The sequence below is a fragment of the Burkholderia sola genome (assembly GCF_905400185.1).
In the GTDB taxonomy this organism is placed as follows: domain Bacteria; phylum Pseudomonadota; class Gammaproteobacteria; order Burkholderiales; family Burkholderiaceae; genus Burkholderia; species Burkholderia sola.
This window is the reverse complement of record NZ_FR989676.1, coordinates 1076350-1134020: the sequence shown is the minus strand read 5'-3', so window position 1 is coordinate 1134020 and position 57671 is coordinate 1076350. Positions and strand designations below refer to the sequence as shown.

Annotated in this window: 46 protein-coding genes and 2 pseudogenes (2 of these 48 only partly in view); 18 read left to right on the top strand and 30 right to left on the bottom strand. The window is 66.4% G+C overall.

The annotated features are described in order from the left end of the window. The 4 genes in view from KR541_RS21680 to KR541_RS21665 are tightly spaced (at most 18 nt apart) and all read right to left on the bottom strand, a layout consistent with a single transcriptional unit that may run on beyond the window. On the bottom strand, positions 1–120 hold the 5' end (the start) of the coding sequence (locus KR541_RS21680; RefSeq protein ID WP_050017321.1) for a methionine ABC transporter permease. The gene continues 537 nt to the left of window position 1, outside the view; the window shows 120 of its 657 coding nt (coding positions 1–120); the start codon lies at positions 118–120; its stop codon lies off the left edge, out of view. Then, positions 113–1297, bottom strand: a complete 1185-nt coding sequence (locus tag KR541_RS21675) for a methionine ABC transporter ATP-binding protein (protein ID WP_050017322.1) — start codon at positions 1295–1297, stop codon at positions 113–115. The genes KR541_RS21680 and KR541_RS21675 overlap by 8 nt, the downstream gene beginning before the upstream one ends. An 18-nt stretch (positions 1298–1315) precedes the next feature. Further along, positions 1316–2734 carry an LLM class flavin-dependent oxidoreductase gene (locus tag KR541_RS21670; protein ID WP_050017323.1) on the bottom strand — a complete coding sequence of 473 codons (1419 nt, stop codon included), beginning with the start codon at positions 2732–2734 and terminating at the stop codon, positions 1316–1318. Between the two features lie 10 nt (positions 2735–2744). Continuing rightward, positions 2745–3584: a MetQ/NlpA family ABC transporter substrate-binding protein gene (locus tag KR541_RS21665; protein ID WP_050017324.1), complete on the bottom strand. Its 840-nt coding sequence runs from the start codon at positions 3582–3584 to the stop codon at positions 2745–2747. A gap of 434 nt (positions 3585–4018) precedes the next feature. Here KR541_RS21665 and KR541_RS21660 point away from each other — a divergent pair, with 434 nt between their 5' ends. The 5 genes from KR541_RS21660 (at position 4019) to KR541_RS21640 (ending at position 10212) form a co-directional block, all read left to right on the top strand. Further along, positions 4019–5383, top strand: a complete 1365-nt coding sequence (locus KR541_RS21660) for a 2-hydroxycarboxylate transporter family protein (RefSeq protein WP_050017325.1) — start codon at positions 4019–4021, stop codon at positions 5381–5383. Between the two features lie 145 nt (positions 5384–5528). Then, on the top strand, positions 5529–7415 hold the full coding sequence (locus KR541_RS21655; RefSeq protein WP_050017326.1) for a sensor histidine kinase: 1887 nt from the start codon (positions 5529–5531) through the stop codon (positions 7413–7415). Further along, entirely contained in the window at positions 7405–8766 is a 1362-nt protein-coding gene (locus tag KR541_RS21650) for a sigma-54-dependent transcriptional regulator (RefSeq protein ID WP_050017327.1), read from the top strand. The genes KR541_RS21655 and KR541_RS21650 overlap by 11 nt, the downstream gene beginning before the upstream one ends. A gap of 25 nt (positions 8767–8791) precedes the next feature. After that, positions 8792–9121: a DUF3579 domain-containing protein gene (locus KR541_RS21645; protein ID WP_050017328.1), complete on the top strand. Its 330-nt coding sequence runs from the start codon at positions 8792–8794 to the stop codon at positions 9119–9121. Between the two features lie 239 nt (positions 9122–9360). Beyond that, on the top strand, positions 9361–10212 hold the full coding sequence (locus KR541_RS21640) for an alpha/beta fold hydrolase (protein WP_050017329.1): 852 nt from the start codon (positions 9361–9363) through the stop codon (positions 10210–10212). A 93-nt stretch (positions 10213–10305) separates the two neighbouring features. Here the strand turns inward: KR541_RS21640 and KR541_RS21635 are convergent, their stop codons facing one another. Continuing rightward, complete coding sequence (locus KR541_RS21635) at positions 10306–10746, bottom strand: PACE efflux transporter (RefSeq protein ID WP_050017330.1); 441 nt, start codon at positions 10744–10746, stop codon at positions 10306–10308. A gap of 101 nt (positions 10747–10847) precedes the next feature. On the opposite strand from KR541_RS21635, the gene KR541_RS21630 reads away from it, so the two are divergent. Continuing rightward, a complete protein-coding gene (locus KR541_RS21630; RefSeq protein ID WP_050017331.1) occupies positions 10848–11738 on the top strand; it encodes a LysR family transcriptional regulator in 891 nt (296 codons plus the stop codon). Between the two features lie 192 nt (positions 11739–11930). On the opposite strand, the gene opcM is transcribed toward KR541_RS21630, so the two are convergent. Genes opcM through KR541_RS21610 form a run of 4 tightly spaced genes read right to left on the bottom strand, consistent with a single transcriptional unit; the run spans position 11931 to position 18818 of the window. After that, complete coding sequence (gene opcM, locus KR541_RS21625) at positions 11931–13466, bottom strand: multidrug efflux transporter outer membrane subunit OpcM (RefSeq protein ID WP_050017346.1); 1536 nt, start codon at positions 13464–13466, stop codon at positions 11931–11933. 10 nt (positions 13467–13476) lie between these two features. Continuing rightward, positions 13477–16662, bottom strand: a complete 3186-nt coding sequence (gene ceoB, locus KR541_RS21620) for a multidrug efflux RND transporter permease subunit CeoB (protein ID WP_050017332.1) — start codon at positions 16660–16662, stop codon at positions 13477–13479. Between the two features lie 45 nt (positions 16663–16707). Continuing rightward, positions 16708–17925, bottom strand: a complete 1218-nt coding sequence (gene ceoA, locus KR541_RS21615) for a multidrug efflux RND transporter periplasmic adaptor subunit CeoA (RefSeq protein WP_050017333.1) — start codon at positions 17923–17925, stop codon at positions 16708–16710. A 32-nt stretch (positions 17926–17957) separates the two neighbouring features. Beyond that, positions 17958–18818 (bottom strand): alpha/beta hydrolase, encoded by an 861-nt coding sequence (locus tag KR541_RS21610; RefSeq protein ID WP_050017334.1) that lies wholly within the window; start codon positions 18816–18818, stop codon positions 17958–17960. A 174-nt stretch (positions 18819–18992) separates the two neighbouring features. On the opposite strand from KR541_RS21610, the gene ceoR reads away from it, so the two are divergent. Next, positions 18993–19997 (top strand): putative multidrug efflux transcriptional regulator CeoR, encoded by a 1005-nt coding sequence (gene ceoR / locus KR541_RS21605; protein WP_050017335.1) that lies wholly within the window; start codon positions 18993–18995, stop codon positions 19995–19997. An 18-nt stretch (positions 19998–20015) separates the two neighbouring features. Here the strand turns inward: ceoR and KR541_RS21600 are convergent, their stop codons facing one another. Both KR541_RS21600 and KR541_RS21595 read right to left on the bottom strand, forming a co-directional pair. Beyond that, the gene (locus KR541_RS21600) at positions 20016–20618 is read right to left on the bottom strand and encodes a hypothetical protein (protein WP_216089778.1); all 603 of its coding nucleotides are present in this window, start codon (positions 20616–20618) and stop codon (positions 20016–20018) included. Positions 20619–20989: 371 nt separating this feature from the next. Continuing rightward, positions 20990–21307 (bottom strand): H-NS histone family protein, encoded by a 318-nt coding sequence (locus tag KR541_RS21595; protein ID WP_089489809.1) that lies wholly within the window; start codon positions 21305–21307, stop codon positions 20990–20992. 327 nt (positions 21308–21634) lie between these two features. On the opposite strand from KR541_RS21595, the gene KR541_RS21590 reads away from it, so the two are divergent. Together KR541_RS21590 and KR541_RS21585 are read left to right on the top strand one after the other, a co-directional pair. Further along, positions 21635–22321 (top strand): response regulator transcription factor, encoded by a 687-nt coding sequence (locus KR541_RS21590; RefSeq protein WP_050017338.1) that lies wholly within the window; start codon positions 21635–21637, stop codon positions 22319–22321. Positions 22322–22706: 385 nt separating this feature from the next. Beyond that, on the top strand, positions 22707–23000 hold the full coding sequence (locus KR541_RS21585; protein ID WP_089489810.1) for a DUF4148 domain-containing protein: 294 nt from the start codon (positions 22707–22709) through the stop codon (positions 22998–23000). Between the two features lie 223 nt (positions 23001–23223). Here KR541_RS21585 and KR541_RS21580 read toward each other — a convergent pair whose 3' ends face one another. The 4 genes and pseudogenes from KR541_RS21580 to pdxR all read right to left on the bottom strand — a co-directional run bounded on the left by KR541_RS21580 (position 23224) and on the right by pdxR (position 27600). Beyond that, complete coding sequence (locus KR541_RS21580; RefSeq protein ID WP_050017340.1) at positions 23224–24303, bottom strand: purine-nucleoside phosphorylase; 1080 nt, start codon at positions 24301–24303, stop codon at positions 23224–23226. A gap of 231 nt (positions 24304–24534) precedes the next feature. Continuing rightward, positions 24535–24723, bottom strand: a pseudogene (locus KR541_RS21575) (LysE family translocator); the annotation flags it as partial. A 158-nt stretch (positions 24724–24881) separates the two neighbouring features. Further along, positions 24882–25946, bottom strand: coding sequence for a selenide, water dikinase SelD (gene selD / locus KR541_RS21570; protein WP_216089777.1), 1065 nt, complete (start codon positions 25944–25946; stop codon positions 24882–24884). A 145-nt stretch (positions 25947–26091) separates the two neighbouring features. Continuing rightward, the gene (pdxR, locus tag KR541_RS21565; protein ID WP_050017342.1) at positions 26092–27600 is read right to left on the bottom strand and encodes a MocR-like pyridoxine biosynthesis transcription factor PdxR; all 1509 of its coding nucleotides are present in this window, start codon (positions 27598–27600) and stop codon (positions 26092–26094) included. Positions 27601–27726: 126 nt separating this feature from the next. On the opposite strand from pdxR, the gene KR541_RS21560 reads away from it, so the two are divergent. Both KR541_RS21560 and gabD read left to right on the top strand, forming a co-directional pair. Next, complete coding sequence (locus KR541_RS21560) at positions 27727–29010, top strand: 4-aminobutyrate--2-oxoglutarate transaminase (protein ID WP_124681046.1); 1284 nt, start codon at positions 27727–27729, stop codon at positions 29008–29010. Between the two features lie 90 nt (positions 29011–29100). Next, complete coding sequence (gene gabD / locus KR541_RS21555; protein ID WP_050017344.1) at positions 29101–30570, top strand: NADP-dependent succinate-semialdehyde dehydrogenase; 1470 nt, start codon at positions 29101–29103, stop codon at positions 30568–30570. A 115-nt stretch (positions 30571–30685) separates the two neighbouring features. On the opposite strand, the gene KR541_RS21550 is transcribed toward gabD, so the two are convergent. Both KR541_RS21550 and KR541_RS21545 read right to left on the bottom strand, forming a co-directional pair. Beyond that, positions 30686–32230, bottom strand: a complete 1545-nt coding sequence (locus KR541_RS21550) for a methyl-accepting chemotaxis protein (protein ID WP_089489812.1) — start codon at positions 32228–32230, stop codon at positions 30686–30688. Positions 32231–32641: 411 nt separating this feature from the next. Beyond that, on the bottom strand, positions 32642–34186 hold the full coding sequence (locus tag KR541_RS21545; RefSeq protein ID WP_124631305.1) for a methyl-accepting chemotaxis protein: 1545 nt from the start codon (positions 34184–34186) through the stop codon (positions 32642–32644). A gap of 526 nt (positions 34187–34712) precedes the next feature. Between KR541_RS21545 and KR541_RS21540 the strand changes: the two genes are divergently transcribed. Continuing rightward, positions 34713–35273, top strand: a complete 561-nt coding sequence (locus KR541_RS21540) for a GNAT family N-acetyltransferase (protein WP_124594377.1) — start codon at positions 34713–34715, stop codon at positions 35271–35273. Positions 35274–35431: 158 nt separating this feature from the next. On the opposite strand, the gene pcaF is transcribed toward KR541_RS21540, so the two are convergent. Further along, positions 35432–36634 (bottom strand): 3-oxoadipyl-CoA thiolase, encoded by a 1203-nt coding sequence (pcaF, locus tag KR541_RS21535; RefSeq protein WP_124555307.1) that lies wholly within the window; start codon positions 36632–36634, stop codon positions 35432–35434. A gap of 227 nt (positions 36635–36861) precedes the next feature. Between pcaF and KR541_RS21530 the strand changes: the two genes are divergently transcribed. After that, complete coding sequence (locus KR541_RS21530) at positions 36862–37647, top strand: IclR family transcriptional regulator (protein ID WP_050012439.1); 786 nt, start codon at positions 36862–36864, stop codon at positions 37645–37647. A gap of 229 nt (positions 37648–37876) precedes the next feature. Here KR541_RS21530 and KR541_RS21525 read toward each other — a convergent pair whose 3' ends face one another. Beyond that, positions 37877–38992 carry a succinylglutamate desuccinylase/aspartoacylase family protein gene (locus tag KR541_RS21525; protein WP_050012110.1) on the bottom strand — a complete coding sequence of 372 codons (1116 nt, stop codon included), beginning with the start codon at positions 38990–38992 and terminating at the stop codon, positions 37877–37879. A 60-nt stretch (positions 38993–39052) separates the two neighbouring features. Next, on the bottom strand, positions 39053–39826 hold the full coding sequence (locus KR541_RS21520) for a transporter substrate-binding domain-containing protein (RefSeq protein ID WP_089489818.1): 774 nt from the start codon (positions 39824–39826) through the stop codon (positions 39053–39055). Positions 39827–39962: 136 nt separating this feature from the next. Between KR541_RS21520 and KR541_RS21515 the strand changes: the two genes are divergently transcribed. Next, the gene (locus KR541_RS21515; RefSeq protein WP_050012112.1) at positions 39963–40883 is read left to right on the top strand and encodes a LysR family transcriptional regulator; all 921 of its coding nucleotides are present in this window, start codon (positions 39963–39965) and stop codon (positions 40881–40883) included. 384 nt (positions 40884–41267) lie between these two features. Further along, a complete protein-coding gene (locus tag KR541_RS21510; protein ID WP_143328921.1) occupies positions 41268–42347 on the top strand; it encodes a lipid II-degrading bacteriocin in 1080 nt (359 codons plus the stop codon). A 724-nt stretch (positions 42348–43071) separates the two neighbouring features. On the opposite strand, the pseudogene KR541_RS21505 reads toward KR541_RS21510, so the two are convergent. The 6 genes and pseudogenes from KR541_RS21505 to KR541_RS21480 form a co-directional block, all read right to left on the bottom strand. Continuing rightward, positions 43072–44365 (bottom strand): annotated as a pseudogene (locus KR541_RS21505) (IS701 family transposase). Positions 44366–44442: 77 nt separating this feature from the next. Beyond that, complete coding sequence (locus KR541_RS21500) at positions 44443–44607, bottom strand: hypothetical protein (protein WP_160300496.1); 165 nt, start codon at positions 44605–44607, stop codon at positions 44443–44445. 47 nt (positions 44608–44654) lie between these two features. Next, a complete protein-coding gene (locus tag KR541_RS21495; RefSeq protein WP_216089775.1) occupies positions 44655–45977 on the bottom strand; it encodes an MFS transporter in 1323 nt (440 codons plus the stop codon). A gap of 56 nt (positions 45978–46033) precedes the next feature. Beyond that, on the bottom strand, positions 46034–47227 hold the full coding sequence (locus KR541_RS21490) for a M20 aminoacylase family protein (RefSeq protein ID WP_050012115.1): 1194 nt from the start codon (positions 47225–47227) through the stop codon (positions 46034–46036). Between the two features lie 196 nt (positions 47228–47423). Further along, a complete protein-coding gene (locus tag KR541_RS21485; protein WP_050012116.1) occupies positions 47424–48755 on the bottom strand; it encodes an MFS transporter in 1332 nt (443 codons plus the stop codon). A gap of 67 nt (positions 48756–48822) precedes the next feature. Beyond that, positions 48823–51171 carry a cytochrome P450/oxidoreductase gene (locus KR541_RS21480; protein ID WP_216089774.1) on the bottom strand — a complete coding sequence of 783 codons (2349 nt, stop codon included), beginning with the start codon at positions 51169–51171 and terminating at the stop codon, positions 48823–48825. A gap of 113 nt (positions 51172–51284) precedes the next feature. On the opposite strand from KR541_RS21480, the gene KR541_RS21475 reads away from it, so the two are divergent. Continuing rightward, positions 51285–52115 (top strand): IclR family transcriptional regulator, encoded by an 831-nt coding sequence (locus KR541_RS21475; protein ID WP_216089773.1) that lies wholly within the window; start codon positions 51285–51287, stop codon positions 52113–52115. Positions 52116–52169: 54 nt separating this feature from the next. Here the strand turns inward: KR541_RS21475 and KR541_RS21470 are convergent, their stop codons facing one another. Further along, complete coding sequence (locus KR541_RS21470) at positions 52170–52706, bottom strand: carboxymuconolactone decarboxylase family protein (protein WP_050012119.1); 537 nt, start codon at positions 52704–52706, stop codon at positions 52170–52172. A 65-nt stretch (positions 52707–52771) separates the two neighbouring features. Here KR541_RS21470 and KR541_RS21465 point away from each other — a divergent pair, with 65 nt between their 5' ends. Both KR541_RS21465 and KR541_RS21460 read left to right on the top strand, forming a co-directional pair. Next, on the top strand, positions 52772–53809 hold the full coding sequence (locus tag KR541_RS21465; RefSeq protein WP_124638925.1) for a cupin domain-containing protein: 1038 nt from the start codon (positions 52772–52774) through the stop codon (positions 53807–53809). 50 nt (positions 53810–53859) lie between these two features. Then, a complete protein-coding gene (locus KR541_RS21460; protein WP_050012121.1) occupies positions 53860–54765 on the top strand; it encodes a LysR family transcriptional regulator in 906 nt (301 codons plus the stop codon). A 75-nt stretch (positions 54766–54840) separates the two neighbouring features. On the opposite strand, the gene KR541_RS21455 is transcribed toward KR541_RS21460, so the two are convergent. The 3 genes from KR541_RS21455 to KR541_RS21445 form a co-directional block, all read right to left on the bottom strand. Beyond that, positions 54841–55320, bottom strand: coding sequence for a nuclear transport factor 2 family protein (locus KR541_RS21455; RefSeq protein WP_050012122.1), 480 nt, complete (start codon positions 55318–55320; stop codon positions 54841–54843). A gap of 50 nt (positions 55321–55370) precedes the next feature. Continuing rightward, positions 55371–57440: a 2Fe-2S iron-sulfur cluster-binding protein gene (locus tag KR541_RS21450; RefSeq protein WP_050012123.1), complete on the bottom strand. Its 2070-nt coding sequence runs from the start codon at positions 57438–57440 to the stop codon at positions 55371–55373. Between the two features lie 99 nt (positions 57441–57539). Continuing rightward, positions 57540–57671, bottom strand: partial view of a glutathione S-transferase family protein gene (locus KR541_RS21445; RefSeq protein WP_050012124.1) — the end only. Its footprint extends 486 nt past the window's final position; only the last 132 of its 618 coding nucleotides appear in the window; its start codon lies off the right edge, out of view; its stop codon occupies positions 57540–57542.

The following is a 57671-nucleotide window of genomic DNA, read 5'->3' as shown; positions in this document are numbered from 1 at the left end:
GGTCACGAGGATCACCGCGAGCGGGATGCCGATCAGCGCGGCGATCGCGGCCGACGCGGCGACCATCGACAGCGTGTCGCGGATCGCGTCGAGCAGTTCGGGCCACCAGAGCTCAAACATAGCCGAGCACCTCCGCATGATTCGCATGACGGCGCGCACGTTCGAGCAGCGCGGCGACCGCGCCGCCGCGCGCGGCCGACGGGCCGGCGTCATCCGCACGCGGTGTCGCGGCGATCACGAGCCGCCCCTGCGCGTGTCCCTGGATGCTTTCGATGCCGCCGTGCAGGAACCGCACGGAGCCGCCGAGCGCCGCCGCGAGCGCGCCGACGTCCGGCTCGCCGCCGCTTTCGCCCGTATAGCGGACGTCGAGCACGATCTGCGCGCCGTCGGGCAGCGCGGCCTGCTCGGGCAGCGGCCGCACGCGCGCGGCCAGTTCGGCCGGCAGGTCGTGCTGCAGCGTGCTCAGCAGCGCGCGCGTCGCGCCATGGCGCGGATCGCCGAACACGCGCCACACCGGGCCCGTTTCGACGACTTCGCCCTGTTCGATCACCGCGACCGTGTCGCATACCGCGCGGATCACCTCCATCTCGTGCGTGATCAGCACGATCGTCAGCCCGAGACGACGGTTGATGTCCGCGAGCAGCGCGAGGATCGATTGCGTGGTTTCCGGATCGAGCGCCGACGTCGCTTCGTCGCACAGCAGCACCTCCGGATCGTGCACGAGCGCCCGCGCGATGCCGACGCGCTGCTTCTGCCCGCCCGACAGGCTCGCCGGGTACGCGTCGCGCTTCGCGGCGAGCCCGACGAGGTCGAGCAGCGCGTCGACCTTGCGCACGCGCTCGGCCTTCGGCACGCCGGCGATCTTCAGCGGCAGCGCGACGTTCTCGAACACCGTCTTCGCGGACAGCAGGTTGAAATGCTGGAACACCATGCCGGTGCGGCGCCGCAACGCGACGAGGCCATCCTCGTCGAGCGCGCCGACGTCGACGCCCTGCACGCGCACGCGGCCCGAGCTCGGCCGTTCGAGGCCGTTCAGGAGGCGCAGCAGCGTCGACTTGCCGGCGCCGCTGCGGCCGATGATGCCGAACACCTCGCCGCGCCGCACGTCGAGCGTCACGTCGCGCAGCGCGGCGGCCTGGCCGCGCGGCGTCGCGAACACCTTGCCGACCTGCTCCAGCGACACGGCCGCGCCGTCGGCCGGCACGGCCGTTTCGTCATGCGCGGTCGCACCGACGCCCGCGCCGGCGCGCACGGCCGATGCCTCGATGAAACCCAGCGTATCGAACAATTGCGTCATCGCTTCGCTCCGTCACGTTCAGGCATGCGCGGGATGCGCGGGTTCGGGTTCGGCTGCGGCCGCCGGCCGGTGCTGCGCGCCGGTGTGCCAGGCGGGCAGGCGCGGGCCGGCGCCGAACAGCTTCTCGCGCAGCGTCGACGCGGGATCGTAGTCTTCCTTGTAGACGCCGCGGTTCTGCAGCTCGGGCACGACCCAGTCGACGAAATCCTCGAACGACTCGGGCATCACGGTGCGCGTCAGGTTGAAGCCGTCGATACCGGTCTCGTCGATCCACGCCTGCAGTTCGTCCGCGACCTGCGACGGCGAACCGACGATCGGCGCATAGCGGCCGCCGAGCGACATCTGTTCGAGCATCCGGCGCACGGTCCACGTGCCGGTCGTGCTCTTGCGCGAGATCGCATCGACGGCCGACTGGATCGAATCGGTCTTCACGTACGAGATCGGCTCGTCGAGGCCGTACTTCGCGAAATCGATGCCGGTCGAGCTCGCGAAATGCGCGAGGCCGGCTTCAGGGCTTGCGTAGCGCCGGTACTCGTCGAACTTCTCGCGGGCGAGCAATTCGGTCTCGGCCGTCACGACGCTCACACCGGCGAAGATCTTGATCGACGCCGGGTCGCGCCCCTGCCGCGCGGCCGCCGCGCGGATGTCGAGCGCCGCCGCGCGCGCCGCGGCCTTGCTCTGCCCGTTCACGAACACGCATTCCGCGTGACGGCCCGCGAACTCGACGCCGCGCGCGGACGAGCCGGCCTGGTACAGCACCGGCGTGCGTTGCAGCGACGGTTCGCTCAGATGGATCGCATCGATCGAATAGAACGGCCCGTCGTGCTTCACGCGCCGCACCTTGCCCGGCTGCGCGAACACGCGCGCCTGTGCGTCGCGGATCACCGCGTCGTCGTCCCAGCTCTGTTCCCACAGCTTGTAGACGACGTCCATGTAGTCGTCGGCGCGCTCGTAGCGGTCGTCGTGGCCGATCTGCTGCGCGAGGCCCATCCCGCGCGCGGCGCTGTCGAGGTAGCCGGTGACGATGTTCCAGCCCACGCGCCCTTTCGTCAGATGATCGAGCGTCGACATGCGGCGCGCGAACAGGTACGGCGGCTCGTAGGTCAGGTTCGCGGTCACGCCGAAGCCGAGATGCCGCGTGACCTGCGCCATCGCGGGCACGAGCAGCAGCGGATCGTTGACGGGCACCTGCACCGATTCGCGCAGCGCGGCGTCAGGGCCGCCGCCGAACACGTCGTACACGCCGACGATGTCCGCGAGAAAGATCCCGTCGAACTTGCCGCGTTCGAGCGTCTTCGCGAGATCGGCCCAGTAGTCGAGATCGGTGTAATGCGCGGAGCGGTCGCGCGGATGCGTCCACAGCCCGTGGTTGATGTGCCCGACGCAGTTCATGTTGAACGCGTTGAGCAGGATCTTCTTGCGGTTCGCCGTCGTCATGCCGCCTCCGTCACCACGCGATCGCGTACAGCGAGCCGAACGCGTTGTCGAGCGCTTTGCGCACCGCCGGCGAGTGCTGGTAGATCGAGATGAACTTGCGGATGCGCGGATCGTTCGCGCTCTCGGGCCGCACGACCCACTGGATCGCGAAGTTCTTGTTCTCGGTGCCGTCGAACAGCAGCGCGCTGTTCGGGTCGGTCGTGCCGGCGAGCTTGATGAAGCTCGGGTAGCCCTGCGCGAGGTCGACGTCGTCGAGCGAACGCGCGAGTTGCGACGCTTCGAGCGGGATGATCTTCAGGTGCTTCGGATTGGCGACGATGTCGTGCGTCGTCGCGCGGTAGTCGGCGCCCGGCTTCAGCGTGATGAGCCCCGCGCGCTGCAGCAGCAACAGCCCGCGCCCGCCGTTGACCGGATCGTTCGCGATCGCGACGCGCGCGCCATCCTTCAGCTCGGCAAAGCTTTTCACCTTCTTCGAATAGAGGCCGATCTTCATGATCGTGCCGGGCGCGATCGAGATGAAGTTGTAGCCGCCCTGCTTCTTCGCGTTCTCGAGAAACGGGATGTGCTGGAAGTAGTTGACGTCGATGTCCTTGTTCGCGAGCGCCGCGTTCGGCGTATTCCAGTCGGTGAATTCGACGATCTTCACGTCGAGGCCCTGCTCCTTCGCCTCCTTCGCGGCGATCTTCAGCGCCTCGATCTGCGGGCTGGTCGAGATGCCGACCTTCAGCGGCGCGGTGTCGGCGCGCGCGCCGTTCAGCAGCACGACGCCGAGCAGCGCGGCCGTCAGCAGGCGGGCCAGGCGGGCCACACGGCCGGCGGAAAAGCGGGCGGAAAACACGGGATGCAGCATGGGAACCACTCTCCTGTCCAAAGACGGTATCGACGGATGAGCGAAGCCGCGGCGAACGCGCGGGCGTTCTCCGGACAGTCGTCGTCACGTCGGAAAAAGATCAGCCGATGATAGAGAGCGGCGGGAAGGCGGTCTACGAAGCGATTGTGCGAAGAAAATCGCGCGCGGCGATATGGCGGGCGGTACGGCGGGCGGCTGGCAGGGCCGGGCGCCCGGGCCGCCGTCAGGCCGAAATCTCGGCCTCGCCGCCGCGGGAATTCCGAAATCTCGGCCAGCCCTTACGGAAAACTCTTTCCGCAGACGAAATAAATCCCTTATGAATCAATGGACTAAAAATATTCCGGCGCTTCGGAATTCTGGCATGGGGGTTGCGTAATAGACGGCACACGATGCCGCGAAGCAATGCAGGCATTCCAAACATCAGGAGACACGTCTTGCAGACCTCTATCCATACCCCGTCCCATCCCGAGCCGATTGCGGCAGCCGGTCCCGCCACGCGCGAACGCTTCTGGCCGGAAGGCTGGTGGAAGCTGATGGAGATTCGCATCGGCATCATTCCGCTACCGGTCTACGTGATCCTGTTCGGGCTGATCGTCGGCTTCGCGGTGACGGGCAAGGTGCCCGGCGAAATCTCGATGGCGATCGCCGTGCTCGCGTTCTTCGGCTTCACCTGCGCGGAACTCGGCAAGCGCCTGCCGCTCTTGCGCAACATCGGCGCGGCCGCGATCTTCGCGACCTTCGTGCCGTCGGCGCTCACGTACTACCACGTGCTGCCGAAGCCGGTGCTGAATCTGACGGTCGAATTCACGAAATCGACCAACTTCCTGTACCTGTTCATCGCGTCGATCATCGTCGGCAGCATCCTGAGCATGGATCGCCGCGTGCTGATCCAGGGCTTCGTGAAGATCTTCATTCCGCTCGCGGCCGGCTCGGTCGCGGCCGCGATCGTCGGCACGGCGGTCGGCACCGCGCTCGGCCTCGGCGCGCGCCACACGCTGCTGTACATCGTCGTGCCGATCATGGCGGGCGGCGTCGGCGAAGGCGCGATTCCGCTGTCGATCGGCTATTCGGAACTGATGCACCTGCCGCAGGGCGAGATGTTCGCGATGGTGCTGCCGCCGGTGATGCTCGGCAGCCTGACCGCGATCATCCTGTCGGGTGCGCTCGACATGCTCGGCAAGCGCCTGCCGCATCTGACCGGCAACGGCCGCCTGCAAGTCGGCGAAAGCGGCGACATGGCGCCGCAAAGCGAAGAGATCCGCGGCCACGTCGACGTCACGCACATCGCGGGCGCCGGCATCACCGCGATCACGCTGTACCTCGTCGGCCTGATGGCGCACAAGCTGTTCGGCCTGCCCGCGCCGGTCGCGATGCTGTTCCTCGCGGTGCTGGTGAAGCTCGCGCGCGCGGTGTCGCCGCCGCTGCAGGAAGGCGCGTTCGTCGTCTACAAGTTCTTCTCGACCGCCGTCACGTATCCGCTGCTGTTCGCGATCGGCGTCGCGATGACGCCGTGGGACAAGCTGACCGCCGCGTTCACGATCGTCAACGTGGTCACGATCGTGTCGACCGTCGCGACGCTGATGGGCACCGGTTTCGTGGTCGGCCGCCTGCTGAAGATGTACCCTATCGACACCGCAATCGTGAACGCCTGCCACAGCGGGCAAGGCGGCACCGGCGACGTCGCGATCCTGACCGCCGCGAACCGGATGCAGTTGATGCCGTTCGCGCAGATCGCCACCCGCATCGGCGGCGCGATCGTCGTCACGGTGACGCTGATCCTGGTCGCGCACTTCGGATAACGCGCGGCCGCGCGCACCGTCGCGCCGGCTGCCTCGCACGCGCCGCCGCCGGCCTTGAGCCGGCGCGCGGCGCGCGTCGTTCCGGGCGGGCGATTGGGACGGCCGGTAGCGGACGGCCGGTGGCGGACGGCCGGTGGCGGCTTCGATGAGGGCGAACGTGCAGAAAAGCTTCAAGGGAATCCCGTGGTGGGGCTGGGCATCGGCCGCGGTGCTGTACGTCGGCGTGGCCGGCGCGGCCGTCGATTTCGCATGGGAACGCGCGATCGACGCGCTCGAGGAAGCCGGCGCGCACCGGCTCGACCTGTACGCGTCGAGCCTGAAAAGCGAGCTCGGCCGCTTCGAGATCCTGCCCGGCCTGGTCGCGCGGCAGGACGGCGTGCGCGCGATGCTGAAAGCCGCGCCGAACGACGCACCCGCGCTCGTGCATGCGGTGAACACCTACCTCGAAGCCGTGAATCGCGACGCGGGCAGCGGCGCGGTCGACGTGATCGATCTGCAAGGCGACGTGATCGCCGCGAGCAACTGGAACGAGACGATCAGCTTCGTCGGCACCAACGTGTCGTACCGGCCGTACTTCAAGGACGCGCTCGCGCGCGGCAGCGGCCGCTTCTTCGGCATCGGCACCAACACCGGCGTGCCGGGCGTCTACTTCGCGAGCGCGGTGCGCAGCGACGGCGCGCCGATCGGCGTGGCCGCCGTGAAGATCAGCGTCGACCCGCTCGAATCGGCGTGGCGTGCGCCGGGCGTCGCCGCGCTGGTCGTCGACAGCAACGGCGTGGTCGTGATCTCGACCGAGCCCGCGTGGAAATTCGCCGCGCTGCGCCCGATCACCGCGCAGCAGCAGCGCGACATCCAGGCGTCGCGCCAGTACGCGGGCCGCACCGTCGACGCGCTGCCCTATCGCCGCATCGGCGACCGCAGCTCGGCCGCGTGGTTCGGCACCTTCCCCGATCCGCGCCACGCCGGCCGCACCACGCGCTATCTCGTGATGTCGCGCCCCGCGCCGCAGGGCGGCGATTCGTTGATGGTGCTGCTCGACATCGCGGGCGCGCGGCGCCAGCAGCAGACGGCTTTCGTGTTCGTCACCGGCGCGTTCCTGATCGTCGCGCTGCTGGTCGGCTATGCGATCCAGCGCCGCCGGGCGATCCTCGCGCGGCTGAGCGCGCAGGACGCGCTGCGTCGCGCGAACGACCGGCTCGAACTGACCGTCGCGCAGCGCACGGCCGCGCTGACGGCCGCGAACGAGCGGATGCAGCGCGAGATCGACGAACGCGAGCGCACCGAGCAGCGGCTACGCGATTCGCAGCAGGAAGTCGTGCACGCGGGCAAGCTCGCGGTGCTCGGGCAGATGGCCGCCGGCCTCACGCACGAGCTGAACCAGCCGCTCGTCGCGATCCGCACGCTGTGCGACAACGCGCGCACATTCTTCGAACGCGGCCAGCCGGCGCCGGCGCTCGCGAATCTCGAACGGGTCGGCAAGCTGGTCGACGGCATGGCCGTGCTCACCGGCGAACTGAAGACCTTCGCGCGCAAGCCCGACGTCGAGCGCGTCGCGGTGTCGCTGAACGAGGCCGTCGCGCATGCGCGGCTCATCTACGATGCGCGGATTCGCGACGAAGGCGTGCGGCTCGACGTGAACATCGCGCCCGGCACGACGGTCTCGGCCGAATCGAGCCAGTTGCAGCAGGTGATCGTGAACCTGCTCGGCAACGCGCTCGACGCGGTGCACGACGCGCCGGTGCGCCGCATCGTCATCGACGCGGCCGGCCCGGACGAGGATGGCCGCGTGCGCTTCACGGTGGCCGACAGCGGCGCCGGCATCGCGCCCGACGTGCTGCCGCACCTGTTCGAGCCATTCGTCACGACCAAACCGCGCGGCCAGGGCCTCGGGCTGGGCCTCGCGATCACGTCGCGCATCGTCGAGGCGTTCGGCGCGAAGATCGCCGCGACGAACCGCGACGAAGGCGGCGCGCAGTTCACCATCGAATTCGCGGCGGCGACGCCGCAACAAAGGACAGAGCATGGAAGATGAGATTCGCGTGCTGGTCGTCGAGGACGACGAGAACGTCCGGATCGGCGTCGAGCAGGCCGTCGCGCTCGCCGGGTTCCCGGTCGACGCGTTCGCGTCGGCCGCCGACGCGCTCGCGCACGTCGCGCCCGGCGCGCCGGTGGTGATCGTGTCGGACGTGCGAATGCCGGGCATCGACGGGCTGCAGCTGCTCGACCGCGTGATGGCCATCGATGCCCAGATTCCGGTCGTGCTGATCAGCGGCCATGCGGACATCTCGACGGCCGTCGGCGCGATGCAGGTCGGCGCGTACGACTTCATCGAGAAACCGTTTTCGTCGGACGTGATCGCCGGCCGCGTCGCGCGCGCAATCGAGAAGCGCCGGCTGACGCTCGAGGTCCAAGGCTTGCGCGCCGCGTTGAACAACTGGCAGGGCATCGAGGCGTTCGTGCTCGGCAAGTCGCCCGCGATGGCCGACGTGCGCAAGAAGATCCTGCGCCTCGCCGATACGTCGGTGTCGGTGCTGATCACCGGCGAGACGGGCACCGGCAAGGAGCTGATCGCGCGCAGCCTGCACGACTTCGGCGGCCGGCGCGACGCGCACTTCGTCGCGCTGAATTGCGGCGGCCTGCCCGAGCAGGTGTTCGAGAGCGAGCTGTTCGGCCACGAGGCCGGCGCGTTTACCGGCGCGATCAAGAAGCGCATCGGCAAGATCGAATGGGCCGATGGCGGCACGCTGTTCCTCGACGAGATCGAGACGATGCCGATCGCGCTGCAGATCAAGATGCTGCGCGTGCTGCAGGAGCGCGTGGTCGAGCGGCTCGGCGCGAACGACCTGATTCCGGTCGACTGCCGCGTGGTGGCCGCGTCGAAGGCCGATCTCGCCGAACTCGCGGCCGACGGGCGTTTCCGTGCGGACTTGCTGTATCGCCTCAACGTCGCGCAGATCGAGCTGCCGCCGCTGCGCGAACGGCGCGAGGACGTGCCGCTGCTGTTCGAGCATTTCGTGCTCGCGGCCGCGCGGCGCTTCGGGCAGCCGGCGCCGGTCGTCACCGCCGCGCAGGTGTCCGAACTGATGACGCACGCGTGGCCCGGCAACGTGCGCGAGCTGCAGAACGTGGCCGACCGCTTCGTGCTCGGGCTGACCGGCGACAGCCTGCTGTCGTCCGGCGGCACGCCGACGGCCGGCAGCACGCTCGCGGAGCAGCTCGCGTATTTCGAGCGGATGCTGATCGAGGACATGCTGCGGCGTCACAACGGCAACGTCGCGGACGCGAGCGAGGCGCTCGGCATGCCGAAGAAAACACTCTATCACAAGCTGCGCAACCTGCGGATTCCCGCGCGCGGCGACGCGGCGGCCGACGGCGGCGAATGACGCGCACGAGGACACGCACAACAGCATGGATCGCATCGACATCACCGAGCACGGCCGCATCGCCGGCCACCTGATCCGCGGCGTCACGCGCGCGCAGAAAACCTTCCGCCCGAGCGACTGGCCCGAGCGGCTCGCGGGCGTCATCACGCTGTTCGTCGGCGAACGGCGGCCCGGCTATCCGTGCGCGCTGTCGCGGCTCGCGATGCCGGTCGTCGATGGAGGCGTCAAATGCCTGTTCGTGTCCGACGAATTGCGCGCCGTGTGTGCGGATGCGTTCGAGTTCGCGATGCAGTTCGCGGCCGATAATGATTTGCCGGTCGAGCTTCAGCGCGTGCCGGCGTTGACGGTGCGCTGACGCGCCACCCTCCCTTTCTCAATGCAAAGGCGCGTGCGCGCAGGCCGCCGCACGCCCCTTTCGGTGCAGCAATCAATCGTCAGATGATTGAAGGTTTCGATGCATGACCACGCTGCGACAGGGGTTTCCGGCGCAGTCATCAATAAAATTGATCGTGACGATGAAAATTATGCGTTTTCCTTGCAGGTCGCCGTGATGCATAGTTGCGTCGTGTTGACGCACCCTTGAGTCTTTCAGTCATGAACATGCGAATCGAGCCGTCCGTGCTCGCGAACCCCGACCTGCAATTTGCGACGCTTTCGTCAGGCATCAGCCTGCCGTATGTCGAGCGGGGCGGCGGTGCGCCGATGGTGTTCGTGCACGGCTCGCTGTGCGACTACCGCTACTGGGATCCGCAACTCGCGGCGCTGTCGGCCCATTACCGCTGCATCGCGCCGAGCCTGAGCCACTACTGGCCGGCCGTCGAAGCGGGCATCCAGGACGAGTTCAGCTGGCAGAACCACGTCGACGAACTCGCCGAATTCATCGACGCGCTCGATCTCGGCCCCGTGCATCTGGTCGGCCATTCGCGCGGCGGCAGCGTCGCGTTCAACGTTGCGCGCCAGCATCCGCACCTCGTCGAATCGCTGACGCTCGCCGATCCGGGCGGCCCGCTCCAGCAGCCGGGCGTGCGCGAAGCCGCGATGCCGGCCACCGCGATCGCACTGCGCACGAAGGCCGTGAACCTGATCGATCAAGGCGAAGTCGAAGCCGGCCTCGAGATGTTCGTCGATTCCGTGAGCCTGCCCGGCGCGTGGAAGAAAAGCACGTCGCGCTTCCGCACGATGGCGATCGACAATGCGAGCACGCTGCCGAAGCAGCTGCGTGACCCGCTGCCCGCGTATTCGCAGCACACGGCCGGCGATATCGCATGCCGCACGCTGCTGATCGACGGCCAGCGCAGCCCGAAGATGTTCCGCCACAACGTCGACACGTTGTCGCAGTGGATCGGCCATGCGCAACGGCAGACGGTAGCCGGCGCATCGCACGGGATGAATGCGGCGAGCCCCGCGGTGTTCAACCGTTACGTGCACGAGTTCGTCGCCGCGTAACGCGAGCGGGCGGCATACGCGCCGCCCCGTCTTCCTCCCTCTTGCAGAAGCGAAACGGCGTGGGCAGTCCGCATCGTTTCGCATCCGTCTGCATCACGCAGCCGACGCTGCCTTGCGCGTCACCGCATCCGGCAACCCGAACACGCTGTCGAACGCCCAGTTGTACGTGAACGTGAAGATCGGGAAGAACACGATCAGCACCGCGTCGTACAGGAACGCCTGCCATAACGACACGTCGAGCCACCACGCGATCAACGGAATCAGGAACGTCACGAGCGCGACCTGAAACCCGATCGCATGCACGACACGTCGCCCGACAGTGCGCGTCGTTTCGGTGCGCCGCCGCTCCCACGCCTCGAACCCGACGTTGTAGAAAAAATTGACGATGACGCCCGTCGTCGAGATCATCACGCCGAGCAGGCCGCTCGCCGTCGCGCTCGCGCCACTCAGCATGCCGAGCACCGACGACGCGACGAGGATGCCGAGCACCTCGAACATCACGACGTAGACTATGCGCCTCTTCCATCCTTGCATGACCTGCCACCTTCATATCGAACAAGGTGGCGAGACTACAGCGGGCACTGCGTCCGCAAAAGTCAGGTCCTTTCAATTTTTCTGACAGGAGGCGGCGGACCATGCTGACCAGCGATCACATCGACATGCTGCTGGCCGTCATCGACAAAGGCTCGTTCTCGGCGGCCGCGCGTGCGCTCGGCCGCACGCCGTCGGCGGTCAGCATGGCGATCGCGAACCTCGAGGCCGAACTCGACCTCGTGCTGTTCGATCGCGGCTCGCGCGAGCCGACGCCGACCGCCGCGATGGCCGCGCTGCTGCCCGACGCGCGCGCGATCGCCGAACGGCTGCATGCGCTGCGTGCGCATGCGCAGCACTTGTCGGACGGTGTCGAGGACACGCTTCGGCTCGGGCTCGCGGCCGAAATCGACGGCGCGCCGATTGCGCGCGCGCTGACCGCCGTCGCCGCGAAATATCCGGCGCTCGCGGTCAGCGTCGTCATCGCGCCGCAGGATGCGATCGTCGATGCGCTGCATCGCGGCGCCGTCGATCTTTGCGTCGCGTACGGCGGGCTCGATCTTCATCCGCAGGAACAGATTCACGCGCTGTGGACCGAGACGCTGATCGCGGTCGCCGCGCCCGATCATCCGGCGATTGCCGAAGCCGCGCATCCGGAGGCGATCGAGCGACTGTCGGGGTTCCGGCAGATCGTGATCGCCGATCCCGGGCGACCGCTCACCGACGTGCGCCCGGTGATCGGCAACCGCACGTGGAAGGTGACCGACATGGCGACCGCGATCGCGCTCGTGAAGGCCGGGCATGGCTGGGCGAATTTTCCCGAATCGCTGATCGGCCGGCATGTCGCCGCCGGCGAGCTCGCACCGCTCGTGTTCGCGAACATCCGCAACGGGCTGCCGCTGCCCGTGTATCTGCGCCGGCCGAAGCACTCGAGGCTCGGCAAGGCGGCCGGCGAACTGGTGCGGGCGCTGCGGGCTGAAGGCCACCTAGCTTGATCGGGCGTGCGGCGGGACACGGCCGCACGCTCCACCCGCCGGTGCCGGGCGAGTTTGACCGTTAGTTGCGATATCAGCTCGACGCACCATGAAAAAACCCCGGTCACGCAGGCCTGAGCCTGCATGCCGGGGTTCTTCGATTCGCGGCCGACGGCCGGGCAACGAATTGCCCGAATCGCCCGCCGCTCACGCTCAGCGCGCAGCCACCTCCGCCTTGCCGGTCGCCGCGTCGCCAACCGCAGCCGGCGCCGGCCCCCACCCGCCGCCCAGCGCCCGGATCAGGTTGACCGTCGATACGGCCTGCGCGCCGGTCAGCTGGTTCGCCTGCAATTGCGACTGCAGCACCGACCGCTCGCTGTCGATCACGTCGAGATAGGCCACTTCGCCTTCCTGATACTGCGTACGCGACAACGTCGCCGCCCGACGCGACGCGTTGACGGCCGCATCCTGCGCGCGGATCTGATCATCGAGCAGACGCAGGTCCGCAAGATTGTCCTCGACCTCGCGGAACGCGACGAGCACCTGCTGCCGGTAGTTCGCGACCTGCTCGTCGTACTGCGCGCGCGCCTGCTGCACACCGGCAGCCCGCCGTCCGCCGTCGAACAGCGGCAACGTCAGCGCGGTGCCGGCGAACGGCCCGAGCAGGAACGTGCGGCTCGACCACAGGAACAGGTTGCCGAGCGTCGATGCTTCATACCCGAACGCCCCGGTGATATCGAGCTTCGGGAAGTACGCCGACTTCGCGAGCCCGATCCGCGCGTTCGCGGCCGCCATCGCGCGCTCGGCCGCCGACACGTCCGGACGCCGTTCGAGCAGCGCGGACGGCAGGCCCGGCGGAATCTTCACCGCGACCGGCACGATCGGCGTTTCCTTGAACGCGAAATCCGCCGGCGCCTTGCCGAGCAGAATGGCCAGCGCATGCTCAGACGCGGCACGCCGACGCGCGACGCCGACCGCATCGGCCTGCGCACTCGCCAACTCGTTCTTCGCGCGCGACACGTCGAGCTCGCTGATGTCGCCTTCGTTGAAGCGACGCTGCACGAGCTTCAGCGCCTGCTCGCGCAACTCCACCGTGCGGCGGTACAGATCCTGATCGGAATCGAGCTGGCGCAGTTCGAAGTAGTTCTGCGCGACGTCGGCCTGCAGCGCGAGCTGCACCGAGCGGAACAGTGCTTCGCTCTGCGCCTGGTCGGCGCGCGACGCCTCGACGTTGCGGCCGACGCGGCCGAACAGGTCGGCTTCGTACGACACCGTGCCCTGCGCGCGCCACAGCGTCGCGTTGGTCGGGCCGGTGCCCTGCGGCTGGAACTGCGACGCCGACGACAGCCCTTCGCGCGTCGGCCCGAACCCGGCGCCGATCTGCGGGAACCATTGCGAGCGCGCGGAACGGGTCGCCGCACGCGCTTCCTCGACCCGCGCGGCCGCGGCCTTCAGGTTCTGGTTCGCGGCGAGCGCCTGCGTCTCGAGCGAATCGAGCACCGGGTCGCCGAACACCTTCCACCATTCGCCGCGATGTTCGTTGTCCGACGGCTCGGCCGTCTTCCACGTGCCGGCCTGCTCGCCCGCGGCGAGGGTCGGCGCTTCCTTGAACGCGGCCGGCGCCGCCGCGTCCGGACGCTTGTAGTCGGGGCCCACCGCGCACGCGGCGAGCAGCGTCGCGAGCAGGGTGCTCGCGGCCGCCACCTTCGCGAAGCGCATCAGGCCGTTCGTGTTGTGCAAGTTATTCATTTTCTGGTCCTCAAGCATCGGGCGCCGGCACGCCGTACCCCGTCGAATCCTTGCCGGCGACGTGGATCTTGCCGCCCGCGAGCGTACGCAGCACGACGTAGAACACCGGCGTCAGCATCAGCCCGAACAGCGTCACGCCGAGCATCCCGAAGAACACCGCGACACCCATCGCATGGCGCATTTCCGAACCGGCGCCGGTCGACGTGACGAGCGGCACCACGCCCATGATGAAGGCGATCGACGTCATCAGGATCGGGCGCAGCCGCAGCCGGCTCGCCTCGATCGCGGCCTCGAGCGGCGTCCTGCCGTCGTGTTCGAGCTCGCGCGCGAATTCGACGATCAGGATCGCGTTCTTCGCGGACAGCCCCACCAGCACCATCAGGCCGATCTGCGTGAAGATGTTGTTGTCGCCCTGCGTGAGCCACACGCCCGTCAGCGCCGACAGAATGCTCATCGGCACGATCAGGATCACCGCGAGCGGCAGCGTCAGGCTTTCATACAACGCGGCGAGCACGAGGAACACGAGCAGCACGCTGATCGGGAACACGTACATCGCCGAATCGCCTGCGAGAATCTGCTGGTACGTGAGGTCGGTCCACTCGAACCGCACGCCGCGCGGCAGCGTCTCGTGCGCGATGCGCTCGACCGCGGCCTGCGCCTGCCCCGACGAGAAGCCGGGCGCCGGGCCGCCGTTGATGTCGGCCGCCGTGTAGCCGTTGTAGCGCACGACCATTTCCGGACCGAACGTCGGCGTCACCGTGACGAGCGACGACAGCGGCACCATCTCGCCCTTGTCGTTGCGCGTCTTCAGTTGCAGGATGTCGTCCGCGCGCTGGCGGAACGGCGCATCGGCCTGCACGCGCACCTGGTACACGCGCCCGAAGCGATTGAAGTCGTTCACGTACAGCGAACCGAGATACACCTGCATCGTGTTGAACACGTCGGTCACCGGCACGCCGAGCTGCTTCGCCTTCACGCGATCGAGATCGACGTTGAGCTGCGGCACGTTGATCTGGTAGCTCGTGAACAGCGGGCCGAGTTCGGGCGCCTGCTGCGCGCGCTTGATGAAGTCGTTGGTCGCATCCGACAGCTTCGCGTAACCGACCGCGCCGCGATCCTCGATCTGCATCTTGAACCCGCCGAGCGTACCGAGGCCGAGCACCGGCGGCGGCGGGAACACCGCGACGAACGAGTCCTTCATCGCGCTGTATTTCTGGTTCAGCGCACCCGCGATCGCGCCGGCCGACAGCGCCTTGCCGTGCCGTTCCGAGAACGGCTTCAGCGTGACGAACACGATGCCCGCGCTCGAGCTGTTCGTGAAGCCGTTCACCGACAACCCCGGGAACGCGACCGCGCTCTCGACGCCCGGCTGCTTCAGCGCGATCGAGCCCATGTCGCGGATCACCTTCTCGGTGCGGTCGAGCGATGCACCGTTCGGCAGCTGCGCGAACGCGATCAGGTATTCCTTGTCCTGCGCGGGCACGAAGCCGCCCGGCACGACCTTCGACACGAGCACGGTCGCGCCCACCAGCACGAGGTACACGCCGAGCATCAGCGTCTTGCGCGACAGCACGCCGCGCACGCCGCGGCCGTAGTTCTCCGCGCCGCGATGGAACACCTTGTTGAAGCCGCGGAAGAAGCCGCCGAGCACGCGGTTCATCACGCGCGTGAGCCAGTCCTCCTTGTCGCCGTGCCCCTTCAGCAGGATCGCGGACAGCGCCGGCGACAGCGTCAGCGAGTTGAACGCCGAGATCACCGTCGAGATCGCGATAGTCATCGCGAACTGCTTGTAGAACTGGCCGGTCAGGCCCGACATGAACGCGAGCGGCACGAACACGGCGACGAGCGTCAGCGCGATCGCGATGATCGGCCCGCTCACTTCCTGCATCGCCTTGTAGGTCGCCTGCCGCGCGTTCATCCCGCCTTCGATGTTGCGCTCGACGTTCTCGACGACGACGATCGCATCGTCGACCACGATCCCGATCGCGAGCACCATCCCGAACAGCGACAACGCGTTGATCGAATACCCGAACGCAAGCAGCAGCGAGAACGTGCCGATGATCGACACCGGCACCGCGATCAGCGGGATCAGCGACGCGCGCCAGGTCTGCAGGAACACGATCACGACGATCACGACCAGCGCGATCGCTTCGAGCAGCGTGTGCACGACGGCTTTGATCGACGAGCGCACGAACTGCGTCGGGTCATAGACGATCTTGTAGTCGACGCCCGCCGGCATGTCCTGCTTCAGCTCGGCCATCGTCTTGCGTACTTCGTCCGAAATCTGCAGCGAGTTCGCGCCTGGCGACTGGTTGATCGCCATCGCGACGGCCGGCTTGTTGTCGAGCAGCGAGCGCAGCCCGTATTCGGATGCGTCGAGCCCGATCCGCGCGATGTCGCGCAGGTGCGTGACGCCGCCGTCCGGCGTCGTCTTCACGACGATGTCGCCGAATTCGTCTTCCGTCTGCAGACGGCCGCGCGCGTTCACCGACAGCTGCAGCGGCGTGCCGGGCAGCGACGGCGATGCGCCGATCACGCCGGCCGCGACCTGCACGTTCTGCTCGCGGATCGACTGCACGACGTCCTCGGCCGACAGCCCGCGCTGCGCGACCTTCTGCGGATCGAGCCACACGCGCATCGCGTAGTCGCCCGAACCCCACAGCTGCACCTGGCCGACGCCCTGGATCCGCGACAGGCGATCCTTCACGTTGATCAGCGCGTAGTTGCGCAGGTAGGTCATGTCGTAGCGGTTGTCCGGCGAGATCAGGTGGACCACCATCGTCAGCGTCGGCGAGCTCTTCACCGTCGTGATGCCGAGCCGCTGCACGTCTTCCGGCAAACGCGGCAGCGCCTGGTTCACGCGGTTCTGCACGAGCTGCGTGGCCTTGTCCGGATCGGTGCCGAGCTTGAACGTGACGGTGATCGTCATGTTGCCGTCGCTGTTCGCCTGCGACTGCATGTAGAGCATGTCCTCGACGCCGTTGATCTGTTCTTCCAGCGGCGACGCGACCGTCTCGGCGATCACTTTCGGGTTCGCGCCCGGGTACTGCGCCTTCACGATCACGGAAGGCGGCACGACTTCCGGATATTCCGAAATCGGCAGCAGGAACATCGCGATCACCCCGCCGAGCAGGATGATCACTGATAGGACTCCTGCGAAGATCGGCCGGTCGATAAAGAATTTGGAAATGTTCATGGGTTGCTCTGTCTGGTTGAACGCGGATGCGAAGCGGCGCGCCGCTTACGAATCCGCCTTCGCCGGTGCGGCCGGCTTCGCGTTATCCGCGAGCGGCGCGGACGGCTCGTCGCCGCCCGTCATCGGGACCATGTGCGGCTTCACCTGCGCGCCGGGGCGCACGCGCTGCGTGCCGTTCACGACCACGCGATCGCCGGCGGCAAGGCCGCTCACGATCACGCGCCGGTTGCCGTGCTGCATCCCCGGCTGCACTTCGCGGTACGACACGCGGCCCTGCTGATCGACGACGAACACGAACTTCTTGTCCTGGTCGGTGTTGATCGCCGCGTCGTCGACGAGCAGCGCCTCGTGCGGCGCGCTGCCGCCCACCTTCACGCGTGCGTAGAGGCCCGGGACGAGCGTGCCGTCCGCGTTGTCGAAGCGTGCGCGCACGCGGATCGTGCCGGACGACGTGTCGAGCCGGTTGTCGACCGAATCGATCTCGCCGCTGCGCGAGTAGCCGGTTTCGTTCGCGAGGCCGAGCTCGACCGGCACCTTGCGGCCGCTGCGCGCGCCGTTGATGTATTGCAGATAGGTCTGCTCGTCCGCGTCGAACGACGCGTAGATCGGCGACACCGACACCAGCGTCGTCAGCGGCGCGGCCGATGCGCCGGCCGATACGACGTTGCCGAGCGTGATTTCCGCGCGCGACACGCGGCCCGATACCGGCGCCGTGATGCGCGTATAGCCGAGGTTGATGCGCGCCGTTTCCAGCGCGGCTTCGGCGGCCTTCAGGTTCGCGTTCGCTTCGCGCGCCGCGTTCTGCTTCTCGTCGTAGTCGCGCTTCGCGATCGCGTTGTCGCCGATCAGCCGCTGCGCGCGCTGCCAGTCGGTCTGCGCATAGCCGTTGCGTGCCTGCGCGGCCGCGAGTTGCGCGGCGGCGCGGTCGACTTCCGCCTGGTACGGGCGCGGGTCGATCACGAACAGCACGTCGCCCTTCTTCACGAGCGCGCCGTCCTTGAAGTTCACCGCGACGATCGTGCCCGACACCTGCGGGCGCACGTCGACTTTCTCGACCGCCTCGAGGCGGCCCGAATAGCTTTGCCAGTCGGTGACGGTCTGCGGCACGACGGTCGCGACGTCGACTTCGGGCAGCGGCGCCGCCGCTTTCTCGGGGGCGTTCGCGTTCACGCGCATCGCGCCGAACGTGCCGAGGCCGACGACGGCGAGCGTGACGATCGCCGCGGTCGCGATTCGGGAGCGGGAGGTGCGTAGGATGGCCATGTGGATCTCCGGTAAGCGTGGATTGGTTCTGGTTATTCGGAACGGTTCGGCTGGCGCGCCTGGAAGCGGCACTGAAAGAAGCGCACGGCTTCCTCGAATGCGGCTTCGTGCGTGGCGAGCGCGGCGTGCGTGATGTCCGGATAGCGGATCACCTGCGTGAGCACGCCCGACGAGATCAGGCAGCCCGCATATTTCTCCGCCTCGACGTGCAGCACGTCGTTCTGCGCGGTGACGACGAGCGTCGGCGGCAGCCCCGCGAGGCGCACCGACTCGATCGGCGCCGCGTACGGGTGCATGCGTTGCGCCGCCTGCGGCAGATATGCGCGATAACAGGCCGCGCATTCGCGCGCGGTGATGTCGGACGCGAGGCGCTCGGCGTCGCCGATGCGCGTCATGCTCGGATCGAGCATCGGCCCGAACAGCGCCTGCGCAGCGATCGACACTTCGCCGCGGTCGCGGGCGATGAAGGCCAGGCAGTTCGCGAGCTGGCCGCCCGCGTCGTGCCCGGCCACGCCGATCTTTTTCGGGTTGCCGCCGAACGCGCGGGCGCGCGTCGCGGCCCACACGGCGGCGCGATACGCATCCTCCGGCGCGGCCGGAAAAGGAAAGGCCGGCGCGAGCGAATAATCGACCGACACTACGAGAGCTGGTAAGCGTTCTGCTAAAAAGCGCGCGGCGAAATCCGCGTCTTCGAGCGAACCGCGGACGAAGCCGCCGCCGTGAAAATAAAGCACTACCGGCAGCCCGGTCTTGTCCGGACGGCGGTAGAGGCGCAGCACGATGTCCTGCGCGTAGCCGGGAATTTCCACTTCGGCAACCGTCAGCGCCGCGCCCGCTATGGCTTGAGCGGGCAGTGCGGCTTTCAGGAATTTGCTGAATTCAGAAGCGTCCATGACGATGCAGCGTCCATTTCGAGATGGAACGAATTCTGAGTCCGGCAGACATTGGGATAAATGCCTATAATCCGGCAACACAATTCAACGCCCCCGAACAATCCGAGGCTGCGTTTACCCACGAGGTAGCGCAGCCTTCTTGTTCCGGCGGCAAATTAAATTGCGGAGGTTGTGATGGACCGGCTTCAGGCCATGCAGGTGTTTACTCGCGTCGTCGATACAAGCAGCTTCACCAAGGCAGCAGAAACGCTCGGCTTGCCGCGGGCGTCCGTCACGACGATCATCCAGAATCTCGAAGCCTTCCTCGGCGTGCGGCTGATGCACCGGACCACGCGCCGGCTGTCGCTCACGCCGGACGGCGCCGCGTACTACGAACGATGCGTGCGAATCCTCGCGGACGTCGAGGAAACCGAAGCAAGCTTCCAGGCCAACAACCGGAAGCCGCACGGAAAGTTGCGTATCGACATGCCGGGCTCGATCGGGCGGCTGCTCGTGATTCCGTCGCTGTGCGAATTCCATACGCGCTATCCGGACATCGACCTGCAACTCGGCCTGTCCGACCGGCCGGTCGACCTGCTGCAGGAAGGCGTCGACTGCGTGATCCGCGTCGGCGCGCTGCAGGACTCGTCGCTCGTCGCGCGCCGCGTCGGCCTGTTCGAATGCGTGACGGTCGCGTCGCCCAACTATCTCGAGCACCACGGCGAGCCGCAGACGATCGACGACCTCAGCCAGCACAAGGCCGTCAACTACTTCTCGAGCCGCACGGGCCGCACGATCGACTGGACGTTCCTGATCGACGGCAAGGAAGTCGAGATGAAGATGGAGGGCATCGTGTCGGTGAACGACGCCGACGCGTACGTGACGTGCGGAATCGAGGGCTTCGGGCTGATCCAGCCGCCGCTGTTCATGGTGCTGCCGCACCTGCGCGAAGGCCGGCTCAAGGAAGTGCTGCCCGGCGTCAAGCCGCTGCCGATGCCGATCTCGGTCGTGTATCCGCACAGCCGCCATCTGTCGCCGAAGGTGCGCGTGTTCGTCGACTGGATTGCCGAAGTGTTCGACCGCTGCCCGCTGCTGAGCGGCAAGGGCAGCCTCGACGCGACGTGCAGCAAGCGGACGTTCGAGGAAGCCGAACGCGCGCCGGTGCTCGATACGCCGGTCATCAACGAGTGGGTTGCCTGAACGCGGCGCACCGCCGCGTCACTTCGCCCGCCAGTTGCGGATGAACGCGCCCACCTGCACGTGACGCGCGACGCGGCCGGGTCGCACCTCGTGCGCCAGCAACCGCGCGAACGCGTCGCGCTGCGTGTTCACATGCCGCGCGCAATGGCGATCGACCACCGCGATCTGGTGTTTCAGGAACGCGATCGTCTGCACGATGCCGTTGCGCACGCTCCCATGACACAACGTCAGCAGTTGATATTCCGCGATCTGCATGCGCGCCAGTTGACGTCGGCGCTGAACCAGCGCCTGCACGTGCCCCAGTTGCGGATCGGACAGCGGCTCGACGAGGCGCCCGCCCGACGGATGCCGGTTCAGCACATCGGCGAGCGCCGCCAGCAGGCTTGCCCGCGCCCCTTTTCCGTCGAGCGGTAGCGTCGCCGAATCCGGGAGCCAGTCCCGCGCCTGTTGCGGCTTGACGATGGCGAGCGGCAATCGCAGCGCCTGAAGCGCACACGCCACTTCATGCTCGGCCCCGCCGGCCGACTCCAGCACGATGAGCGCCGGCGCCCACGCGACGATCCCATCGGCCAGCGACTCGATGCCGAACGTCTCGTTCCGGTAACCGAAAATCACGCTCATCGACGAAATGCACATCTCTAGCGTGTCGTGCGTCACGCCGATACCCACGCACACGGGTGCGGGTGCCAGCCCCCGTCGATGCCGACCGGCCGTTCCATTGTTCATACGCATTTCCCCTCGCTACCGACCCGTATCCCGCCCGCTTGCCGGCAGGACCTTGGTCAGTTCCACGAAATGTCACACTACGGATGTAATATATTTGTATTGGAAACCGGTTCCATTCATGATGGTAATCGGGCCATAGCAAGTCAACCCACCGACCGGCGATCGCGCTGTCGGTGACCGGCCTGCGAGGCGGGCGGGACGCACGGGGAAACATCAGCGTTACCGCACCGCCGGAACCCACATGCCGATTCATCGTTCATACGAGATCAGGAGTACTCAGGTTGATTCGAATCGACAGGCGGCGCATCGATCGCGAACCGGCTTCGATCCTGACCGCGTATCCATGCCGGTTCACGGCCGACGCCGGACCACGTCTGTCCGGTCTCCGGATTGAAGTATTTCGCGCGACGCTTTCTTCCGGGCGTACCGCCGTCACCGGAAAAAATCTCCTGCGGCGTGAAACCGAACTCTTCGATGCAACGTCGCACTTCGGTCAATACCGTCGCTGCAATGGCAAGACGCTCCCGCTCCAGCTGGGCCTCGAGCAGCACCTTCTTTTCCACAAACGACTTGTAAATCAACATGCGTGCCCCCTGGATCGCTCATTCCTGTCGTGCGCCGGCCTGCTACCGGCACGACCAAGCGTAATCGAGCCATTCACGGACATTGACAACCTTTGTCAACAAAGAGACCAAACCTCGCGCCTTCCATAAACCGAAAAATGATCAATAGCACTAACTTAACGAATTCCACACGTTCAAAATCGTTGACAATTTTTCCGACGCATCGAGACGAATATCGCGGCAAATTACGTGCTGTCGATCGTCGCGTGCGTGAGCCGGATCTCCCTTTCCCGCCCGGACGCTCGACACGGCCCGATCGTTACGATCAACATCGAAGGAGTACGTAACATGAACGTTCTCTATCTCGAGGACGATCCCGCCTATGTGGAGTTGATCACGTCGACACTGGAAACGGCAGGCTATCGCGTGCATGCAGTCAGCAACGGAAATCAGGCGATTCGCCATCTGGAGAGTTCGGTGGTCGATCTACTGATTCTCGACTGGCGGGTGCCCGGCATGTCCGGATTCGAAGTGCTCCAATGGACACGCGAGCGCATTGGGGGCCGTCTGCCGATCCTGTTCCTGACACAACGCGCGCGCGACGATGAAGTCTTCTCCGCGATCAACGCGGGCGCCGACGACTACATGGTCAAGCCGATCAATCAGTTCGAGCTGCTGGCGCGCGCCAACGCGCTGCTCAGGCGCGCGTATCACGGCGGCGCCGGCCGGCACGACACGCTCAGGCTCGGCAGCTATCTGATCGACACGCGAACGCGAACCGTGCTGCTGCATGGCGCGCCGGTCAAGCTGACGCCGCGGGAATTCGATCTCGCCGTGCTGCTGTTTCGCAATCCCGGGCGGATCATGCCGCGCGACGCGCTGATTCGCTCGCTCTGGGGCCGCGACATGGCTGGCGTGTCGCGCAGCCTCGACACGCATATCTACCGGCTGCGGATGAAGCTCGCGCTGCAGCCGTCGAACGGCGTGCGCCTCAGCGCGGTCTATACGCTGGGCTACCGGCTCGAAGCGATCTGATTCGCCGTCCCATCATCGCGTACCGCAGCCGGCCGTTCCCGTCGACACGATGCGCGATGAACGGCGCGCGCCGCGGCATCCTGACACCGTACGCAATGGACTGTTGCTGAACACGCGCCGATCGTCGCGGCGCGTTCCGGCGGACCTGCCGTATCTCGCTGTCGGCGCCGCCGGGCAAGGCTGCGCGCATGTCCTCACTGCGTGTGCGGATTCCAATTGTTCCTGTACAGCGACAATTCAATTCGCGTCTGCCGCATTTATCGCGACGGAACGGACACCTAGAGTAAACCCTGTCGCGCACCTCGTTGCGCATCGAACAGATCCCGCCTGGCGGGACCGGAGTCAGCGCTCGGGCGCCAGCTCCGACATCTCTAGGAGTTACGCCATGAACCGCCGCCATCTTCTCTCGGCCCTCGCTCTCACACTTGCCGTGTCCGCACCGGCCTTTGCCGACTCGGGCACCCCGCACGCCGGCGACTACGCCAACACGTCGTGGTACTCGCAACACAACGGCCCGCGTACGCGCGCCGAAGTCAGCGCGGAAGTCGAGCAGGCACGCAAGGACGGCACGCTCGCGTACCTGCGCAAGGCGACCTCGTATCCGCAAGGGCTCGAACTCGCCGAAGGCCCGTATCGCCCGATGCCGGAAGGCAACCAGCTCGCCGGCGGGGGCCGGTAAACGCGCGACGCCGCGCAGCGGGTTGCCCCGTGCGCGGCGTCTCGAACGACCTTATCGACGACTTTGCTGAATCAGTGAGTTACAGGAGCACATGATGAACGATCAACTTCCTTCGCCGCTCGATCACTGGGACGACACCACGCCGGTGTGGACGCCGTTCCGTTCCGGGCCGCAATCGCATTAAGGCTCGCGTCGACGCGTCGCTGATACCGTCCTGCGGCGATCAACGACGCGGCACCCCATCACGCCATTCGCCCCAGTGCGTGACGATGTCCTGCACCAGCGGATTGCCGGCGCGATACAGGTTTTCGGTCGCGGGCGCGAAGCCGCCTTGATCCGCGTAGTTCAGCAGGTTGTCGGCGCTCGTCTGCCCCGCATACGGCCGGTCGAAGTCGGACCCCGTGCGCAGCACCGCCACGCGCGACAGGTCGACCCGCTTCACGCTCGCCGCGCGCTTGAGCGCTTCGAACGTCGCGTTGTCTTCCTGCGCGGTCATGCAGTAGGTGCCCTTGCCGTCCGTCAGGATCTTGGTCCACTGGCGCGCGCGCTCGCCGATCAGCGTGCCCGAGAACCACGTGTTGCCCGATGACGTGTCGCACTGGACCACCGTCGGCGGCCGGTTCGCCGGCGCATACGTGAACTTCGCGCGCGCGGCCTGCGCCTGTGCGCTGTCGGCGAGCACGACGTTGCGCGACAACGCATACGCGGCATCGGTCAACTGCGGGTTGAGCTGGAACACTTCGGTGCGATAGTCGAGCGGCGGCTTGTCGCTCGGGCTCTTCGTGTTGATGCCGAGGAAGCCGGTGTTCCACCCGGCCGGAATCTCGCGCGCATCGAGCTCCCACTGCAGACTGAAATCGACGAGGTATTTCGACCACGCGGCCGACCCGACCGTGCCCTGTGCAGGGTCGACGCCCGCGATGCCCGAGACCAGGAAATATGTGCGGCGCAGATCGAAGCGTTGCGAGAACGTGAGCGCCATGATCGTCGCCGACGCGTTCGCATAGCCCATGCCGGTCGTCACCACGCATACGTCCTGCTTGTTGCAGTGGACGGCCGGATAGTCGGGCGACAGGCCGGGCACGGCGATGTCGCGCCACGGGCCGAGCCGGTCGAGCCACGCCTGGCCTTCCGGGCCGAACATCGTGATGATCATGACCTTGACCGGGCGGCCATGCGAGCCGGTCTCGGCGAATGCGGCGTTGCCTGCGTCGTTGCCCTGATTGTCCTGCGCGATCGATGGCGCGGTCGCACAGGCGGCGAGCGAGAATGCAGCGGCGGAAAGAATGGAGCGAGTCAGCATCGGCGTTCCTTGTTTCGATGGTGTTGGGTGAGAACGGCTGTCGGAGACTGCGCGAGGGAGTATAGAACGAGCGTGCGCGATGCGGAACCCGACTACGAAACGACGGGTGGTGTTTCGTGCGAACGAACGCATGTTGCGTGATCGAAAATCGTACGTTCGCCGCGGCCTTTCAAACATCAGGAATGCTATCGGGTTCTTCGCCACGCGCGACGTCGGCTGTTTCTCGCCGCACTACACGCGCATCAACTCCGCGACGCCATAACCGAGCACGACGAGTGCGGCGACCACGTGGCTCGCCGCGAGCCACCCCGGCGATTTCACGAAGCGCCCGATCGCGCTGCCGCCGAACGCGAACACGAGCTGCCCCGCGAGGCTGCCCGCAAACACGCACGCTGCGCCGAGCAGCCAGTGCCGGTGCGCATGCCGTAGTTCGCGATCATCAGTGCGACGGGCCCGACCGACAGCGCGATCATCAGCCCGAACAGGAAGTCGTTCATCGGTCGTCGATGGCATCAATACCGTCGATGGAAGGCATCGATTCCAGCGACGTCGAAACGATCCGGCGTGTGAATCCGGAATCAGGCGACGTCGACGCGCGACGGCCCGTCCACCATCTCGCCGATCACGGCCGCGCGGTCGAAACCGTCGGCGCGGAAGCAGGCGAGCACGTCGTCGACCGCTTCCGGTGCACACGCGACCAGCAGCCCGCCGGACGTCTGCGGATCGGTCAGCAGTGCCTGCGCGACGGGCGGCAGCCCGTCGGCGAGCCGCACGTCCGTGCCGTACGCGGCCCAGTTGCGGCCCGACGCGCCGGTGAACACGCCGTCGGCAACGAACGTCTCGACGCCCGCGAGCCACGGCAGCGACGCGTAGTGCACGCGCGCGGTGAGCTGCGCGCCGCGCGCCAGTTCGAGCGTATGGCCGAGCAGCCCGAAGCCGGTGACGTCGGTCAGCGCATGCACGCCCGGCAACGCGGCGAGTTCGGCGCCCGGCCGGTTGAGCTTCGTTGTAGTCGCGACCATTTGCGCGTAACCGTCGGCATCGAGCTGGTTCTTCTTCAGCGCGGCCGACAGCACGCCGACGCCGAGCGGCTTGCCGAGCACGAGCACGTCGCCCGCGCGCGCGGCCGCGTTGCGCTTCACGCGCGACGGATGCACGACGCCGATCGCCGCGAGCCCGTAGATCGGCTCGACCGAATCGATCGAATGGCCGCCGGCGACCGGAATGCCGGCCTCCGCGCACACCGATTCGCCGCCGCGCAGCACGGCCGCGATCGTCTCGTGCGGCAGTACGTTGATCGGCATGCCGACCAGCGCGAGTGCGAGGATCGGCTTGCCGCCCATCGCATAGACGTCGGACAGCGCATTGGTGGCCGCGATACGGCCGAAGTCGAACGGATCGTCGACGATCGGCATGAAGAAATCGGTGGTGGCGACGATCGCCTGCTCGTCGTTGAGCCGGTAGACGGCCGCGTCGTCGGACGTCTCGGTGCCGACCAGCAGATCGGGGAACAGCGCGGGCGGCGTCGCGCGCTTGAGCAGCTCGGACAGCACGCCCGGCGCGATCTTGCAGCCGCAGCCGCCCCCGTGCGACAGGCTCGTGAGGCACGGAACGGCAGGCTGGGCTTGGGTGGCTTCGGTCATCGTCGGCATCCGGTGAATAACAACGTTCTATTATCGACAATTCGGCGCGAGCGCGCCCGATACGCACTCCACGTTGCGGAGAGAATCGCGCTTCGACCGGCCTTTGACGGAATCGCAACGCGTCGATATCGCTTGTGCTCACCCGTCAAGCCAGCGCAACGGCCCCGCCGAACGCCCGCTCGTCGATCGCCTCGGCAAGCGTCGCGAACGCGGTCGCGATCTCGTCTTCCGGCACGCACGCATAGCCGAGCAGCAATCCCGATGCAGCGCGCGAGCGATCCGCGTAATACCCGGACAGCGGCCGCACGACGATGTTGCGCTCGAGCGCCGCCTGCGCGACCGCGCGATCGTCGACGCCATCGGGCAATTGCGTGACCAGATGCAGCCCCGCGTCGCTGCCGAGCGCGTGCAGCGTATCGCCGTAGCGGCGCGCGACCGCGTCGAGCAGCACCTCGCGGCGTTGCCCGTACAGCGTGCGCATCTTGCGGATATGCGACACGAAATGCCCTTCCGCGATGAATTCGGCGAGCACCGCCTGCTGCAGCAACTGCCCTTCGCGATACAGCTCGGCGCTCGCGGTCGCGAAACTCTCCGCGAGCGGCTCCGGCGCGACCAGATAACCGACCCGCAGCCCCGGGAACAGCGTCTTGCCGAAACTGCCGACGTAGATCACCTGCCCGGCCGTGTCGAGGCCCTGCAGCGACGCGAGCGGCCGGCTCCCATAGCGGAATTCGCTGTCGTAGTCGTCCTCGATGATCCAGCAGCCGTGCTGGCGCGCGTATTCGAGCAGCATCCGCCGCCGCGCGAGGCTCATCACCATCCCGAGCGGATACTGGTGCGACGGCGTGACGAGCATCAGCTTCGGCGGCTCGGCCAGATCGGCCGCCGACGGCGCGATGCCTTCGTCGTCGACCGGAATCGGCCGCGTGGTCAGCCCCGACACGTTCAGCACGCTGCGCACGCCCCAGTAGCACGGATCTTCGGTCCAGATCGCGTCGCCCGGGTCGGTCAGCAGGCGCACCGCGAGGTCGATCGACTGGTGGATGCCGGTCGTGATCACGATCTGCTCGGGCGTGCAGCGCACCGAGCGCGACGTGCGCAGGTAGTCGGCCAGCGCCTCGCGCAGCAGCGCGAGCCCGCCGCCGGGCGCGTAGGTCAGCAGGTCCGGGCGCAGGCGGCGCCAGTACTTGTTGTGCAGCCGCGTCCACACGCGCGCCGGAAAGCGCGACACATCGGGCACGCCCGGCATGAACGCGCCGCCCTGGCGCTTCGACACGCCGGCGCCTTCGACGAGCCGCGTGCCGCGCGCGGACAGCCGCCGCGCGGACGGCGTCGCGACGGCCGGGCCGGCCGCCGCGTCGGACGGCGCGCCGACGATCTCGTCCGGCGCGCTGTCGGCGACGAAGGTGCCGCGGCCCGTCGCCGAGTTCACATAGCCTTCAAGCGCAAGCTGTTCGTAAACCTGCGTGACCGTGTTGCGCGCGATCCCGAGCTCGGCGGCCAGCAGCCGCGACGACGGCACGCGCGTGCCGGCCGGCAGTTCGCGCGACAGGATCGCCTGTTGCAGCAGGCGATGCAGCTGCCGGTAGATCGGCTGTTCGCCGCCGCGCACGAGGCGCTGCGCCAGCCAGTCCGACAACACGCTTGCGCGCATGATTGGCTCCTGAATATTTATTGAAATGGCTCTGATTGCCAGAGCCAAATGTGATTATAGTCGCCTCCATGGGCTGCCCAGGCGCCCGATTTCCTACCCACCGGACAGAGCATCAAGGAGATGACCGTGAAGAATGCCGACCTGCAGGCCCGCAAGAACGCCGCCACCCCGCGCGGCGTCGGCGTGATGTGCGATTTCTACGCAGCCCGCGCCGAGAACGCGGAGCTGTGGGACGTCGAAGGCCGCCGCTTCATCGATTTCGCCGCCGGCATCGCGGTGCTGAACACGGGCCACCGCCACCCGAAGATCGTCAAGGCGATCGCCGATCAGCTGAACCACTTCACGCACACCGCCTACCAGATCGTCCCGTACGCGTCGTACGTCGAGCTGGCCGAGAAGATCAACGAGCGCGCGCCGGGCGACTTCCCGAAGAAGACCGCGTTCTTCACGACCGGCGCCGAAGCCGTCGAGAACGCGATCAAGATCGCGCGTGCGGCCACCGGCCGTCCGGGCGTGATCGCGTTCTCGGGCGGTTTCCACGGCCGCACGATGATGGGCATGGCGCTGACCGGCAAGGTCGCGCCGTACAAGCTGAACTTCGGCCCGTTCCCGGGCGACGTGTTCCACGCGCCGTACCCGAACGCCGTGCACGGCGTGACGACGGCCGACTCGATCAAGGCGATCGAGATGCTGTTCAAGGCCGACATCGATCCGAAGCGCGTCGCCGCGATCATCTTCGAACCGGTCCAGGGCGAAGGCGGCTTCAACCCGGCGCCGGCCGAATTCGTGCGCGCGCTGCGCAAGATCTGTAACGAACACGGCATCCTGCTGATCGCCGACGAAGTGCAGACGGGCTTCGCGCGTACCGGCAAGCTGTTCGCGATGCAGCACTACGACGTGCTGGCCGACCTGATCACGATGGCGAAGAGCCTCGCGGGCGGCATGCCGCTGTCGGGCGTCGTCGGCCGTGCGGACGTGATGGACGCAGCGGCTCCCGGCGGCCTCGGCGGCACCTACGCGGGCAACCCGCTGGCCGTCGCATCGGCGCACGCGGTGCTCGAGATCATCGACGAAGAGAAGCTGTGCGAGCGCGCGACGCAGCTCGGCGACGTGCTGAAGGCGAAGCTGAACGCGCTGCAGGCCGACGTGCCGCAGATCGCCGACGTGCGCGGCCCGGGCGCGATGATCGCGGTCGAATTCCTGAAGCCGGGTTCGGGCGAGCCGGATGCCGAATTCACGAAGCGCGTGCAGACGCGTGCGCTCGAGCGCGGGCTGCTGCTGCTCGTGTGCGGCGTGTACTCGAACGTCGTGCGCTTCCTGTTCCCGCTGACGATCCCGCAAGCCGTGTTCGACGAAGCGCTCGTGATCCTCGAGGAAGTGCTGAAGGAAACGGTCGGCGTGCCGGCCTGAGTGCCCGTCCGCTTCCACTGAATGCGCCGCCGCCGTCGTGAAGACGGCGGCGGCCGTTTTCATCCGTCCTTTTCATAGCAGGCGATTCATATGAGCACCGTTCAGGAAACCCTGGCACTGAAAGATCCGTCGCTGTTCCGCCAGCAGGCGTACATCAACGGCGAATGGCAAGGCGCAACGAACGGCGAGTCGTTCGAGGTCCGCAACCCGGCGACCGGCGGCCTGCTCGGCACCGTGCCGGCGATGGGCACGGCCGAGACGCGTCACGCGATCGAAGCCGCGAACGCCGCCTGGCCCGCGTGGCGCAAGAAGACCGCGAAGGAGCGCGCGACGATCCTGCGCAAGTGGCACGACCTGATGATGGAGAACGCCGACGACCTCGCGCTGATCCTGACGACCGAGCAAGGCAAGTCGCTCGCCGAAGCGAAGGGCGAGATCGGCTACGCGGCGTCGTTCCTCGAGTGGTTCGCGGAAGAAGGCAAGCGCGTGTACGGCGACACGATCCCGACGCCGGCGAGCGACAAGCGCATCGTCGTGACGAAGGAAGCGATCGGCGTGTGCGCGGCGATCACGCCGTGGAATTTCCCGGCGGCGATGATCACGCGCAAGGTCGGCCCGGCGCTCGCCGCAGGCTGCCCGATCGTCGTGAAGCCGGCCGAAGCGACGCCGTTCTCGGCGCTCGCGATGGCCGTGCTGGCCGAGCGCGCGGGCGTGCCGGCCGGCGTGTTCAGCGTCGTCACGGGCGACCCGAAGGCGATCGGCGGCGAACTGACGTCGAACCCGATCGTGCGCAAGCTGTCGTTCACCGGCTCGACGCCGGTCGGCCGCCTGCTGATGTCGCAATGCGCGGCGACGGTCAAGAAGGTGTCGCTGGAACTCGGCGGCAACGCGCCGTTCATCGTGTTCGACGACGCCGATCTCGATGCGGCCGTGCAGGGCGCGATCGCGTCGAAGTACCGCAACAGCGGCCAGACGTGCGTGTGCACGAACCGCTTCTACGTGCACGAAGCCGTGTACGACCCGTTCGCGCAGAAGCTCGCGGCGGCCGTCGGCCAGCTGAAGGTCGGCCGCGGCACGGAGCCGGGCGTCACGCAGGGCCCGCTGATCAACGAAGCGGCCGTGCTGAAGGTCGAGGCGCACATCGAGGACGCGCTCGCGAAGGGTGCGACCGTCGTGACGGGCGGCAAGCGCCATGCGCTCGGCCACGGCTTCTTCGAGCCGACCGTGCTGACGGGCGTCACGCCGGCGATGAAGGTCGCGAAGGAAGAGACGTTCGGGCCGCTCGCGCCGCTGTTCAAGTTCGGCAGCGACGACGAGGTGATCCGCCTCGCGAACGACACCGAGTTCGGCTTGGCCGCGTACTTCTACAGCCGCGACATCGGCCGCGTGTGGAAGGTGGCCGAAGCGCTCGAATACGGGATGGTCGGCGTGAACACGGGCCTGATCTCGAACGAAGTCGCGCCGTTCGGCGGCGTCAAGCAGTCGGGCCTCGGCCGCGAAGGCTCGCACTACGGCATCGATGACTACGTCGTGATCAAGTACCTCTGCCTCGCCGTCTGACGGTTCGGGGCCTGCCGCCTCGGCGACAGGCCCTGGCCGCCCGGCCGGAACCGGGCGGCCCGACGCGGGCCGGTATCCCTCTCCGCCGTGCCCGCGTCACCTTCCCCTCCCGCGATCAGCGGAACACGTTCACCGCCTCGACCAACCGCGTCGCCTGCTGCTTCAGGCTTTCCGACGCCGCCGTGCTCTGCTCGACGAGCGCCGCGTTCTGCTGCGTGATGTTGTCCAGATGCACGACTGCCTGGTCGACCTGCGCGACGCCCGTGCTCTGCTCGGCCGTCGACGAGCTGATCTCCGCAATGAGGTCCGACACGCGCTTCACCTGCGTGACGATGTCCTCCATCGTCTTGCCCGCGCCATCGACGATCCGCGCGCCCGACTCGACCCGCTCGACGCTCGCGCCGATCAGCGTCTTGATCTCCTTCGCCGCGTTCGCGCTGCGCTGCGCGAGCGCGCGCACTTCGCCGGCCACCACCGCGAAGCCTCGCCCCTGATCGCCCGCGCGCGCCGCCTCGACGGCCGCGTTCAACGCGAGAATGTTGGTCTGGAACGCGATGCCGTCGATCACGCCGATGATGTCCGCGATCTTGCGCGAGCTGTCGGTGATGTCGTTCATCGTCGCGACGACTTCGTTCACCGCCTGCCCGCCGCGCCCGGCCGCCTCGCTCGCGGAAACGGACAACTGATTCGCCTGCAGCGCCGTCTCCGCATTGCTCGACACGGTGGCCGTCATCTCGGCCATCGACGCGGCCGTCTGCTGCACGCTCGTCGACGCCTGCTCGGTGCGCGCGCTCAGATCGTTGTTGCCTTGCGCGATCTCGTTGCTCGCGCGCTGCACGTTCAACACCTGTTCGCTGACGTCGTCGACGAGCCAGCGGAACATCAACCCGAGCTGGTTGATCGTGCGCAGCGTCATGCCGATCTCGTCGACCCGGTTCATCCGCACGCCGCTGCGGCTCTCGCCGGTCGCCACGCGCAACGCCTCGTCGCGCAGTTGCCCCAGCGGCCGCACGATCTGCGCATCGAGCCACAGCCCGGCCGCCGCCGTCACGCCGACCGCCGCACCGGCAAACGCCGCGAACGCGCCGCCGGTCAACCCGGCCGCCCAGCCGGCGCCGACGACAGCCGGCGCGAGGACGCACAGCGTCGACACTAGCCGGGCCCGCACCGACATCGTCTGGAACAGCGACGCGACGCGCATCGCGCCCGTACGCACGATCAATCCCTTGTGGAACCGGCGGCTGCCGGCCTTGCCTTCGCGGAAATCGCGATACAGCGCCTCGGCGGCCGCGATCTCGTCGCGTGTCGCCTTCGTGCGCACCGACATGTAGCCCTTCGGCTGCCCGTTGCGCATCACCGGAATCGCGTTCGCGCGCACCCAGTAGTGATCGCCGTTCTTGCGGCGGTTCTTCACGAGCGCGGTCCACGGCTCGCCGCCCTTGAGCGTCGCCCACATGTCGGCGAACGCTTCCTTCGGCATGTCCGGATGCCGTACCACGTTGTGCGGCTGGCCCTCGATCTCCTCGGGAGAAAAACCGCTGACCTGGATGAACGCCGCGTTCGCGTACGTGATGTGGCTGTCGACGTCGGTCGTCGACATCAGCGTCGCATCATCGGCAAATTCGAATTCGCGTTGCGTGACAGGCTGGTTGTTGCGCATGGTGTGGAGCTCCGGGTGACGGATCTTGCGTCCGTTCGTCGATTGATTCGAGACTCCACGCATGGCGATCGATTCGCCCGCGTGTGAGTCGACTCCTGCGCTTTCGGCAAATTCCGCCAAAACATGATGCCGTACTCGGGTAAATATGCATTAAAGATGCATGATCGTGTTTTTGCCGAATGATTTGTTTATGGATAAACCAGAATGCGTGGCCGGACAACGGCCTGACGGCCATTCGCCCGATCGTTCGACGTAATGCGTTCGGCCCGATTTAGCGCGTAACGATAAAGTCGTAAATACGAATATTTCTCGTTTGGCGTCATTCGATTGAATTCGCCAATCCGAACATGTATCGTGCGCGACATGCCGGATTCATTGATCGAATCCGCACGTCGCGCACGCTTGCAACCCTCACCTGAACACGTTCACCGCATCGACGAGCCGCGTCGCCTGCTGCTTCAGGCTTTCCGACGCCGCCGTGCTCTGCTCGACGAGCGCCGCGTTCTGCTGCGTGATGTTGTCCAGATGCACGACTGCCTGGTCGACCTGCGCGACGCCCGTGCTCTGCTCGGCCGTCGACGAGCTGATCTCCGCAATGAGGTCCGACACGCGCTTCACCTGCGTGACGATGTCCTCCATCGTCTTGCCCGCGCCATCGACGATCCGCGCGCCCGACTCGACCCGCTCGACGCTCGCGCCGATCAGCGTCTTGATCTCCTTCGCCGCGTTCGCGCTGCGCTGCGCGAGCGCGCGCACTTCGCCGGCCACCACCGCGAAACCGCGCCCCTGTTCGCCCGCACGCGCGGCCTCGACCGCCGCGTTCAACGCGAGAATGTTGGTCTGGAACGCGATGCCGTCGATCACGCCGATGATGTCCGCGATCCTGCGCGAGCTGTCGGTGATGTCGTTCATCGTCGCGACGACTTCGTTCACCGCCTGCCCGCCGCGCCCGGCCGCCTCGCTCGCGGAAACGGACAACTGATTCGCCTGCAGCGCCGTCTCCGCATTGCTCGATACGGTCGCCGTCATCTCGGCCATCGACGCGGCCGTCTGCTGCACGCTCGACGCGGCCTGTTCGGTGCGCGCGCTCAGGTCGCTGTTGCCTTGCGCGATCTCGTTGCTCGCGCGCTGCACGTTGTGCACCTGCTCGCTGACGTCGTCGACGAGCCAGCGGAACATCAGCCCGAGCTGGTTGATCGTGCGCAGCGTCATGCCGATCTCGTCGACGCGGTTCATCCGTACGCCGCGCCGGCTCTCGCCGGTCGCGACGTTCAGCGCCTGCTCGTGCAGCCGCTTCAGCGGTTGCACGATCTGCGCGTCGAGCCACCAGCCTGCCGCGACCGCCACGCCGGCCGTCACGCCGGCAAACGCCGCGAGCCCGCCGCCGGTGAGCCCGCAGGCCCATCCCGCGCCGACGACGGCCGGCGCCAGCACGCACAGTGCCGCATGAACGCGCGCACGCACCGACATCGTCTGCGGCAGCGACGCGACTCGCAGCAGCCCGGTGCGGATCACGAGCCCCTTGTGGAACCGGCGCCGGCCGGCCTTGCCGTCGCGAAACGCGCGATACAGCGCGTCCGCGGCAGTACTCTCGTCGTGCGGCGCCTTCGTGCGCACCGACATATAGCCCTGCGGCGCGCCGTTGCGCATCACCGGAATCGCGTTCGCGCGCACCCAGTAGTGGTCGCCGTTCTTGCGGCGGTTCTTCACGAGCGCGGTCCACGGCTCGCCGCGCCGCAGCGTCGCCCACATGTCGGCGAACGCCTCCTTCGGCATGTCCGGGTGACGGACCACGTTGTGCGGCTGGCCGACGAGCTCCTCGGTCGAGAAGCCGCTCACTTGCGCGAACGTCGTGTTGGCGTAGGTGATGATGCTGTCGGCATCGGTCGTCGACATCAGCGTGACGTCGTCGGGAAAATCGAATTCCTGTTGGGTAACGGGCTGGTTGTTGCGCATGCAAGGCTCCGAAAGGCGGATCTGTCGTCCGCGCCGCGCTGAAATCGCGCTCAGTAGCCGAAAAACGGTTGTTCGCTTTACGACACTCTCGTCCTTACTGTCGGCAATTCACCGGCAAACCTTAATTTCGATGCGAATAAAACGGGCAATCCGGCCATTACCATGATTCAGATCAAATAATCCGCCGATAATCCCCGCGCACGTTTATCTGTCGGTCACGAAGCGCCGAACGACATTGGCAATGCCGGCCGCTGTTGCGTGCAGCGAAACGATTGGCCTATCCTGCTCCATTCCACTGGAATTCGAATTCGATGAAAAAGGCATTGCATGAGCTGAATCGGCTGTCCTGGAATACCGCGACGGCCGCGCATGAGCGCCATCAACGCGATCAGGCCGCGTTTTTCCGGAATGGCGGCGCCACGCGGTTTCCGGGACAACGCGAACCGGACGGCTATCGGATGGCGCCGCCCGACCGCATGCCGCGCCTGCCGCCGACGAGTACGATCGCCGCGCACCGGAGGGCCGCATGACGCGCCGCACCGCCGCCGAACGCGACGCGCTGTCGGCCCGCCCGCTTGCGCGCGACGACGTACCGCTCGTATGGACCATCGACCGGCGCGAAATCATCGAATACCTGTACGTGCTGCGCGACGGCACGCTGCATCTCGTGCCCGAGTTCTACGACGTGGCCGGCTGGCCCGACGGCGAAGCCGATCACTACACGCCGATCCTGCTCGACTGCCACGACCGCGGCGGCTGGTTTCTCGGCAGGTTCGACGGCGCGCGGCTGGTCGCGGCGGCGGTCGTCGACAGCCGGCGGCTCGGCCCGCAACGCGACATGCTGCAGCTGAAGTTCCTGCACGTGAGCCACGACTGGCGCGGCTGCGGGCTCGGCGAACAGCTCTACCGCACGGCCCGCGCGCAGGCGCGTGCAATGGGCGCCGAGCGGCTGTACGTATCGGCCACGCCGTCGCAGCGCACGATCGACTTCTACCTGCGGCTCGGCTTCACGGTCAGCGCGTCGCCCGATCCCGAGCTTTACGCGCTCGAGCCCGACGACATTCATCTGGAAGGGCCGATGGCCTGACGGCTGGCGCGCGGATGGCGGCGCGCGCTTCAGGCAACTGTCGCGGGCCGGTGGTTAACGACGAAGGGCGGCGCGAGATGTCTCGTGCCGCCCTTCGTAGGGGAAACAGCGCAGCAGCAAAGCGGCGCGTATCCGGCCGCTTCACCGCATCACGCCGCTCACACGCGTTCGATCGCGATCGCGATGCCCTGGCCGACGCCGATGCACATCGTGCACAGCGCAAAGCGGCCGTTCGTACGATGCAACTGGTACATCGCGGTCGTCACGAGGCGCGCACCCGATGCGCCGAGCGGGTGGCCGAGCGCGATCGCGCCGCCGTTCGGGTTCACGCGCGGATCGTCGTCGGCGACGCCGAGCATGCGCAGCACCGCAAGACCTTGCGACGCAAATGCCTCGTTCAGCTCGATCACGTCGAACTGGTCGATCGTCATCCCGAGTCGGGCGAGCAGCTTCTGCGTGGCCGGCGCGGGGCCGATACCCATCACGCGCGGCGCGACGCCGGCCGTCGCGATCCCCAGCACGCGGGCGCGCGGCGTCAGGCCGAAGCGCTTCGCGGTTGCCTCGTTCGCGAGCAGCAACGCGGCGGCGCCGTCGTTCACGCCCGACGCGTTGCCGGCCGTGACCGAGCCGTCCGGGCGCACGACGCCCTTCAGCTTCGCGAGCGTCTCGAGCGACGTTTCGCGCGGATGCTCGTCGCGCGACACGACCAGCGGATCGCCCTTCTTCTGCGCAATCGTGACCGACACGATTTCTTCGGCGAGCGTGCCGTCCTGCTGCGCGCGTGCGGCCTTCTGCTGGCTGCGCAGCGCGAACAGGTCCTGATCCGCGCGGCTGACGTTGTAGTCGACCGCGACGTTCTCGGCGGTCTCCGGCATCGAATCGACGCCATGCAGCTGTTTCATCAGCGGATTGACGAAGCGCCAGCCGATCGTCGTGTCGTAGATGTCGGCCTGGCGCGCGAACGCGCTCGCGGCCTTGCCCATCACGAACGGCGCGCGCGTCATGCTCTCGACGCCGCCCGCGACCATCAGCGCGGCTTCGCCCGACTTGATCGCGCGCGCGGCCACGCCGACCGCATCCATCCCCGACCCGCACAGGCGATTGATCGTCGAACCCGGCACGCCTTCCGGCAAGCCCGCGAGCAGCGCCGACATGCGCGCGACGTTGCGATTGTCCTCGCCGGCCTGGTTCGCGCAGCCGTAGATCACGTCGTCGATCGCCGTCCAGTCGACGTCGCGGTTGCGCTCGACGAGCGCCTTGAGCGGCACCGCGCCCAGATCGTCGGCGCGCACGCCGGACAGTGCACCGCCGTAACGCCCGATCGGCGTACGGATCGCATCACACAGAAAAGCTTCGGTCATCAGTGTCTCCGGTCCCACGGAAGGCTGGGAAATGAACAGGGCGCGCCCCTTGCATTGCCCGCCGGGATGCGCTTAAATGTTCTATATACGAACATAAGATCGTGTATCGAACGTTCAACGCATCATAGGGAGTGCGGGGACGACCTGTCAAGCGCGCGGTCCGCCGGGCGGTTGGCGTGTCAGGCCCCATGCGCTATCTTCTCGGCTGCACGACAAACCAACCGTTCATGACAACCGAAGACATCCAGAAACCCGGCGACTCCTATGTGCAGTCGTTCGCGCGCGGCCTCGCGGTGATCCGCGCGTTCGACGCGACGCGCCCGGAGCAGACGCTCACCGAGGTCGCGTCGGCCACCGGCCTCACGCGCGCGGGCGCACGCCGGATCCTGCTCACGCTGCAGACGCTCGGCTACGTCGAGGCCGACGGCCGGCTGTTCCGGCTCACGCCGAAGATCCTCGAGCTCGGCTTCGCGTATCTCACGTCGATGCCGTTCTGGAATCTCGCCGATCCGGTAATGGAGCAGTTGTCCGCGCAGATCCACGAAAGCTGCTCGGCCGCGGTGCTCGATCGCACCGAGATCGTCTACGTGCTGCGCGTGCCGACCCGCAAGATCATGACGATCAACCTGTCGATCGGCAGCCGGCTGCCCGCGTACTGCACGTCGATGGGCCGCGTGCTGCTGTCCGCGCTCGACGACGCGGCGCTCGACGAAACGCTCGCGCAGAGCGGCATCCGCGCGCACACGCCGCGCACGATCACCGACCTCGGCGAGCTGAAGGCGGCGATCGCTCAGGCGCGCCAGCAGGGCTGGGCCGTGGTCGACCAGGAACTCGAAGTGGGGCTGATGTCGCTGTCCGCGCCGATCCGCAACCGGCGCGGGCAGATCATCGCCGCGATGAACATCAGCGGCAACGCGCAGCGGCATACCGCGAAGCAGATGGTGAAGGAGTTTCTCGGGCCGCTGCAGCAGGCCGCGCAGACGGTGTCGGAACTGGTCGCGCGGCGCGGGTGAGCGGTTACTTCGCTCGCGGGACCGGCACGACGGTCATTCGCGGATCGCGCGGATAAAAAGACGGGCGGCATGGGCCGCCCGCTCAACTCTCTGACTCTGCTTGCAACGTCCTTCTCACGGAACACGGAGCGCGCTCCGCATCAATCAATTTAGGGATGCGGCCACGCCCGGTCAATTTGACGAGAACGAAATTGCGGGGCACCACTCGGACACGCGCCCGTCCCGCCGCTCACGCGCCCAGCAGCATCCCCTTGCGCACCGGCACCGTGCCCGTCACGCGGCCGAGCGGCGCGCCGGCCGTCACGAAGCGGATCGCGCGGCGCATGTAGAACACGCCGTCGGTCGCGCTCGAGATCGTCGTGACCGCATCCGTCAGCGGATCGACGATGTCGAACAGCGGATCGCCCGCACGGATCGTCGCGCCGATCGCCGCACGGTGCACGAGAATCCCGCTCACCGGCGCGTAGAACTGCTCGCTGCCCGCGAGCGGCGTGGCCGGCGCGGCCAGCGGCGGCAGCGGCGCGGGTTCGCCGCGCACCGCGCCGCGCCACACCAGATAGTCGACGAGCGCGTCGGCGTCGCGTTGCGCATATTCGTACGTCACGTCGCGCTGGCCGCGGCACTCGACCGTCACGGCCACCGTGCCGGCCGCCATCGGCGTACCGGCCGGCAAAAGCGCACTCAACCGCGACCACAGCAGGTGATGCGCATCGTCGAACGCGTGCCCGCCCGAGTCCTCGGCGAGCAGCGACACCTGTGCACCGAGATAACGCGCGAGCGGCTCGACGTCCGGCCACGCGCTATCGCTCGTGTACACGTGCATCACCGCTTCAAGCGAGCAATGCAGGTCGATCACGACGTCGGCGTCGTGCGACAGCTTCAGCAGCGCAAGCTGCAGCGCATCGAATTCGGTGCGCGGCGCGATTTCCGCGAGCGCCGCCCCGACGCATTCGCGCACGATCGCGCGATTGTGCGCGCCGTCGTCGCCGAGCCGGTCACGCGCGCTCGCGGCGATCTCCGCGAGCGGCAGGAAGCCGCGATTGAAGTTGCGGCCGCTCGCGAGGTCGAAACGGCCGATGAACTGCCCGAGCAGATGATGATTGAGGCCGATCGGGTTCGATACCGGCACGAGCACGATTTCGGCCGCGAGCCGGCCTTCGGCGTCGAGCTGCGCGAGGCGCTGCTTGAGCACGAACGCCGCGAGCATCGCGGGCGTCTCGTCCGCGTGCAGCGCGGCCTGCAGATAGATCTTGCGGCCGCTGTCGGCCGGCCCGAAATGAAAGCTCGTCAGCGTGCGCTGCGTGCCGATCGACGGCGACAGGAGCGGCGTAGTGCGAATCTGCATCGATGGTCTCGAACGAAATGAAAACGAAGAAGCGGGTGAAACGTCGAGGTCGCCCGGCGTTCAGTCGCCGTACGGGTTGAAATCGAAATACTGCTTCGCGATCCGCTCGTACGTACCGTCCTTCAGCATCGACGCGATCGCGCCGTCGATCGACGCCTTCAGCGCGGTATCCGACTGCCGCATGCCGATGCCGACGCCGCGATCGCCCATGTCGAGCGGCGCGCCGACGAACGCGAAACCCTTGCCGCGCGGCTGGCGCAGGAACCCGTAATCGGCTTCCACGGTGCCGAGCAGCGCCGCGTCGAGGCGGCCGTTGACGAGATCGGCGAACACGTCGTCCTGGCTCTTGTACGGCACCACGCCGACGCCGGCCGGCGCCCAGTGCGCGAGCGCCCACGATTCGAACTGCGTGCCCGACTGCACGCCGACGCGCTTGCCGGCCAGCGACGCCGCCGTGCCGTCGAGCCCGCTGCCGGGCCGCGCGACGAGCCGCGACTTGAAACGGAACAGCTTCGACGAGAACAGGATCTGCTTCTCGCGCTTCGCGGTGATCGCCATCGACGACAGGATCGCGTCGATCTTGCGCGCCTGCAGCGCGGGAATCATCCCGGAGAATTCGAGCTCGACCCACTGGCAGCGCAACTGCGCGCGGCGGCAGATTTCGTTGCCGAGATCGACGTCGAAGCCCTTCAGGCTGCCGTCGGGCGCTTTCGCATCCATCGGCGGATAGGTCGGATCGATGCCGAGCCGCACCACGTGCGCGTCGAGCGCGTACGCGGACGTGGCGGCCAGGCCAAGGCACAGGGAAACGAGCGGGACGAGGAAACGTTTCATGGTCGACGATGGGCAGGAAGCGAGGCAAACGGCATGAGCCGGACTGCCTGCGATCGTAGAAGCGCGGGGCCCACGCCGGAACCATCGGCTGACTTATCATGATCGGTATTTCCGATCACCGGCTTCGCTGCTTCCCATGGCGTTCACGCTGTCCCAGCTCCGCATCTTCCAGGCCGTCGTCGAGCACGGCAGCCTGCGCGCGGCCGCCCGCGCGCTCGACCTCGCGCAAAGCGGCGTCACGCAGCAACTGCAGGGCCTCGAGGCGACGCTCGGCGCGACGCTGTTCACGCGGACCAATCGCGGGATCGTGCCGACGGCCGTCGGCCAGCGGCTGCTCGCGCGCTCCGGTTCGATCCTCGGCGAATGCGAGCAGGTCGAGCGGGAAATCCGTCAGTTGAGCGGCGCCTACGAAGGCACCGTCACGCTCGGCCTCGTGACCGAGCCGCTGATCGACGCGTTCGCGCCCGTGCTGACCGCGTTCCGCGCGCGCTTCGACAAGGTGGACGTGCACCTGCGCACCGGCACGTCGCGGATGATGATCGGCTGGCTGCGCGAAAGCGCGGTCGATTTCGCGATCGCGCTGGTCGCGAAGCAGACCGACACGACCGATCTCGCGGTCACGCCGCTGCGCACGTCGGCGCCGGTGGTCGTGTGCCGCAACGGGCACCCGGCGATGCACGCGCAATCGCTCGCCGAGCTGGCCGACTATGGATGGGTGTCGACGCGCTCGCCGAACCTGAGCGCCGATCCGGTCGTCAACCGGCTGCTCGCGTACTTCGACGCGCACGGCCAGCCGCCGCCGAGGATTCTCGCGACCGTCGAAGGGATGTTCGAGACGCTGCAGATCGTCACGCAGACCGATTCCCTCGCGCTCGAAACCGAGGCGATCACGCGGCACGGGCCGTTCGCCGGCGCGCTTGCGAAAGTACCCGTATGCGAACGGGCCGACGCGCAGGACGTCTGCCTGCTGCAACGCGCGGCCGTGCCGCTGACGCCGGCCGCGCAGGAACTTGCGACGATGCTCGCGTCGTATCTGAGGGTGGTGCGCGGGCGGTAAGCACACGGGGTCACTGCGCCGCGCGCGCTGCTTGCGATCCATGGCGTATGGCAAGCCGAGGGTAACGTGCGGCATCTGATCGCGCGCAAGCTCGTCGACCGGGACCGGCTGCTCGGGGCACTGCCGCCGACGTCATGGGAGTTTTGTTGACGACATCGTACGAGTTCGATTGGACGCCTATCTCACTCTGGTTGCAACATCATACGAATTGGTTAGATACTAGTAATGTTGATGAAGTCACATTGAAAGAATGGCCGAGTGGCAACAATCTCAGTCACGCGTGTCATGCCTGCTGCAACTCCGAGGGCAAAGCGTTTTGACTTCGTCAACTCTAAAATCGATGTAACTTTTTCACAGAAAACCAAACGCTACTGGGACCATTAGATGAAAAGACGAAACTTTCTTGGCGCCTCCACTGCTTTTTTAGTAAGCAATCCTGTTCGATCACTCGCGCAAGGACACGGTCCAGCCGACGATCTTTTGCCACCAATCAGCGTTACGGCACCCACCGAACTTGCACTCCCCATAGCAACACCCAATGGCCCCGCTGGAGGTTATCATTGGGCAATAAATGGAGATAATATTCGCGGTGGCATATTTCAAATTGGCAAATTCAGATTAGTCAATGGGAAAAAGATTCTCGAAGCTGCCGCCGCCGGACGTTCCCGGGACGTGCTTTCTGAATTTGGGTATGGGATGGAACTTGCAAGCAAGCAAGTTGTGCAAGCGCAAATTTCAACCTATGCCCTTTTCACTTCGTGGATTGCAGACATGGGCTGGCAAGGCATCACTGGCGCGACCCAGTATGGCCTCTCCGATACGACGTTTAGTGGTCTCACAACAGCATTCGGGTTGTTCAGCGACTATTATTTCAGTCACCTCCCAGCTCCACCCATTGAGAGCTTCAAATTCTACGCCACTCCATTCTTCACCCTTTCAGCTTACTATAACTGGATCAGAGGAAACGGAGACCCGAAATCGGTCGACCTAAAATCTTTGAAACTCGGAATCGGTGTTCAGCAGATCTCCCCAATAAGAGACATTATTGTCAACGATGCCATGGGCCCAGGAACCTATCGGATCGACGCCCAGTTCAGCACGAATTTATTGAGCAACCAAGAATTAATTGTCGGATCGGCACTCGGACGAGTGAGCGGCCACATCCAGGGTGAGCTATTTTTAGGAAGTGATGATAGTTTCTATTTCAGAGGCGAATACACACTCAACCCAGACAAATTCGACTTTGATGCATCGCGGTCTCGTCCGTCGATACAAGAGGCCTTGACTACTTTCGTCCGTAAGATTGGAGAATTTACTGATCACAAAGATTTCATGATCTATTTTACTGGATCGCAGCCACTCAACGTCAATGGAACCAGAGCCAGCATCAAAGCAACGAATCCAGACGGAACGCCAGCGGCGATCCATACGGCAAGGCCTGGTGGTTTCGGGCGCAGACCATGAGTCAATTTTGCTGATCCGTGAACCGGCATGAGGAAAGCTCAAAAGCTTTCCTCACATCGACAAACTGGATTTTTTGATTGCGGAGAGAATTTTGATTAAAAAAATACTCAAATACACGATAGCCGCCGGCGGCGCATTACTAGCCTGCGCATTAGTTTTATTTGCAATTTTAGCTTACGTAAGGAATTGGGACGGCGGCGATGGTACGTGCCCCAAAATGACTCGCCACGAAATAACGGAATTCGTTGAAAAATACGCCAAACAGAATGGCTTATCTCAAGTAATTTTTGACGAGAATTTCGAATACGTCACTGATCTCCACCAATGGAAGGTTCCGTATCGATCCGATGGCCATCGATATATCGCAAAGATGACGTGCCTTGGAATCGTTCTTGACAATGTGGGCCCGTATAATTGACCCCTGATTTCACTCCTGATAGCGGGTTAGTAGCGGCAAAACGATAGGCCCGCTCGGACAAGCATGGTTCGCGGACTCGAGAAAGTGGAACAACTGCTGCCGCTACCAATGGCAACCTACAACCTGACGCTATTGAGATCGCTGGCCGCATTGCCCCGCACCTCGCGCTCGATCGACTGTCGCCAGCCGACCGGCATCTAATCTTACTGTGTCAATAAATCAGCATTGGATGCTGAACAAAACGGACATCGCTCAAGCCGGCGCGCGATGTATGCAGCGATACGCCAGCGCAGCGTGGTGATGGAATCAGCCACGTGGCGCTGTGCGCGCTGGGGACCCGCGTGGCACGTAATCCGAGGGTAAGGCAAACGGGTCGCCGATCGCGGAGTTTTTTTTACTGTCGCCTTGAATGAGGCGTTGAGCAACAAGAAATCCATAGGCAGCAATACACAACGATGCATGGTGATGGAAGCCACGCCAGCCACGTCCTTCGAAGTGTCCCAGGCCAAACTCCCGCTTGAGATCCTGATAGTCCCGCTCGATACGCCAGCGCATCTTGGCGACATGAACCAGTCGTTCGAGCGTCGTGTCTGGGGCAAAGTCGAAAGCCAGTACTTGAGTGGCTCCGCATCATCTTCGGGCCATTCGATCAACAGCCATTCCTCATCGCGCAGTGTGGAGCGCCAGTAATCTCGGTGTGAAGCACGCACGCGCACGGCAGCAAAGCGCGAACTGAGCGCGGCGCACGTGCCTTCGCGCCATATAACGTTACGATAGCACGAGGCATCGAGCGTAGAGGCCAGATCCTTGACTCCGGTCGGCTCATGTCCCGGTGCGCGCCGTAACAAGCTGCGTGGCCGACCCGACTTCCCCGTGGAGGGCTCGGGAGGGAGAGGAGCCGTGCCCGGCGCCCATACGCGCGTGTTCGAGCGAATGCCCACCGTATATTGCAGCCCGAGCTCGCTGACGGCCTCGCGAAACGAGGTGTCGTCTCCATAGCCCGCATCGGCCAACACGATACCGTCGGGCGCACCGCTTTGCCGTGCTTCGTGCAACTGCCCGGTCGCAATCCCTGGTTTGGTTGCAAACTCGATTTCCTCGGGCACGCCGGCTTTCTGTCGTCGCACGGGATCGTCGCTCCATTCACGCGGCAGATACAGTCGATACGACACGGGTAGGCTCGCGCCTTCCGTCGCCACCGACAGGCTCACCGCGACCTGGCAGTTGTCCTGCTTGCCCAGTTGACCGCAGTATTGCCGTGCCACGCCGACCGAATGCTTAACCTTCTTGGGAAATCCCGTGTCGTCAATGATCCAGTACAACCCGCCAGCCGGGTCCATGTGCGGCAGCACCCAGCGCCGCACCTGCTCGAGCAGCGCCGTATCGGACCATTCCGACTTCGCCACGAAATGATGCAGTGACTGGTGCCGCGCGCTCACATCCTCCGGTTCCAGATGTGCCGCCAGCGGCTCGACGCTCTTGCGCCGAATTGGCAGCATCAGCCCTTGGCAATGCCCTTCAATCCTGATTCACGATCGTTATGCCCAAGCGCTTCACACAAATGTTCCAGATACGCATCGAATGATCTTTCCCAGTCCATCATTCCTCACGTCATGGATGAAGAAGTTCCTATAATGGCATGAATTTATTGACACAGTAAGATTAGGGCCGATAGTGTTACTGCCCACCGTCGATCTTTTGAGTGACCACATAAACGTCCACACCGCTCATCGAGCATTCGCTGGACGACGCTTCGCTACTCGTGATGCCCTGGAACGTCGCGCCCGACTTATCGACGAACGTGATGTCGTAGATCTGGCGATACAGATCCTTGCCGGTCATGCCGACCAGTCTGCCCGGTCACGTCAGGCTGCCGCCCGCCTCGCGCGTCAGTCCAGCGATTCCCGCGCCGTCTCGCGCAGCATCGCGACCGCGATCAGCGACAGCACCACGCATGCGGCCACGTAGCCGGCCGGCGCGAGTTTGCTGCCGGTCGTCTTCACGAGCCAGGTCGCGATCAACTGCGCGGTGCCGCCGAAGATCGTCACCGCGAGCGCATACGCGATCGAGATGCCCGTCGCGCGCACGTGGCGCGGCAGCGACTCGCACATCAACGTCATTTCCGATGCCGAGCCGAGCGAATAGAACAGCAGCATCAGCGCGGTCAGCGGCAGGATCACCGACAGCGTCGGATGATGGTTCATCAGCCAGAACGCCGGGAACAGCAGCGCGACCAGCACGCCGCGGCCGACGAAGATCGGCAGGCGGCGGCTGCCGAGTTTGTCCGACAGCCAGCCGAACAGCGGGCACGTGACCAGCATCACGCAGCCCGACGCGACGCCGACGAACATCGACAGCTTCATCGGCAGGCCGAGCGTATGGATCGCGTAGGTCGGCATGTAGAACGTCAGGATGTAGGTCGACACCGTGCCGCCCATCACCGTGAGCATCAGCAGCACCACCGTGCGCGTGTGCTTCGAGAACAGCTCGTGCAGCACGCCGCGCTCGATCCCGTGATGGCGGTCGCCGGGCGAGTCGTCCGCGAGCCGGCGACGCAGAACCATTCCGACCGGCGCGATCAGCACGCCGACGAGGAACGGCAGCCGCCAGCCCCAGCCTTCGAGCGCGTCCTTCGTCATCGTGTTCGACAGCAGCGCCGCGAAGCCCGAGCCCATCAGCGCGGCGCCGCCCTGCGTCGCGAGCTGCCAGCTCGCGCGGAATCCGCGGCGCGACGTGCCGCCCTGTTCGAGCAGCGTCGACGTCGCCGCGCCGAATTCGCCGCCCTGCGAGAAGCCCTGCAGCAACCGCGCGAACACGACGAGCAACGGCGCGGCCACGCCGACCTGCGCATAGGTCGGCGCGATCGCGATCAGGCCGGTGCCGAGCGCCATCAGCATGATCGTCAGGTTCAGCGCGGCCTTGCGCCCCTTGCGGTCCGCGTACACGCCGAGCACGACGCTGCCGAGCGGCCGCGTGAAGAAGCCGGCGGCGAACGTCGCGACCGACAGCAGCAGCGACGTGGTCGGGTCGCTCGACGGGAAGAACAGCTTGCCGATCAGCACCGCGAAGAAGCCGTACACGGTGAAATCGAAGAATTCCAGCCAGTTGCCGATCACGGCCGCTGCGATCGCGCCGCGCTTCGTGACGGCAGGCGTGTCGGCTTCGGCCACGCCCGCCGACGCCGGGTGCAGCGCGAGATGGTCTTTCTGCATCGCTATCCTCTCCTGTCAATGCGGCCGGAAGCGCCGACCGCGCGCCGCCGCCGCGATCACTGCCCGAGGTAACGCTCGACGAGGCGCGTCCAGAACGCCGCGCCGATCGGCAGGTTGCGATCGTTGAAGTCGTATTTCGGGTTGTGCACCATGCAGCCGTCCTCGCCTTCGCCGTTGCCGAGCCGCACGAACGAGCCCGGCCGCTGCTGCAGCATGAACGCGAAATCCTCGCTGCCCATCAGCAGGTCGGTCTGCTCGACCACGTGCGCATCGCCGACGAGTTCGCGCGCGACCTGCGCGGCGAAATCCGTTTCGGCATCCGTATTGACGACGACCGGATAACCTTCGATGTACTCGACGTTCGCGCTCGCGCCGTAGCTCGCGGCCTGCGTTTGCGCCAGCTCGGTGATGCGGCGCTTGAGCAGCGCGCGGACTTCGGGGCTGAACGAACGCACGCTGAGTTCGAGGCGCGCGCCGTTCGGGATCACGTTGTTCGCGGTGCCGGCGTGCATCGAGCCGACCGTGACGACCGCCGGCTGCGACGGGTCGACGTTGCGCGCGACGATCGTCTGCAGCGCCATCACGATGCTCGCGGCGACGACGACCGGATCGACCGTCAGGTGCGGCCGCGCCGCGTGGCCGCCGACGCCTTCGATCGTGATGATCGCCTTGTCGCCCGCCGACATGAACGGGCCGCGCCGCGTGAGGAACACGCCGGGCGCCGCGCCCGGATGGTTGTGCATGCCGAACACCGCATCGCACGGGAAGCGCTCGAACAGGCCGTCGTCGATCATCTTCTTCGCGCCGCTGTCGACGCCGTGCTCTTCCGCCGGCTGGAAATACAGGTGCACGGTGCCCGAAAAGTGACGCGTTTTCGCGAGATGCTGTGCGGCGCCGAGCAGCATCGTCGTGTGGCCGTCGTGGCCGCACGCGTGCATCTTGCCGTGCGTGCCGCTCGCATACGGCAGGCCGGTCGCCTCGACGATCGGCAACGCATCCATGTCGGCGCGAATGCCGATGCTGCGCGTGCCGTCGCCCACCCGCAGCGTGCCGACCACACCCGTCTTGCCGACCCCGCGCGTCACCTGCCAGCCCCATTGCTCGAGCTTGTCGGCGACGAGCGCGGCCGTGTCGTGCTCTTCGTACGCGAGTTCGGGGTGGTGATGGATGTGGTGACGGATCTCGCGTAGCCCGCCGGCGGCGGGCATCAGATCCTCGACTTCGGTGAAGCGGGTATCGGTGGTGGTCATCAAGGGGCTCCTGCGTTTGTCTGCGCACGCCGGTGGCGCGTGCGGGAAAGCGAGCCACTATAGCCAGCCGATATCGGTTCAATAAGATGCGGAATTTTTCACCGTGATAAGGGTTTTTAATCAGGGTTAATACGGACGGATCGGACCCGCAGCCGCGCAACCCGCTTCTTCGCCCGCATCACGCGGCCGCCGTTCTTTACGCATGCGTCGAACGCGGCCGGTCGTTCGTCCGCATCGCATGTCCGGCGAACATCGACTGTGAATCGATGTCCTCACCGCGCGATTCGCGCGACGCGATCACCGCGACGAACGCGGGAAGCGCCATCAGCATCGCGTAACCCGCGACGAAGATCGCCGAGCCCGTATAGCTGACGAGCAGCGTGCCGACGATCGGGGCGATCGACCCGCCGAGCACCGATGCGAGCTGATAGCTGGTCGACAGTGCGGTAAAGCGCACCCGCGTCGGAAACAGTTCGGCCATGTACGCGGCCATCGGTCCGAGAATGATGCCGTGGCAGGCCAGGCACGCGATCAACGCGAGTTGCAGATGCGCATAATCGCTGCCCGGCGACAACGTGAACAACGAACAACCGGCGACCGCCGCGCCGAGCAAGCCGGCGATCAGCACCGGGCGCCGTCCGACCCGGTCCGACACGTGCGCGGCGATCAGGATGACGACGACCTCGATCGCCGACGCCCACATCAGCGCGGACAGCGCCTGCGGCCGGCTGAAGTGCAGATAGCCGGTCGCGAGTCCGAGCGCGAACGTCGAGAACAGATACAGGAACGTGTTTTCCGCGGCCTTCACGAAGAACGCACGCGCCATCTGCCGCCAGTTGCCCGCACACGTTTCGCGCAGCGACGCGCGCTCGACCGTCCGATGCGCGGCGGCCAGCTCGGCGAATGCCGCCGATTCCTCGACGCGCCGGCGCGTCCAGAAACCGACGATCACGAGCAGCGCGGAGATGAAGAACGGAATCCGCCACGCCCAGTCGACGAATGCGGCATCGCCGTAGAACCGCTGCACCAGCCCGATCACGAACGCGGTCAGCACGTTCGCGAGCGGGCCGGCGAACATCGTGAAGCTGGTCCAGAAGCCGCGCTGCGCGGCGGGCATCGATTCGGCGATCATCAGGATCGCCCCGGTCGCTTCGCCGCCGACCGCGATCCCCTGCACGATCCGCAGCAGCACGAGCAGCAGCGGCGCCGCGATGCCGATCGACGCATAGGTCGGCAACAGGCCGACGCAGAACGTGCTGATGCCCATCATCAGCAGACTGACGACGAGCGTCTTGCGGCGGCCGATGCGGTCGCCGATCATCCCGAACACGATGCCGCCGAGCGGCCGCGCGACGAAGCCGACCGCGAACGTCGCGAGCGCGAGCAGCGTGGCCGCGAGCGGATTGCCGACGACGAAGAACTGCTTGTCGAACACGAGCACCGCGCACGCGGCGAACGCGAAGAAGTCGTACCACTCGAGCGTGGTGCCGACGGTGCAGGCGAACATCAGGTTGGCACGCTTTTTCATCGCGCATGTCTCCGGTCTTTTTTGTGGTTTATGGGGGGCGAGCGGCGCTCGCGGCGCCACCGCGCGTTCAAAGTTCGAGAACGAGCCGCTCGCCACCGCACGCGCGCGAACAGCAGGTCATCATGCGGTCGTGCGCGTCGCGCTCCGCGCGCGTGAGCACGCTGTCGCGATGATCGACTCGACCGGCCAGCACGCGGACTTCGCACGAGCCGCACAGCCCTTCGCGGCAGTCGCTCTGCACGTCGATGTTCGCGTGCTGCAACGCGACGAGCACGGTCTGGTTCGCCGAGACCGTCAGCGTGATGCCCGAATCCTTCAGTTCGACTTCGAACGGCCGCTCCTTCGACGGATCCAGCGCCGCCTTCGTCGACACGAAATGCTCGACTCGCAGCGCATCGCGCGGCCAGTGCGCGCAGCTCGCTTCGAGTGCGTCGAGCATCCGCGCGGGGCCGCACGCGTAGATGTGCGTGTCGTCGGCCGGCTGCGCGAACAGCGCGCGAAAGTCGTTACGCGAGCCTTCTTCCGACACGTACACGTGCAGACGCTCCCCATGCAGCGCGGCGAGCGTATCGAGCATCGCCATCGACGCGCGTCGGGAGCCGCTGTAGTGGATTTCGTAATCGATGCCGCGCGCCTTCGCTTCGCGCGCCATCGCACTGATCGGCGTAATGCCGATGCCGCCCGCGACGAAGATGGCCTTGTCGACGTCGGCTGCGAAGCGGAAGTGATTGCGCGCGCCGCGAATCTTCAGCCCATCGCCGGCGCGCAGGTTCGCATGCACCCACGCCGATCCGCCGCGGCTCTGCGCTTCGTGCAGTACCGCGATCTCGTACACGTCGCGCTCGTCCGGGTCGCCGCACAGCGAATACTGGCGCGTGATGCCGGTATCGCCGCAGATCACGTCGATGTGCGAGCCGGGCGTCCAGCGCGGCAGCGGGCGGCCGTCGGCGGACACGAGCCGGATGTGGGCGATGCGATCCGCGCACATCGACACGCGTTCGACCGTGACCGCGCGGCTCACCGCGTGCGACGGCGGCTCGCCGATGCGCACCGCCGCGCGCGGGCGCAGCACCGACGGGTCGCGGCGCTCGGGATTCAGCGCAGGATCCCATTCGACGTACAGATGCTCGGGGCCTCGGAACGACGTGTTCGGCACATACGTGAAGCGCTGCTCGGCGAGCTTCATGTGCGGCAGACGGCGCGTGAACTCGTCGAGGAAGACCTGCATCTCCATGCGCGCGAGATTCTTGCCCATGCACTGATGCGATCCATAGCCGAACGTCAGCTGATCGTTCGCGTTCTCGCGGCGGATGTCGAACAGGTCGGCGTCCGCGAAGCGCGCTTCGTCGTGATTCGCGGACGACGTGACGATCAGCAGCTTCGAGCCCGCCGGAATGTCGATGCCGCCGATCGTCACGTCCTTCGTCGCGAGCCGTCGCCATGCGGCGACCGAGCCGTTGTGGCGCAGGCACTCCTCGACCGCGTTCGGAATCAGCGACGGATCCTCGCAGATGTCGCGCCACGCGTCCGGATGCTGCAGCAGCAGTTTCATCGCGTTCGCCGTCGCGTTCGCGGTCGTCTCGTGCGCGGCGACGATGCCCGCCATCATCATCGAATGCAGATACGAATCGGTGATCACGTCCGGCAGTTCCTTCTGCTTGCGGATCCCGTACTGCATCCAGCCGGGCCCGGACGGATTCTCGCGCATCTTGTCGAGCACCTTGCCCGCGAACTGCCAGAACTTGCCGACCGCATGCGCGACCGCGACCTGCTCCTCCGGTTTCGGGCGCCCCCACGTGTTGATCGTGTGCGCGATCGAGTATTCGCGCAGCGTGTCCATGTCCTCCTCGGGCACGCCGAGAAAGTGCAGCGCGACGGTGAGCGGCACTTCCCACAGCATCTGGTCGACCAGATCCGCTCGACCGTCGTCGATGAAACGGTCCACGTATTCGCGCGCGAGCCGGCGCACCATCGGTTCGTGATGCCTCAGCGCGTCGGGCGTGAACGGGTCGAGCAGCGCGCGGCGGCGCGGCATGTGCGCGGGCTCGTCCTCGTTGACGAGCGTGCGGTTCAGCGCAAAGCCGTACGACGCGAGCACCGCGTTCGCCTCGGGGCCGGTGGGCGTGATCTTCTCCAATGCGATCGACGGGCTGAACGTGAGGTTGTCGCGAAAGATCGCCTTGATGTCGTCGTAGCGCGTGACGACCCAGTAGCCGAGTCTGGGGCTGTAGAACACCGGCTCCTGCTCGCGCGCCCAGCGCACGTACTCGGGCGGGTCCTGCTGGTAGCCGTCGTCGAACGGATCGAACGCGGCTGCGGCGGCGCTCACCGGACAGCCGTTCGGTGCGCTCGCCGCGGCCGGCGCAGGATGAAACGGACATTTCGACGATGACGCGTGGCGGTCCGTGACGGACATGATTCGCTCCCGCGCTATGATTTTGCGTAAATCTAATACGCAATGCGTAATCAAGCGACTGGGGTAAACCTTGGCGGCCGGGCGCCGCCGGTCGTCCGGCTAGAATCCGGCTTATGGAAAAGATCGCCAGAACGAAGAAGACCGCGGCCGCCGAGCGCGACCGCAGGCAACGCGTCCAGTCCGCGTCGACCGGCCTGCTCGTGCTGAAGGAACTCGCCGCGTGCGGCGGCCGCGCCACGCTGACCGCGCTCGCCGCGCGGCTCGACGAGAATCCCGCGAAGGTTCACCGCTATCTGGCGAGCCTGATGGAGGAAGCGTTCGTCACGCAGGAGCGCGCCACCCAGCAATACGTGCTCGGGCCCCAGTGCATCTCGATCGGGCTCGCGGCGATCCGGATGGCCGACCCGATACGGCTCGCCGAACCGTCGCTCGTGCGCGTGCGCGAGCGCCTGGAGGTGACGTGCTTCGTCGCGATCATGGGCAACCGCGGGCCGACGATCATGCGCTTCGAAGAGCCCGGCTTGCCGGTCACGGTCAATGTTCGCGCCGGCTCGGTGATGTCGTTGCTATGGTCCGCAACCGGGCGGCTGTTCCTCGCGCTGCTCGACGAGCCGCGTGTGCGACAGCTGGCGGAAGACGAACTCGCGTCGGCGCCGGCCGAGCTGCGCGCGCAGCTCGATCGTCGCGATCCGGTCGGAAAATTGCAGCGCGAGATTCGCGCGGCCGGCCTCGCGACCGTCCGCGACACGAACCTGAAGGGCATCAGCGCCGTGTCGGCGCCGCTATTCGATGCGAACGGACATATGTGTGCGGCGATCACCGCGTTGGGCGCGACCGGCGGCTTCGACGCGTCGATCGACGGGCCGGTCGCGACGGCACTGCGCCACGAGGCCGCGCTGATCAGCGGCGAGCTCGGGTACAGCGCCGATCCCGACAGTCGGTAGTGCATCCGCGTATCGGCGCGGACGCGGGCTTCCTGCCCGCGATCCACCGCGCCGTTACGCCACGGCCGGAAAATCGAGCGTCGTATCGTTCACGCGATTGACGAGGTTCGTGAACGTGATCGACGCGATGGCGAGATTGATCTCGATGAGCTGGCGTTCCGTATAGCCCGCTGCGCGCACCGCATCGACGACCGCAACGGGGACCGTGCCGTGCGTGCCGACGAGCGTACGAACATACGCGACCAGCGCGTCCCGCGCGGCGTCGCCGGTTGCCGCGCCCGCGCGCACCTGCTTCATCTGATCGCTTGTCAGGCCTGCCAGCTTGCCCATCAGCGTGTGAGCGGCGACGCAGTAATCACATCCCGCGTATTCGCTGACCGCCAGCTTGATCGCTTCGATATCGGCCTTGCCGAGCGTGCTCGCCGCGACCGCCGCATCGAACGCCAGCGCCGCGCCGAGCGCTTCGGGGCTTTGCGTGCCGATGGTGGCGTATGCGTTGGGCACCTTGCCGACGGCCTTCTTGATCTTCGCGAACACTTCAGCGGCCGCGCCGGTTGCCTCTTCAGGGCGAATGGTGGTGAGACGGGACATGATCGACTCCTTGCTTCGTGGTTGAACGGTTAGCCATGTCGTATGGCATGGGAGTCAGTGTAGGGATGCGTGACGTTTTCTTTAATGCCATACTGCCGCAACTCCATGCTCAAACGTCTCATATGGAAATGCTCGACCGATTGCTGTCGATGATGCCGGTCACCGGGCGGCTTGACGTGCGGTGCCACTTCGGGTCGCCGTGGCGCATCGACCATCCCGAGTCGAGCGAGTGGGAACTCCCCTATCACATCCTGTTGCGCGGCGAGGCCGTCGTCGAGTGCGAGACGGACGGAGAAGACGAACCGACGCTGCGGATGAAGGCCGGCGACATCGTCGTGTTTCCGTCCGGCAGCGCCCATCGGCTGCACGACGGCAGCGGCGAGGCGCCGCGCGCGGCGCGCGAGCGGCACCGAAACGGCCTGACCGTTGCGACGAACGGCAGCACCAATGCGAACACCGATGTGCTGTGCGGGCGCTTCGTGCTGCCTGCCGTCCCGCAGCAGTTGCTGCGCGACCATCTGCCGCGACGTCTGATCGTGAGCAGCGTAACCGCGGGCGACGAACAGACGCGCGACGCCGCGTTTGCAGCCACGCGGCTCGCGCGGCTCATCGACTTGATGCGCGAGGAAGCGCTGGAGCAACGCGCCGGCAGTGCCGCGGTCGTGGATCATCTGTCCGGCGCGCTGTTCGCGTTGACCCTGCGCAGTGCGTCCGAGGCAGGCCACGCGCCGCGCGGGCTGCTTGCACTGGCACAACGTCATCGGCTGCAGCCGGCGCTCGCAGCGATGTTCGACGAGCCCGAAAAGCCCTGGACGCTGGCCCAGCTGGCCGAGCGCTGCCACATGTCGCGCGCGACGTTCGCACGCCACTTCGACGAGGCGATCAGCCGCTCGGCAACCGATGTCCTGACTGAAATCCGCATGGCGCTTGCCGGGCGCAAGCTCGCGCAAACGACGATGTCCGTCGCCGAAATCGGCGAATCGGTCGGCTATCGATCCGAGGCCGCGTTCCAACGGGTGTTCAAACGGCAGGTGGGCATGACGCCGGCGAAGTGGCGCATCCGATCGTCGAGCATCGCGGAGCCGGACACGCGTTCATCCTGACACGCGATGCGCGTGAGGCCACGTTCATTTCACCCGGATATCTTTCATACATGGACAGGCTCCAGGCCATGACCACCTTCGTCACGGTGGTCGAGACGGAAGGGTTCGCATCGGCGGCGCGCAAGCTGAACGTCTCGCCGTCGGTGATCAGCCGCGTGATGACGGAACTCGAGGAATATCTCGGCGTGCGGCTGTTGACGCGGACGACGCGCGTGGTCCGCATCACCGATGCGGGCGCGTCGTTTTACGAGGACTGCCGGCGCATTCTGGCGGACATCGACGCGGCCGAGCTTTCCGCCACCGGCACCGGCAATACGCCACGCGGCCAGCTCACCGTCACGGCGCCTGTACTGTTCGGCAAGAGCTACGTGACGCCGATCGCGCTCGAGTATCTGCAGCAGCATCCTTCCGTCAATCTCAACTGCTGGTTTCTGGACCGCGTCGTCAATCTCGTCGATGAAGGCGCCGACGTGGCCGTGCGCATCGGCGAGTTGCCGAACTCGTCGCTGCAGGCGATCTCGGTCGGCAAGGTACGCCGCGTGCTGTGCGCGTCTCCCGCTTATCTGGACGCGCACGGCACGCCGCAGCGTCCGGACGATCTCGCGGCTCACGTCACGATTCAGGCGACGGGCATCACGCCGGCGCCCGAATGGCGCTTCCGCGCGCGGGACAAGACGCTCACCGTCCCCATCCAGCCGCGCCTGCTGACCACGACGAACGATTCCGCGATCGCCGCGGCAACGGCCGGCCTCGGCATCGTGCGCCTGCTGTCCTATCAGGTGGTCGACGAACTCGCGCAAGGCACGCTGTGCGTGCTGCTGGCCGAGCACGAACTTGCGCCGCTCCCGGTTCACGTCGTGCATCGGGAGGGCCGGCACGCGAACCGGAAAGCGCGCGCGTTCATCGATCTCTGCGTCGAAAGGCTGAGGGCCCAAGCGCCGATGTGGTCTGCCTAGGGCGTGTTCACGCCCTAGCAGGCACCGGCGAGTCGGCACGCGTAGCGAGCATCGCGCGCCGTAGGCAAGCAGGCCCTACAGGCCGAGATCGCTGAGGCCCGGATGATCGTCGGGCCTGCGCCCGAGCGGCCAGAAGAATTTCCGGTCGGCCTCGGCGATCGGCAGATCGTTGATGCACGCATGGCGGTGGTGCATGAGGCCATCGTCGCCGAATTCCCAGTTCTCGTTGCCGTACGAGCGATACCCGTTCTGCGCGTCGTCATGCCACTCGTAGGCGAAGCGCACGGCGATCCGGTTGCCGCCGTACGCCCACAGCTCCTTCATGAGCCGGTAGTCGAGTTCGCGCTGCCATTTGCGTGTGAGCAGCGCAACGATCGCCGGACGGCCCGTCGCGAATTCGGCGCGGTTGCGCCACACGCTGTCGACGCTGTACGCGAGCGAAACCTGCTCCGGATTGCGCGTGTTCCACCCGTCTTCCGCAAGCCGCACTTTCTCGATCGCCGTGTCCAGCGAGAACGGTGGAACCGGCGGGCGGGCAACGTTGACGTCTTCCATGGTCAAACTCCTTTCGTCGGGAATCGTCGCCGTGCGACGAGGGTTCTGAATCACACGTCGAGCAGCAGACGATCGCCGCCGCCCGATTCGCGATGCGCGGGCACCGCGCAGCAGATCAGCGCTTCGTCGTCCGGTACCTTGAATTCCGGCGCGACCGGATACGTCACCGCGCCTTCGACGATCCGCGTGCGGCAAGTGCCGCAACTGCCTCCGCGACACCCGTATTCCGGCGTCAGGCCGCGCGCCTCGGCCAGGTCCAGCAGCGAGCCGCTGCCCGGCTGCCAGCGCGCTTCCTTGCCCGACTTGACGAACGCGACGGGTGTCGGCGTATCCGCCGGCGCACGCAGTGGGGCACTCGCGTCCGAATCGGCTCGACGCTTGAGCCCGGAAGGGCCGAACGACTCCGCGTGGATTCGATGGTCCGCCACGTTCAGGTCGCGGAGCGCGTCATAGACCGCTTGCATGAAGCTCGACGGTCCGCACAGGTAAAAGTCGTAGTCGTCGAACGGCAGCGTCGCGCGCAGCAGGTTCGCATCGATGCGGCCGACGACGTCGAATTCGTCGCCCTCGCGCGCGCCGGTCGCGTCCGACAGCACGCGCACCACGTTCACCGCGCCGTTCGCCGCCGACGCGAGCTGGCCGATCTCGTCGCCGAACGCGCGCTCCTTCACGGAGCGTGCCGCGTGAAAGAACCAGGTCTTGCGCGTGCCGCGCTTGCGCGCGCCTTCGTAGACGATGTGACGCAACATCGCCAGCATCGGCGTCACGCCGACACCGGCCGCCAGCAATACGGCGGGACGGCGCTCGAGCGCATCGATCGTGAATTGCCCGGCGGGCGCTCGCACTTCGATGCGGTCACCGACCTGCACCCCGTCATGCAGATGCGACGACACGCGCCCTTCCCGCTTCACGCTGATGCGATACACACCGTCCGACGGCGCGCTCGACAACGTATAGGTGCGGATGAGCGGATCGCCGCCCTCCGACAGATTCACGCGAATCGGCACGTGCTGGCCCGCCAGGTGCGGCACCAAGCCGGCACCGTCCGCAGGGTCGAGCTGGAACGAGCGAATCAGCGTGCTCTCGTCGGTGATTTTCGCGACCCTGAACGGACGCCACGCCCGTGCCAGTTCGGCGGCGCTCAGGCGGCGCGCGGCCTCGTCCCAGCTCCCCGTCATCAGCGAGTTGGGCGACCAGCCTTCCGCCCGGAACGTCCAGCGCAACGGCAATGCGCCGGCGCGATAAACGACGCGGCGCGGCTTGAAGCGCCACAGTCGCTCCGCGCCCTGAAATGCGGCGATCTCCGGTGAATCGAGGTCGACTTCGGCTTCGCCGGTCATCTGCAACACGTCGCCGGTTTCGAAGTCGGCGAACACGATGCCCGCGCGCGGATTGACCCGAAAATTGCCCAGTGTCGCGAAGAACAGGTTGCCGGCGAAATCCGGGATCGTCAGCACGCCGTCGTCGCCGATGCGCACGAACCCCGCCTTGCCGCCGCGATGCGAAACGTCGACCTGACGCTCGGCGCCGTCGCCGACGTAGGACGCAACGAACAGCGTGTCGGCAGCCGCGATGATCGCGCGGGCGCGATCGTCGAGACGATCGCTTTCCTCCGGTGCGATTTCCGAGAACGTATCGGGTTCGCGTACGAACGCGAAATCGCGCAACTGGATGTATTGCGGGCAGTTGCCGAAGCTCTGCACGACGTCGAGATCGAATGCGCGCGGCTCGCCGCGACGGATCATGCCGTTCAGGCGATTGCGACGCCGCGTATGCAGTTCGATGCCGAGCAGGCCGATCGCCGCGCCGTCGTGCGTGCCACTGGCAGCCGGATCGTTCGGATCGAACACGGTGTCGATGCGCAGGCGCTTGTCGTTCGGCGACTGCATGAAGCCGGGCTGGCCGAATGCGAAGGTCGCCCATACGTCTGCGTCGTCGGCCACCGCACCGACGACGACGAAAGGCAACTGTGCGAAGAACGCGCGATGCTGGTCGGGCATGTGATCCCTGACGAAGCGCCGTCCCACGCTGTCCATCTTCTGCATCACGCCTGTTTTTTCCTGCAGCTCGAGTTCGCCCCGATGCCACGGCGAGTTCGCTTCATTCGATACCGTGCTCACGATGTGTCTCCTCGACGGAACCTGCACATGACGCTTTCAGCGCGCGTTGACGCGCCCGGCGTCGCCTCCGTCACCGCACGGGCGACGGGCCGACCTCGATCACGCAGCGGCCGCGAGCCCGACCGGCGTCTTCACGAACTCGACGAAACCCGGCAACGCTTCGATGCGGCGCAGCCACGCCGAGACGTTCGAATAGCCGGACAGGTCCACATTGCCTTCGGGTGCACGCGC

Bases quoted from the DNA above. Each gene is read 5' to 3' on its own strand.
- KR541_RS21675 (WP_050017322.1), bottom strand. From the start codon at position 1,297: ATGACGCAATTGTTCGATACGCTGGGTTTCATCGAGGCATCGGCCGTG.
- KR541_RS21670 (WP_050017323.1), bottom strand. From the start codon at position 2,734: ATGACGACGGCGAACCGCAAGAAGATCCTGCTCAACGCGTTCAACATG.
- KR541_RS21665 (WP_050017324.1), bottom strand. From the start codon at position 3,584: ATGCTGCATCCCGTGTTTTCCGCCCGCTTTTCCGCCGGCCGTGTGGCC.
- KR541_RS21655 (WP_050017326.1), top strand. From the start codon at position 5,529: ATGAGGGCGAACGTGCAGAAAAGCTTCAAGGGAATCCCGTGGTGGGGC.
- KR541_RS21650 (WP_050017327.1), top strand. From the start codon at position 7,405: ATGGAAGATGAGATTCGCGTGCTGGTCGTCGAGGACGACGAGAACGTC.
- KR541_RS21645 (WP_050017328.1), top strand. From the start codon at position 8,792: ATGGATCGCATCGACATCACCGAGCACGGCCGCATCGCCGGCCACCTG.
- KR541_RS21640 (WP_050017329.1), top strand. From the start codon at position 9,361: ATGAACATGCGAATCGAGCCGTCCGTGCTCGCGAACCCCGACCTGCAA.
- KR541_RS21635 (WP_050017330.1), bottom strand. From the start codon at position 10,746: ATGCAAGGATGGAAGAGGCGCATAGTCTACGTCGTGATGTTCGAGGTG.
- KR541_RS21630 (WP_050017331.1), top strand. From the start codon at position 10,848: ATGCTGACCAGCGATCACATCGACATGCTGCTGGCCGTCATCGACAAA.
- opcM (WP_050017346.1), bottom strand. From the start codon at position 13,466: ATGAATAACTTGCACAACACGAACGGCCTGATGCGCTTCGCGAAGGTG.
- ceoB (WP_050017332.1), bottom strand. From the start codon at position 16,662: ATGAACATTTCCAAATTCTTTATCGACCGGCCGATCTTCGCAGGAGTC.
- ceoA (WP_050017333.1), bottom strand. From the start codon at position 17,925: ATGGCCATCCTACGCACCTCCCGCTCCCGAATCGCGACCGCGGCGATC.
- KR541_RS21610 (WP_050017334.1), bottom strand. From the start codon at position 18,818: ATGGACGCTTCTGAATTCAGCAAATTCCTGAAAGCCGCACTGCCCGCT.
- ceoR (WP_050017335.1), top strand. From the start codon at position 18,993: ATGGACCGGCTTCAGGCCATGCAGGTGTTTACTCGCGTCGTCGATACA.
- KR541_RS21600 (WP_216089778.1), bottom strand. From the start codon at position 20,618: ATGAGCGTGATTTTCGGTTACCGGAACGAGACGTTCGGCATCGAGTCG.
- KR541_RS21595 (WP_089489809.1), bottom strand. From the start codon at position 21,307: ATGTTGATTTACAAGTCGTTTGTGGAAAAGAAGGTGCTGCTCGAGGCC.
- KR541_RS21590 (WP_050017338.1), top strand. From the start codon at position 21,635: ATGAACGTTCTCTATCTCGAGGACGATCCCGCCTATGTGGAGTTGATC.
- KR541_RS21585 (WP_089489810.1), top strand. From the start codon at position 22,707: ATGAACCGCCGCCATCTTCTCTCGGCCCTCGCTCTCACACTTGCCGTG.
- KR541_RS21580 (WP_050017340.1), bottom strand. From the start codon at position 24,303: ATGCTGACTCGCTCCATTCTTTCCGCCGCTGCATTCTCGCTCGCCGCC.
- selD (WP_216089777.1), bottom strand. From the start codon at position 25,946: ATGACCGAAGCCACCCAAGCCCAGCCTGCCGTTCCGTGCCTCACGAGC.
- pdxR (WP_050017342.1), bottom strand. From the start codon at position 27,600: ATGCGCGCAAGCGTGTTGTCGGACTGGCTGGCGCAGCGCCTCGTGCGC.
- gabD (WP_050017344.1), top strand. From the start codon at position 29,101: ATGAGCACCGTTCAGGAAACCCTGGCACTGAAAGATCCGTCGCTGTTC.
- KR541_RS21550 (WP_089489812.1), bottom strand. From the start codon at position 32,230: ATGCGCAACAACCAGCCTGTCACGCAACGCGAATTCGAATTTGCCGAT.
- KR541_RS21545 (WP_124631305.1), bottom strand. From the start codon at position 34,186: ATGCGCAACAACCAGCCCGTTACCCAACAGGAATTCGATTTTCCCGAC.
- KR541_RS21540 (WP_124594377.1), top strand. From the start codon at position 34,713: ATGACGCGCCGCACCGCCGCCGAACGCGACGCGCTGTCGGCCCGCCCG.
- pcaF (WP_124555307.1), bottom strand. From the start codon at position 36,634: ATGACCGAAGCTTTTCTGTGTGATGCGATCCGTACGCCGATCGGGCGT.
- KR541_RS21530 (WP_050012439.1), top strand. From the start codon at position 36,862: ATGACAACCGAAGACATCCAGAAACCCGGCGACTCCTATGTGCAGTCG.
- KR541_RS21525 (WP_050012110.1), bottom strand. From the start codon at position 38,992: ATGCAGATTCGCACTACGCCGCTCCTGTCGCCGTCGATCGGCACGCAG.
- KR541_RS21520 (WP_089489818.1), bottom strand. From the start codon at position 39,826: ATGAAACGTTTCCTCGTCCCGCTCGTTTCCCTGTGCCTTGGCCTGGCC.
- KR541_RS21515 (WP_050012112.1), top strand. From the start codon at position 39,963: ATGGCGTTCACGCTGTCCCAGCTCCGCATCTTCCAGGCCGTCGTCGAG.
- KR541_RS21510 (WP_143328921.1), top strand. From the start codon at position 41,268: ATGAAAAGACGAAACTTTCTTGGCGCCTCCACTGCTTTTTTAGTAAGC.
- KR541_RS21500 (WP_160300496.1), bottom strand. From the start codon at position 44,607: ATGACCGGCAAGGATCTGTATCGCCAGATCTACGACATCACGTTCGTC.
- KR541_RS21495 (WP_216089775.1), bottom strand. From the start codon at position 45,977: ATGCAGAAAGACCATCTCGCGCTGCACCCGGCGTCGGCGGGCGTGGCC.
- KR541_RS21490 (WP_050012115.1), bottom strand. From the start codon at position 47,227: ATGACCACCACCGATACCCGCTTCACCGAAGTCGAGGATCTGATGCCC.
- KR541_RS21485 (WP_050012116.1), bottom strand. From the start codon at position 48,755: ATGAAAAAGCGTGCCAACCTGATGTTCGCCTGCACCGTCGGCACCACG.
- KR541_RS21480 (WP_216089774.1), bottom strand. From the start codon at position 51,171: ATGTCCGTCACGGACCGCCACGCGTCATCGTCGAAATGTCCGTTTCAT.
- KR541_RS21475 (WP_216089773.1), top strand. From the start codon at position 51,285: ATGGAAAAGATCGCCAGAACGAAGAAGACCGCGGCCGCCGAGCGCGAC.
- KR541_RS21470 (WP_050012119.1), bottom strand. From the start codon at position 52,706: ATGTCCCGTCTCACCACCATTCGCCCTGAAGAGGCAACCGGCGCGGCC.
- KR541_RS21465 (WP_124638925.1), top strand. From the start codon at position 52,772: ATGCGTGACGTTTTCTTTAATGCCATACTGCCGCAACTCCATGCTCAA.
- KR541_RS21460 (WP_050012121.1), top strand. From the start codon at position 53,860: ATGGACAGGCTCCAGGCCATGACCACCTTCGTCACGGTGGTCGAGACG.
- KR541_RS21455 (WP_050012122.1), bottom strand. From the start codon at position 55,320: ATGGAAGACGTCAACGTTGCCCGCCCGCCGGTTCCACCGTTCTCGCTG.